This is a genomic window from Agathobaculum desmolans ATCC 43058, assembly GCF_000701665.1.
Lineage (GTDB): Bacteria > Bacillota > Clostridia > Oscillospirales > Butyricicoccaceae > Agathobaculum > Agathobaculum desmolans.
Genome location: NZ_JNJN01000018.1, coordinates 1 through 47,410, shown reverse-complemented (window position 1 = coordinate 47,410; position 47,410 = coordinate 1). Strand labels below are relative to the sequence as shown.

General features: G+C 50.2%; 37 protein-coding genes, 3 pseudogenes and 1 riboswitch. Of the genes and pseudogenes, 4 read left to right on the top strand and 36 right to left on the bottom strand.

The window, feature by feature from the left end:
* Nucleotides 1-963 (top strand): annotated as a pseudogene (locus T363_RS14495) (IS256 family transposase); the annotation flags it as partial.
* Between the two features lie 611 nt (nucleotides 964-1,574).
* Here the strand turns inward: T363_RS14495 and T363_RS16240 are convergent.
* The 9 genes from T363_RS16240 to T363_RS0106195 form a co-directional block, all read right to left on the bottom strand.
* Nucleotides 1,575-1,802, bottom strand: coding sequence for a hypothetical protein (locus tag T363_RS16240; protein WP_161645947.1), 228 nt, complete (start codon nucleotides 1,800-1,802; stop codon nucleotides 1,575-1,577).
* Nucleotides 1,803-2,058: 256 nt separating this feature from the next.
* Nucleotides 2,059-2,922 carry a metallophosphoesterase gene (locus tag T363_RS0106230; protein ID WP_031474283.1) on the bottom strand — a complete coding sequence of 288 codons (864 nt, stop codon included), beginning with the start codon at nucleotides 2,920-2,922 and terminating at the stop codon, nucleotides 2,059-2,061.
* A gap of 49 nt (nucleotides 2,923-2,971) precedes the next feature.
* Nucleotides 2,972-3,583 (bottom strand): ECF transporter S component, encoded by a 612-nt coding sequence (locus T363_RS0106225; protein WP_051643133.1) that lies wholly within the window; start codon nucleotides 3,581-3,583, stop codon nucleotides 2,972-2,974.
* Between the two features lie 92 nt (nucleotides 3,584-3,675).
* Nucleotides 3,676-3,807: riboswitch (FMN riboswitch) on the bottom strand.
* A gap of 45 nt (nucleotides 3,808-3,852) precedes the next feature.
* Complete coding sequence (locus T363_RS0106220; protein WP_031474279.1) at nucleotides 3,853-4,458, bottom strand: ribonuclease M5; 606 nt, start codon at nucleotides 4,456-4,458, stop codon at nucleotides 3,853-3,855.
* Between the two features lie 2 nt (nucleotides 4,459-4,460).
* Nucleotides 4,461-5,507 (bottom strand): DNA polymerase III subunit delta, encoded by a 1,047-nt coding sequence (gene holA, locus T363_RS0106215; RefSeq protein ID WP_051643132.1) that lies wholly within the window; start codon nucleotides 5,505-5,507, stop codon nucleotides 4,461-4,463.
* A gap of 3 nt (nucleotides 5,508-5,510) precedes the next feature.
* Nucleotides 5,511-7,754, bottom strand: a complete 2,244-nt coding sequence (locus tag T363_RS0106210) for a ComEC/Rec2 family competence protein (protein WP_031474275.1) — start codon at nucleotides 7,752-7,754, stop codon at nucleotides 5,511-5,513.
* A gap of 113 nt (nucleotides 7,755-7,867) precedes the next feature.
* The gene (locus tag T363_RS0106205; protein WP_031474274.1) at nucleotides 7,868-8,206 is read right to left on the bottom strand and encodes a histidine triad nucleotide-binding protein; all 339 of its coding nucleotides are present in this window, start codon (nucleotides 8,204-8,206) and stop codon (nucleotides 7,868-7,870) included.
* Between the two features lie 37 nt (nucleotides 8,207-8,243).
* Nucleotides 8,244-10,895 carry an alanine--tRNA ligase gene (gene alaS, locus T363_RS0106200; protein ID WP_031474273.1) on the bottom strand — a complete coding sequence of 884 codons (2,652 nt, stop codon included), beginning with the start codon at nucleotides 10,893-10,895 and terminating at the stop codon, nucleotides 8,244-8,246.
* Nucleotides 10,896-11,241: 346 nt separating this feature from the next.
* The gene (locus T363_RS0106195; protein WP_031474272.1) at nucleotides 11,242-12,612 is read right to left on the bottom strand and encodes an MATE family efflux transporter; all 1,371 of its coding nucleotides are present in this window, start codon (nucleotides 12,610-12,612) and stop codon (nucleotides 11,242-11,244) included.
* 155 nt (nucleotides 12,613-12,767) lie between these two features.
* Here T363_RS0106195 and T363_RS0106190 point away from each other — a divergent pair, with 155 nt between their 5' ends.
* Nucleotides 12,768-13,634: a helix-turn-helix domain-containing protein gene (locus T363_RS0106190; protein ID WP_031474270.1), complete on the top strand. Its 867-nt coding sequence runs from the start codon at nucleotides 12,768-12,770 to the stop codon at nucleotides 13,632-13,634.
* Between the two features lie 86 nt (nucleotides 13,635-13,720).
* Here T363_RS0106190 and T363_RS0106185 read toward each other — a convergent pair whose 3' ends face one another.
* The 9 genes and pseudogenes from T363_RS0106185 to T363_RS14485 form a co-directional block, all read right to left on the bottom strand.
* Nucleotides 13,721-16,018: an S-layer homology domain-containing protein gene (locus tag T363_RS0106185; RefSeq protein WP_161645946.1), complete on the bottom strand. Its 2,298-nt coding sequence runs from the start codon at nucleotides 16,016-16,018 to the stop codon at nucleotides 13,721-13,723.
* A gap of 15 nt (nucleotides 16,019-16,033) precedes the next feature.
* Complete coding sequence (locus T363_RS0106180) at nucleotides 16,034-17,284, bottom strand: ABC transporter permease (RefSeq protein WP_031474266.1); 1,251 nt, start codon at nucleotides 17,282-17,284, stop codon at nucleotides 16,034-16,036.
* Nucleotides 17,284-18,036: an ABC transporter ATP-binding protein gene (locus T363_RS0106175; protein ID WP_051643131.1), complete on the bottom strand. Its 753-nt coding sequence runs from the start codon at nucleotides 18,034-18,036 to the stop codon at nucleotides 17,284-17,286. The genes T363_RS0106180 and T363_RS0106175 overlap by 1 nt, the downstream gene beginning before the upstream one ends.
* Nucleotides 18,037-18,046: 10 nt before the next feature.
* The gene (locus tag T363_RS0106170; RefSeq protein WP_031474262.1) at nucleotides 18,047-20,008 is read right to left on the bottom strand and encodes an HlyD family efflux transporter periplasmic adaptor subunit; all 1,962 of its coding nucleotides are present in this window, start codon (nucleotides 20,006-20,008) and stop codon (nucleotides 18,047-18,049) included.
* A gap of 80 nt (nucleotides 20,009-20,088) precedes the next feature.
* Nucleotides 20,089-20,595 (bottom strand): hypothetical protein, encoded by a 507-nt coding sequence (locus tag T363_RS0106165; protein ID WP_034971841.1) that lies wholly within the window; start codon nucleotides 20,593-20,595, stop codon nucleotides 20,089-20,091.
* A gap of 279 nt (nucleotides 20,596-20,874) precedes the next feature.
* Complete coding sequence (locus tag T363_RS15075) at nucleotides 20,875-21,804, bottom strand: S-layer homology domain-containing protein (protein ID WP_051643130.1); 930 nt, start codon at nucleotides 21,802-21,804, stop codon at nucleotides 20,875-20,877.
* A gap of 127 nt (nucleotides 21,805-21,931) precedes the next feature.
* The gene (locus T363_RS0106155) at nucleotides 21,932-23,017 is read right to left on the bottom strand and encodes a hypothetical protein (protein ID WP_242840240.1); all 1,086 of its coding nucleotides are present in this window, start codon (nucleotides 23,015-23,017) and stop codon (nucleotides 21,932-21,934) included.
* A 93-nt stretch (nucleotides 23,018-23,110) separates the two neighbouring features.
* Nucleotides 23,111-23,182 (bottom strand): annotated as a pseudogene (locus T363_RS16790) (zinc-ribbon domain-containing protein); the annotation flags it as partial.
* A gap of 44 nt (nucleotides 23,183-23,226) precedes the next feature.
* The gene (locus T363_RS14485) at nucleotides 23,227-23,715 is read right to left on the bottom strand and encodes a serine/threonine protein kinase (protein ID WP_242840239.1); all 489 of its coding nucleotides are present in this window, start codon (nucleotides 23,713-23,715) and stop codon (nucleotides 23,227-23,229) included.
* Between the two features lie 441 nt (nucleotides 23,716-24,156).
* Here T363_RS14485 and T363_RS15070 point away from each other — a divergent pair, with 441 nt between their 5' ends.
* Together T363_RS15070 and T363_RS0106140 are read left to right on the top strand one after the other, a co-directional pair.
* Nucleotides 24,157-25,254, top strand: coding sequence for an S-layer homology domain-containing protein (locus tag T363_RS15070; protein ID WP_031474254.1), 1,098 nt, complete (start codon nucleotides 24,157-24,159; stop codon nucleotides 25,252-25,254).
* Nucleotides 25,255-25,270: 16 nt separating this feature from the next.
* Nucleotides 25,271-25,696 (top strand): helix-turn-helix domain-containing protein, encoded by a 426-nt coding sequence (locus T363_RS0106140; RefSeq protein ID WP_169737576.1) that lies wholly within the window; start codon nucleotides 25,271-25,273, stop codon nucleotides 25,694-25,696.
* Between the two features lie 177 nt (nucleotides 25,697-25,873).
* On the opposite strand, the gene spoIVA is transcribed toward T363_RS0106140, so the two are convergent.
* The 18 genes and pseudogenes from spoIVA to T363_RS0106040 form a co-directional block, all read right to left on the bottom strand.
* Entirely contained in the window at nucleotides 25,874-27,349 is a 1,476-nt protein-coding gene (gene spoIVA / locus T363_RS0106135) for a stage IV sporulation protein A (RefSeq protein WP_031474250.1), read from the bottom strand.
* A 14-nt stretch (nucleotides 27,350-27,363) separates the two neighbouring features.
* Complete coding sequence (locus tag T363_RS0106130; protein WP_031474248.1) at nucleotides 27,364-28,839, bottom strand: DUF3794 and LysM peptidoglycan-binding domain-containing protein; 1,476 nt, start codon at nucleotides 28,837-28,839, stop codon at nucleotides 27,364-27,366.
* A 471-nt stretch (nucleotides 28,840-29,310) separates the two neighbouring features.
* On the bottom strand, nucleotides 29,311-29,823 hold the full coding sequence (locus tag T363_RS0106115) for a dCTP deaminase/dUTPase family protein (protein WP_031474246.1): 513 nt from the start codon (nucleotides 29,821-29,823) through the stop codon (nucleotides 29,311-29,313).
* A 25-nt stretch (nucleotides 29,824-29,848) separates the two neighbouring features.
* A complete protein-coding gene (gene nrdG, locus T363_RS0106110) occupies nucleotides 29,849-30,340 on the bottom strand; it encodes an anaerobic ribonucleoside-triphosphate reductase activating protein (protein ID WP_031474244.1) in 492 nt (163 codons plus the stop codon).
* Entirely contained in the window at nucleotides 30,340-32,460 is a 2,121-nt protein-coding gene (gene nrdD / locus T363_RS0106105) for an anaerobic ribonucleoside-triphosphate reductase (RefSeq protein WP_031474242.1), read from the bottom strand. The genes nrdG and nrdD overlap by 1 nt, the downstream gene beginning before the upstream one ends.
* Before the next feature lie 120 nt (nucleotides 32,461-32,580).
* Nucleotides 32,581-33,960 carry a sensor histidine kinase gene (locus T363_RS0106100; RefSeq protein ID WP_051643129.1) on the bottom strand — a complete coding sequence of 460 codons (1,380 nt, stop codon included), beginning with the start codon at nucleotides 33,958-33,960 and terminating at the stop codon, nucleotides 32,581-32,583.
* Nucleotides 33,957-34,670 (bottom strand): response regulator transcription factor, encoded by a 714-nt coding sequence (locus T363_RS0106095; RefSeq protein WP_031474239.1) that lies wholly within the window; start codon nucleotides 34,668-34,670, stop codon nucleotides 33,957-33,959. Before T363_RS0106095 ends, T363_RS0106100 begins: the two co-directional genes overlap by 4 nt.
* A 263-nt stretch (nucleotides 34,671-34,933) precedes the next feature.
* Entirely contained in the window at nucleotides 34,934-35,251 is a 318-nt protein-coding gene (locus T363_RS0106090; RefSeq protein WP_051643128.1) for a magnetosome magnetite crystal formation protein family, read from the bottom strand.
* A 35-nt stretch (nucleotides 35,252-35,286) separates the two neighbouring features.
* A complete protein-coding gene (locus T363_RS0106085) occupies nucleotides 35,287-36,423 on the bottom strand; it encodes a hypothetical protein (RefSeq protein ID WP_154658755.1) in 1,137 nt (378 codons plus the stop codon).
* 580 nt (nucleotides 36,424-37,003) lie between these two features.
* Nucleotides 37,004-37,435 carry a hypothetical protein gene (locus tag T363_RS0106080; protein WP_031474233.1) on the bottom strand — a complete coding sequence of 144 codons (432 nt, stop codon included), beginning with the start codon at nucleotides 37,433-37,435 and terminating at the stop codon, nucleotides 37,004-37,006.
* A gap of 280 nt (nucleotides 37,436-37,715) precedes the next feature.
* On the bottom strand, nucleotides 37,716-38,741 hold the full coding sequence (locus T363_RS0106075; protein WP_078096935.1) for a putative ABC transporter permease: 1,026 nt from the start codon (nucleotides 38,739-38,741) through the stop codon (nucleotides 37,716-37,718).
* Between the two features lie 117 nt (nucleotides 38,742-38,858).
* Nucleotides 38,859-39,242 (bottom strand): RidA family protein, encoded by a 384-nt coding sequence (locus tag T363_RS0106070; protein WP_051643127.1) that lies wholly within the window; start codon nucleotides 39,240-39,242, stop codon nucleotides 38,859-38,861.
* A gap of 1,049 nt (nucleotides 39,243-40,291) precedes the next feature.
* Entirely contained in the window at nucleotides 40,292-41,059 is a 768-nt protein-coding gene (locus T363_RS0106065; protein ID WP_004010385.1) for a class I SAM-dependent methyltransferase, read from the bottom strand.
* 50 nt (nucleotides 41,060-41,109) lie between these two features.
* Entirely contained in the window at nucleotides 41,110-43,029 is a 1,920-nt protein-coding gene (gene tet(W) / locus T363_RS0106060; RefSeq protein WP_031474227.1) for a tetracycline resistance ribosomal protection protein Tet(W), read from the bottom strand.
* A 372-nt stretch (nucleotides 43,030-43,401) separates the two neighbouring features.
* A complete protein-coding gene (locus T363_RS0106055; RefSeq protein ID WP_228275371.1) occupies nucleotides 43,402-44,589 on the bottom strand; it encodes a plasmid recombination protein in 1,188 nt (395 codons plus the stop codon).
* 446 nt (nucleotides 44,590-45,035) lie between these two features.
* Complete coding sequence (locus T363_RS0106050; protein ID WP_031474225.1) at nucleotides 45,036-46,190, bottom strand: helicase RepA family protein; 1,155 nt, start codon at nucleotides 46,188-46,190, stop codon at nucleotides 45,036-45,038.
* A 3-nt stretch (nucleotides 46,191-46,193) separates the two neighbouring features.
* Nucleotides 46,194-46,514, bottom strand: coding sequence for a plasmid mobilization protein (locus T363_RS0106045; protein WP_004010381.1), 321 nt, complete (start codon nucleotides 46,512-46,514; stop codon nucleotides 46,194-46,196).
* A gap of 3 nt (nucleotides 46,515-46,517) precedes the next feature.
* Nucleotides 46,518-47,099: pseudogene (locus T363_RS0106040) on the bottom strand (site-specific integrase); the annotation flags it as partial.
* Between the last annotated feature and the right edge of the window lie 311 nt (nucleotides 47,100-47,410).

The following is a 47,410-nucleotide window of genomic DNA, read 5'->3' as shown; positions in this document are numbered from 1 at the left end:
AACAAGGACACAGACAACAGCCGTAACGGCCACAGCAGCAAAAGGCTGCGCACCAGCTTTGGCGAAGTGGATGTATCGGTTCCCCGAGACCGGAAGGGGGAATTTGAGCCTCAGGTGCTGACAAAGAACCAGACTAGCATCATTCAGGACATATACGGCATTTCTGTCTCGGATAGCGCAGTCAGCCGAATCACGGATAAGATTCTGCCCGTTGCCAAGGAGTGGCAGCAACGGCCTCTGGAGCCCATCTACGCCATGGTATTTCTGAATGACATCCACTATTATGTCCGCAGCGAAGGGCAGATTGTGAAGAAAGCAGTGTACATTGCCATTGGAGTCAACCCGGATGGTCGGAAAGACGTTCTGGGGATGTGGGTTGGCGAAAACGAGGGCGCCAACTTCTGGGCCCCTGTCCTCAATGGCCTGAAAAACCGGGGGGTAGAGGACATTTTCATTGCCTGTACCGACAATTTAGCGGGGTTTGACGCGGCGATTCCCAGACCGAGATCCAGAACTGTATCATCCGCCAGCTGCGCAATTCCAGCAAGTATGTGTCCTACAAAGACCTGAAGGCTCTTATGGCCGATCTGAAGGCGGTCTATGCCGCCGTGGACGAGCAGGCCATCCTGGATGTTCTGGATACCTTTGGGAAGTGCTGAGACAAGAAATACCCGAAAATTTCCCAATCCTGGCAGGCTAACTGGGCCAATCTCAGCACCTATTTCAAGTACCCCTCAGGAGGTGCGCAGGCTGATCTATACCACCAACGCCATTGAGGGTTTTAACCGCCAGTTACGCAAGGTGACCAAGTCCAAGTCCGTCTTTCCCACTGATGACAGCCTGCTGAAAATGCTGTATCTGGCCATGATGGATATTACGAAAAAGCGGACCGGGCGGCGGCAGGACTGGAGCCTGATCCACGCCCAGATGGCCATCTACTTTGCCGAGCGTATGCCCGAGTAACACCGCCGGGGCCGGATGTCGAGGGCAAGATGAACAGCTCCGCCGCCCCTGACATCCGCCCTCCCACCGGCGTTATGTTGTTAAAAAGGCGGCAGCCGAATTTCCTCGACTGCCGCCCCGAACAAATTTTGCTCTATTTGCACCTCAAATGGTGTTTACATGGAATTTTGAATTGACTCTATTCGCTGGATTGAAACCTATTACAATCGCCGCCGACGCAACACAACAAACGAAGGCGCTGGTCAAGCGCACCCGCTTTGCGCGGTGTGTGCCCGCCACGTAATCCGGCATGCTGGGGTACGGTTTTCTTGACTATTCCAAATTACCGAAGTCGCGAACAGGAATATCTCCAGTCCCCCCGGAAATCTTTCAACCATTTTTCAGGGTGTTGCAGCCTACACCGAGATTTTGGACACAGCCACACACCCAGTTCCTTTTGATCGAGATAGTACTTTTAAACTGTTTGTCATGCTACTTTGCCATAATAAGATCCTCCTTCTTCACGATACCCACACTATTTGCTCCATTCATTTCCTTCCAATAGGAGACGGTTTTTACGTTTTTTGTATTCGGCGAATAGGCGTCCGCTTCACCAACATCAAATTCACCGGTCATGCACCAAACAGGAAGCAGATATTCATTGTCTGCACATCCACTGTGCCGCCAGATGTTGTATAGCCCGGATAGCTCCCCCAGTTAAAGCCGATGGGAGCAACCGCGGTGAAATATTCCGGTGCGTCCTGCGCCAACCTCCATGTCATAGCTGAACCGTTGGAATGTCCTGTTGCGTAAACACGGCTTGCATCAATTGAATAGTCAGCCTTTGTAACATCGACCAAATGTTTAATAAAACCTATATCATCTGGCGAATCAGTTGTGGTATGAATATAGACCGGAGAATAGTTATTCCAAATTGGAACCGGAATGCAACTGCCTCCGCCGTACGCACCATCATTTACATATCTATTTAGTATATCAAACCCAAATATCCAATTAGCATCATCGTTTCGAAGACTTTGCTTTTTTCTGCTTTGTGGCTGTTATCATAGGTCGGCTATTCATTCCTTTCTAAAGGCAGGACAATCTCTTTTATCCCTATTGGGAAGTTATATCCACTACAACGATCTCCGGCGGATTAAAAAAACGCGGTTTCCAATCACGGATCAATCCTCGTCCAACAATGCCGGTCATATTGCCGATCTGATAAGCTCCGCCTGCGTATTGCGGAAAGAATCCTTGATTAGGTGCAATCAGTCCATTGAGTAAAACCGGAATACGCCATTGACCACCATGCGCATGTCCACAAAGCGCTAGGTCGAACGGATGGACAGCATAGCTTTCCATATATTCCGGTCGATGTGCGAGCAGAATATTAACCGTATCCTGCGGCAGATCATCAAACTGTGCCAATGCATCGTGGTAGGTTTCAGCATTTCCATAGGATCGTGGCAATCGATCACCGTAGGATGCTGGATCTTCAACCCCACAAATGGTGCATGGGATTTGATTGATGGTCAATGCACGGTGTTCATTTTCCAATACAGTTACACCGAAAGAACGGATTCGATTGAAAATCGCTTCAGGATCATGATACCAGTATTCATGGTTGCCAGAAACATAATAGCATGGCGCCAGTGCGGTGATCTGCTCCAGTAAACGTTCCGCCCCTGTCCATGGCTGTTTGTCATCCACAATATCACCGCACAGCAGGATCAAATCGGGCTGCGCTTGTTGCAGACGGTTAATGATCGGCTGTTGGTCGGTACCATATTGATAGCTGTGCAGATCGGAAAGCATCGCCAGCCGCAACTGCTTTCCAACAGGAATTTTTGTGCTGGTAATATGATAATAGCGCGTTTCTAAACCGCATTGCAGTCCGGCAATGCCTATGCCTACTGCACACAGCAAAAGTGCAGCCGTTAACCTCTTCCTTGCTGTAATAAGATCCTCCCCTTTCAAACAAAACAGGACACAGACGATTCCGCCTGTGTCCCCCATCTGCTATATTTTAGTTGGCCTGCTGTGTAGAGCGATGCGCTTCAAGCTGTTTAGACTTGATAAAAACGCTTAACTTTTTATAGGCCAACATGGTAATTGCCGTTAAAATAGTGCCCTTAATCAAATTGAATGGCAGAACACCAATCAATAGATAGCCCTGCATGCCGGTTACAAGCGGATTGACCGCCGAGCAAGCCTCAAAGATAGCCTCAAGCGGCATGATCTGCGAATAAAACGGGATGATTAGAAAATAATTCGTCAGCATTGCAACGACCGACATTGCCAGCGAACCCGAAATACAACCTGCAATCGCCATTTTACGAGATTTATGAGAACGATAAATCAGCACCGCCACGATGACCAGTGCAGACAGCATAAGGAAATCTGCCAACTCGCCCGATCCGCCGGTTTGCGTCTGCGTCAGGTGGATCAAGTCCTTAATGCCGATCATTGTGATCGCAGGTCCAATGCCGAACATAAACGCGCCAATCAGCACAACTGCGCCGGACAGGTCTACCTTCAGGAACGGCGGCATAAACGGAAGCGGGAATTCAAAGTACATCAGTACGGTTGCGATGGCCGCAAAAATTGCGGTGTAGGTGATTTTGCTTGCTTTTGTCATGATGATTCGTCTCCTTTGTGAGGAGTTCTGTTTGGTGGGTCATAAAAAGCCCTTGGACACAATGATCCAAGGGCATGCAGACGTACCATGTACACCTGTTTCTTTCATCCGGACTATAACCGTCGGTTGGGATTCTCACCCATCATGCCTTGCGGCTCGCAGACTATCGGGAACAAAGCCCGTATACTGCCGGTGGAGACTTTCACTCCGCCCTGAAACAGAACTAATTTAATTTTATACTTTCATTATAGGTGGGTCATGGAGCTTTGTCAATCTTTTTTTGCAAATTGCTGCAAAATATTTTCGATCTCTTCTCTTGTTCCAACAGCATTCACAAATTCCAGCAATGCGTTAGCCGTCATATGTGCAGGCAGCGCAAGGGCACGCAATACAGCCGCACGCCGCCGGGCACTATCCGGCCCGCCGGACAGTCCCCACGCAAATAAATCCGCCTTTGTGATCGGCTTAACAGGATTGGCAGCCAACGAATCTTCTGATTCAACCGTTGCCCCGGCGCGCCGCAGTGCCTCCAAAATAATTTCCGGACGCATTCCCTCCACACCGAGTTTTCCTTCCTTGGAAGAACAGCGCTTACGACGTTCTTTCCCCATAATATCCGGAATATATGCCTGTTTGATCCTATCAGCCGGCAGTGCTCCTTTTACATAATTGCGGATTACAAAACCAGCGCCGTCGCTGTCTGTCAGGATGATTAAGCCGCGCGTCTGCGCGATGCGGCGAAGCAGCCGAAGCTGGTCTTTGTCATTGAAGATGCGGAAACCGCCGCTTTCCAGCACTACGGTATCCACTACTTGGCGAACGGTATTGCTGTCATATCGCCCTTCAACCAAAATCGCTTCTTTGATCCGGATCACGCTTATCCCTCCCTCAGTGCCGATGCCATCGCAAGCAGCGCTAATTCAATCTGTTTTTGCCGGTCGACCGCGCTGCCCTTGAGTGCGGAATCGGTTTCTGCACAGTAAGCGGCTGCCTGACGCAGCCAACGCAGCGGAACGCGGCGCGCTGCATTTTGTATCTGCCGCGCATAATACGGAGATTTGGAGCCAATCATTTCCATAAGCTGCTTCTCCCCTCCTCTTGCTTCCGCACAAAGCTTGGCCGCATATAAACGCTGAATATGGCGGGTGATCGTTGTAAAAATCATTACTTCACTGTTTTTTTGTGCAATCAATTCACCAACCAAGGTCACCGCACGCTGAAACTTTCCTGCGGTGATGGCATCGGTCAGGTCGAATACAACTGCATCCAACACCGGCGAACAGACGGCATCAATGTTGTATTTTTTGATTGTACCCGTTGTGCTGTGTGCTGCCGCCTTATCCAACTCCCCTGCCAGATTCGTCATGGAATTGCCGCACAAAAAAATCAAATAGGCGGCTTCTTCCGGCGCGATCGAACACTGCAGTGCCCGTGCACGACGTTCGAGCCATGCAACCAGTTCCCGCTCTTCCTGATGCGCAAATTCCGCAAAGCAAGCGGATTTTTCCAACACTTTATATAATTTGGTTCGCTTATCCGGTTTTCCATCTAAGACATCGTAATAGAAAACCAAGCAAACATAATCCGGCAGATCACCCAGCAGTCCGGGCAAAAAATCAGAAAATCCGGCAGGTGGCTTGAATAAATCAAAATCTGTTACAATAATCAGCTTTTTTTCCGACATGGCAGGATAACTGTCTACTGCTTCCGTCAGTTGTTCCGGTGTCAGGCTTTTCCCTTCAAATTCGATCATATTAAAATCCGCAAAGGTCGGATCGATTACTTTTTGCCGCAATTCGCGCAAATAATATTCCTTTAGGTAGCTCTCTTCGCCCGAAATGATATAAAGTGGTGCAAAGGTTCCGCTTTTCAAATCACTGATCAGCTGCATCTTGCCGTTCGTTTTGTTTTTTGCAGTAGCCATGGGTCACTCCTTTTTGAAACGCCGTTCGATCTCACCGGTCAAAAAAGGACTTTCTGCCGGAATCCCGTTGTATTCGATTGCAATATCATCCGATCCAGCCTGCAAAAGAATCCTTTTCGCATTAGTCTGGGCTAAAGTCTGCTGCAGCAGTGCAGCATCTTCCAGATTGCGCTGCGAAAGGACGACTTCAGATGCTTGCGGCGGAACGGGGACAGATGCCCAAAACGCTGCCAGCTGCTTTTGGGTGGGGCTGTGCAGAATCAGCACTTCCCTGCCAATCTGCACACCGAGCTTACCGTCCGTAACGGGAAATACGATGATCGAAACTCCATTGTTTTCAAATGCCTGCGCCGCAGCTATCTCCTTTGCACCGTTCTGCCGCGCCGCTGCCAGCAGCGCGGTATTGTGCTTGGTTTCCCGGCATCCTGCAGGAATGACTACTTCATTTACAGGGATGTTTTGCAAAAGTACAGGCAAGGAGCGTGCGTGCCCCTTGTCCACAGCGGTTAATATTAAGCGGTCAATCTGCGTGAAGTTATTCCACTGCATCCATTCCTGTATCAGAGATGCAGCATCCCGATATCCGCCATCCCCGGCACAGTCGATCAATGTCATATGTTGTTTGCTATCCGCAACAATAACAGCCTGTCCGGCACCGCAAGGCAGATAGGTTACCGTATAATGCTGGCTGCGGTCATATACGCCGGCGGCACTGAGCCCAACAGTCAGCAAACCGACGCATGGCAGGATCCAACGCCAACGAATCTGCCGTCCTGCGACCAGCCAAAGCAAAACCACAGCAAAAAGGATCACCAATACTGCTACTCCATAACTGTCACCCCAACTGATCAACCCGAACGGAATATCGGAAATTCTTTCAGCAATCCAAAGAATGTAGTTCAGGAAGGGCTGCAGGAGAGTCGATAATACCGCTGCGGCGGCGGGCAGCAGTCCGGAAATGATACAGAGCAAGAAGCCACCGATGAAGCAGACCGCAGTGACACCGACTACCAGCAGGTTGCTGAGCAGCGAAAGCATTGAAACATAGCCGAAGGAACTAAGCAGAATCGGAGTCGTGCAAATGGTCGCACTCACTGTGCAAGATAATGCACCAGCCACCACAGATCCCATGCGACGTACTAACTTGGGCGCATTGGCAAATGGTTTGGTCAATTTCCGCTGCATCCGGCCGGAAAGCAGGATCAACCCCAATGTTGCAGCAAAAGAAAGCTGCAGGCTTAAACTCGCAATAGAATACGGGTTTAGAATAAGCAGTAACCCCAAGGCAAAAAACAGTGAGTTCAGACTGCCTGATTCTTTTTTCAGCACAAAGGCACCGGCAGCGATCAAATACATGATTGCTGCCCGCAGCACGGATGGGGTCGCGCCGGCAATCGGAATAAATAGTACGATGAGTAGGATTGACAGATACGTGCCCATTTTTCGGCCAAACAGCAGAAAGCAAAAGCCCACCAAAAAACCAATATGCAAACCGGACACGGCTACCAGATGGCTCAGTCCGGCAATACGCAGCGCCAACGCATCCGCATCGGAAAGACCCGACTTGTCACCCAGCAATAAGCCGTTCAGCAACCCTGCTTGTCGTGAGGGAAGATGCGTATTAACGGCTTCCCGGCAAAAACGTGCGATCCGCTGGGGCATCCATCGCAGGGCGCGGTTGTTCTGCTGCAGAACAGAAAAAGAAACCGGTTGATCGTTGTCATCTTCGGTATAGGAAGCTGCAATAAAGCAGCGGTCTGCAGCCTGATAAGCCGCACGGTCAAAACCATCGATCTGTTTTGGCAAATAAAATCCCACATTGGCTTTGATCCGATCCCCTGCATGCAGCGGCTGTTCGGTCAGTGGCAAATAGCAAAACATACGGAAAGAACCAGGTAGTACATCATTATCGTCTACGACAAGTTTGGCACGCTGACTATCATCATACACAGCGGCATCCTCTAATACAGTTGCCGTAATTTCTGCATGACGGCTTGCCAATGTGCGGATCGGTTCCACGACCACAGCGTGATATACATTCAAACCCACAAGTGCAAAGCTGGCCGCAGCAAGCATGCAGAACACCGTACATAACCGCTTATGGTACACAGCCGCACCAGCCGCAAAAAGGAACAATGCCAATAAAAGAAGTGCAGCCGTCAGGCTGATCGTATATTCCAGACAAACCGCGCAATACAACGCAGCTGCTGCCGCAGGGACGAGATAAATCAGCGGACGCTCAAACATATGCTTCCCTCCTTTTTGTCAGATGGAAAAAAGAAGTGGCAGGAATATGCCACTTCTTTTTTGATTTGGTTCTTTGCGTTTTAACACACAGAATCGACCTTGGAAAATCTGAATCAACCCGGCGGCCATGTCATATCACGGCCGGACAGCACATGAAAGTGCAAATGGAACACACTTTGCCCGGCTTGCTCGCCGATATTGGATACTACACGAAAGCTATCCAGCCCCATATCCGCGGCAACCTTGGCAATGACTTCAAAACAGTGTGCCACAACCGCGCTGTTGGAAGCATCCACTGCGGCAGCCGAGCGAATGTGTTGTTTGGGGATTACCAGAAAATGTGTCGGCGCCTGCGGGTCAATATCGTGGAACGCATAGCACAAATCGTCTTCATAAACCTTGTTTGACGGGATCTCTCCCGCAGCGATTTTGCAAAACAGACAGTTTTCCATTGGGATTCGCCCCTTTCCTGATTACAGTATAATGCTTTTACAGCAGCGCGTCAACAATGTTGTTGACGGCCTCCAGCGCAGCTTCCAGCTTAGACGGATCCTTGCCGCCTGCTGTTGCGCTGTCCGGGCGTCCGCCGCCGCCGCCGCCAACCAGCTTGGCAACTTCCTTCACAATCTTACCGGCATGTGCGCCCTTCTGAACGGCTTCCGCACCGCAAACGCAAAGCAGGCTGACTTTATCACCGGATACCGAAGACAAAACCGCCACCATATTCGGCGCTTTTTCCTTGATGCTGTCACCCATTGTGCGAAGCATATCCGGTGTCGCATCTTCCAGCTTGGTTGCAACAACATTTACACCCTTTACATCACGGGACACATTAAACAAATCGACGATCTGCATAGATGCAATTTTGCCGTTCAGCTTCTCCAGCTTTTTGCCCATTGCACGCAGGTCATTCATCGTCTGCTCAACCTTGGATGCCAATTCATTCGGCGAGGTCTTAAGCGCAGCAGCTGTTTCATTCAGGATGTGCTGACGCTCATTCAGGAAGCGGAGCACCGCCTTGCCTGTTACCGCTTCGATACGCCGCACACCGGCAGCGACCGAGGCTTCGCCAATAATTTTGAACATACCTGCTTTAGCGGTATTATCCAAATGGGTACCGCCGCAGAACTCAACGGAGAACCCTTCGCCCATATCGACAACACGAACGGTATCGCCGTACTTTTCGCCAAACAGCGCAATGGCGCCGCGCTTTTTCGCTTCCTCAATCGGCAGTGTTTCGGTAGAGATACGGTAACCGGACAGAATCGCATCATTTACAATGCTTTCCACCTGCATCAGCTCCTCCGCAGTGACCGCAGAGAAATGGGTAAAGTCAAACCGCAGACGATCCGGCTCCACCAGCGAGCCGGCCTGATGCACATGATCGCCCAGCACACTGCGCAGCGCGGTGTCCAGCAAATGGGTAGCGGAATGTGCACGCATAACGGCAGCACGACGCTGTGTATCAATCTGTGCGCGAACCATATCACCCAGCTTGAATACGCCCTGAACGACCTTGCCGTAGTGCATATACTTGCCGCCCTTGTTTTTCTGAACATCTGTAACTTCAAAGCAGCACGGCTTATCTCCATCAATCACAATCTGGCCGTGGTCCGCTACCTGGCCGCCCATTTCAGCATAGAACGGGGTTTTATCCAACACTACGATGCCCTCTACGCCGGTCATCATTTCTTCCGCCTGCTCGTTTTCCACAACCAGCGCAACAACCTTTGCATCGGTCAGCGTACCATGTTCATAGCCATCAAAGACAGTTTCGGGCACATCCTTGCCGAATTCAACACCAGCCCAGCCCAGATCGCCAAGCGCCTCACGCGCTTTGCGCGCACGCTGACGCTGCTCTTCCATCTGCTTGTGGAATTCTTTTTCATCCAGCGTCATGTCCTGCTCTTCTACCATTTCAAGGGTCAGGTCAATCGGGAAGCCATAGGTGTCATACAGCTTGAATGCATCTGCGCCGGAGAACACTTTTTCGCCCTTTTCCTTGTGCCCAGTCAGCATATCGTTAAAAATGCGCAGGCCACCGTCAATCGTGCGGGCAAAATTTTCTTCTTCCACGCGGATGACCTTCACAATATAATCCTGACGCTCACGCAGTTCCGGATAATGTCCTTCGTTTTCGTGGATGACCGTATCGCACACCTTGTACAGGAAGGGATCATTCACGCCCAACAGCTTACCGTGACGTGCAGCGCGGCGCAGCAGACGGCGGAGCACATAGCCGCGTCCTTCGTTGGAGGGCAGCACACCATCACAAATCATAAACGTGGCCGAGCGAATATGATCCGTAATAACACGCAGAGAAACATCAGTCTTATCGCTCTCGCCGTAGTGTTTACCAGCAATCTCGGAAACCTTGTTGGTGATATTGCGAACCGTATCGACATCGAACAGCGAACCAACGCCCTGCACCACACAGGCCAGACGTTCCAGACCCATGCCGGTGTCAATGTTCTTTTGCTTCAATTCGGTATAATTGCCGTTGCCATCGTTGTCAAACTGGGAGAATACGTTATTCCATACCTCCATATACCGGTCGCACTCGCAGCCGACGGTACAGCCCGGCTTATGGCAGCCGTATTCTTCACCACGATCATAATAGATCTCCGAGCACGGGCCGCACGGACCGGAACCATGCTCCCAGAAGTTATCTGCCTTGCCAAAACGGAAGATGCGTTCCGCCGGAATGCCGATCTCTTTATTCCAGATTTCGAATGCCTCGTCATCATCCTCATAAATTGAAGGATACAGACGATCGGGATCAATGCCGACCCATTCCGGGCTGGTCAAAAATTCCCAGCTCCACGCAATGGCCTCGCGCTTGAAGTAATCGCCGAAAGAAAAGTTTCCAAGCATTTCAAAGAAAGTGCCATGGCGTGCAGTCTTGCCAACGTTTTCAATATCGCCTGTGCGGATGCACTTCTGGCAGGTGGTTACTCTGTGACGCGGCGGCTCCTGCTCACCCGTGAAAAACGGCTTCATGGGCGCCATACCCGAGTTGATCAGCAGAAGCGATGCATCGTTCTGCGGGATGAGCGAAAAGCTCGGCAGGCGAAGATGCCCCTTGGTTTCAAAAAACTTCAGATACATTTCACGCAGTTCATTTAAACCTCTATACTGCATATCTTTTATCCTCCCAAATTAGAATACATAATAAAAAGCCTTCGCCCAAACGTCAGGGGCGAAAGCAATCTTCCACGGTACCACCCTGATCTGCGCATATGGCGCATCTCAGCGATCCGATATCGGAGATCAAACGTCCTGTTTTAGCAGGCAGCTCAGAAATGGCTGTTTCCGCAGCTGCACAAGGGCTTTCACCAGATCCCTCTCTCTTTCGAACAGCTGATGCGTAAACTCGTTTCGTCATCGCTTTTATCAATATAACATAAATAGTATGCCACTGTTCAAGCGATTTGTCAATAAAAAACCGGCCTAAAGGCCGGTTTTCCAAAAGAGAAAAGAGAGAGATTCAAACAGAAACCGCATCATCCGGACGCGTTACCTTTTTGACCCATTTCCAGCTGTGTAAACGAATAAATACCGGTATCGCTTTATAAAGCTGATCCCATTTCAATAGGAAAAACACCACCGCCGGCGGGCATTTCCAACAGAATGCAGCCAGCGCAGAAAAGGGCACGATAATCAGCCACATACTGATCAAATTCATCTTGGCACTGAAAGCTGTATCCCCGCCGCCACGAATAATGCCGTTATCACATGCCATTTGATAAGATGTCCCTACCGTTGTAATGGCTAAAATCAGCATAAACTGCATGGAAAGCCGGTAAGCCTGTTCGGTCAATGATCCGCCGAATACCGCCAGAATCGGTGTGCGAAGCGCAAAAATCAACCAACCGGAACAAAGGCCGATAATTAAAAACATAATTTGCAGTGTAAACACAAGAGGACGCAGACGATGTTCATTACCTTCGCCGATCGTTCGTCCTACGACAATACCGGCAGCTGATGCCGCGCCATATGCCACAACCGACAGAACCTGATATACCTGAACAGCGATCGCATTAGCAGCGGTTACGTCGCCGCCGAGATGTCCCAAAATGCCTGTTTGAACCATCTGGGCAATCCCCCACAACGCCTGATTGATGAGGACGGGTGATGATACGCGGATATAATCCTGTATGTAGCTGGTATCAATATGCAGCAGCTTATGCAGGGTCAAGTTCAAATCGTGTTCTTTATATTTGAGATAATAGACAACGATCAGCAATTCCACGCAGCGGGAAACCAAAGTGGCGATTGCCGCACCGCGCACTCCCAGCTCCGGAAAACCGAAATTGCCGTAAATTAGGCAGTAGTTCAGACAAACGTTGATTATCAAGGTGGAACCGGAAATAATATACCCAATTTTTACTACGCCAACCGACCGCAGAGAGGCGACCAGAATATTGGTAATCGTAAAAATCACGTAGGTAAAGCAGATGATCTGAAAATATTGTTCGCCTTGTGCAATCACCGCATCGTTATTCGAAAGCAGAGATAGAAGCTGCGATGGGAACATCAGAACGATCCCGAACATAACGATGGCGAGTACACCGCCGAAGCGCAGCGCTACGCCGATAATATGCGGAATCGGCTCGAGCTTATTTTTGCCCCAGTACTGCGAACCAAGAACGACTGCACCTTCTCCTGCGCCGACAACCAGCATCTGCAATAAAAATTGCACCTGATTACACAGGCTTACGCCGCTCATAGCATCTTGGCTGTATCGGCCGAGCATCATCGTGTCCATCATGTTGACACCATAAGTCAGCAGGTTCTGCAAAGCAAGAGACAGTGCAAGAACCATAAAGGATTTATAAAACGTCTTTTCCTTAATCAATTTCAATATCCCCTTTTTTCGACAGAAGCCGATAGCAACAACCTATATTTTCTGTCTGCAAATAGAATACCGGAAACAATCCGCGAGTGCAATAATAAAAGACTGCAAATAATTTATATTTTGTGCTATTATAAAAGAGAAGGAGGAGCGATACTATGAAGGTATTAAACGAACCCGGCGTCCTTTCGCGGTCAGAGCGTTTTTTTGCCACACCATCCGCCATGGCGCGCAGCCTGTTTTATTATGTGACCCGTGTTGGTCACTATTATTACGATGAGCAATATGATTTTTCCGACCGGTGTGATGTGGCAATGCAGGATAGCCACAAAAACTTTTTTCTGATTTTTATGCGTTCCGGTACAATGTATTTTGAAACCAGTCAATCCTTTTCTGCCGAACGAGGACAGATCGCCTTGGTGGATTGTCATAAACCACACCGTTTCTACACCGACGGACCAGGGGAATCCATCTGGATTCATTTTGACGGCGCCAATGCATCTGCCTTTTTTGAACAGATTTTAGCGCTGCGCAACGGACGTCAGGTATTCGATCTGGCAGCGGCTGGTCGGGTGGAACAGGAAATGGCGTATATTATTTCCGGGCTGCGCAGCGCCTACATGAGTGAAGTAGACTGCTCACAGCGCATTTACCGTATACTATGTGCACTGCTGTTTCCGCATCAGGAACGAACCGGTTCGCTGGCCAACGATGTGATTCCACAAGCCGTACAGTTTATTGCTTCACATTTGTTTGAGCCGCTTTCCGTTAAACGGGTTGCACAGGAAGTCAACCTAAGCCCCTCACATTTTTCACGTCTTTTTCGCAGTACAACCGGTTTTTCTCCACATGAATATATCATGCTGCATCGTATTGACGAAGCAAAGACACTGCTGCAATCCACCGCATTATCGGTGAAAGAAATCGCATTTCGGGTAGGATACCGCAGTGAGGTGAATTTCATTACCGCGTTTACTGACAAAACAGGACTATCCCCAACCCAGTTTCGCAAAAATACATTTTAAGTAAAAGCATCCCGCCCATCGGTACTTGCCGGCGGGCGGGATGCTTTTGAAGCACTGCTTTGAATCAAATAATGTGAATGACAGGCTTATGATGCAACGATCATGCGGATCTTTCCGCCGTCTTGCGCACTCTTGTTAGCATAAACGCGGAAATTCGTATAATTATTCTTGGCATCCTGCAAAGAAATAAATTCTGACTGTTCAGTAATATATACGCCGATATCCTCAGCCAACGGATAGAAACCATCCTTTGTGCGGACACCGGAAGAGCCATCGAACGCAGCGCGATCAACGGTATCCACGAGCTGTAATTTCAGCGTGGACAGTGAACGGTTAATGACTTCCTCATCCGTAGAATACCCCTTCGGAATACCAACCGGTGCGCCGCCCAGCCCTGTGGGCAGCGACAGCACAGAATACGCCGCTGTCTGTGAACCAGTGCCGTTCCAGTATTTGAGGGTAACCTTGTAGGTATCGTATGTCTCACCCTCGCCAGTGGGCTGCGAATGCGTGGAACCATATCCGATACCGTAGATCCAGCTTTCGCCGGTCACATCACCCAGCACAATGTTGGTCACCGTGCCTGCGCTGTCCAGTACAGTATACCGGATATCCTTAGAAGGAACGGTAGCACTTTCAATACTCGAAATATTGATTGCGGACAACGGTGCACCCGAAATAACTTCTTCGTAAACGCGCACCTTGGGGGAAACCTGCCGATCGCCCAGACGACCCTCCGCAATATTCCAGTTACCTGCAGACTTGCCGGACAGGCTGCGCTGGGTCAGATAAAGCGCACCGTTGGAGGACTGACCAACTGTTACCAAGCGTCCCATCAGGCTGCTCAGCTCGGCCGCCTTAACATCCAGATTGCGCAGAGTCAGACCATTGGTCAAGACCACGGTCACACCGCCCTTATCGTCTGCTCCCGGGATACCGGTTACAATACCCTGCATATCAGCACTCACCGTGCTCTTGGGATACGCCGCTGCGATCTGTCCGTTCGAATCAAACAGCAGCGTGATATAATCCTTGAGTTTAATATTTTTGAAGGTTGCCGCCGCACGGTCGGAAACTGTATAGTTCTGACCGCACACAGTAATGGTCTGCGGATATGCAAAAGTCGGCGTGCCTTCGGTATATTGGCCGCTGATACGGGCATCCGACACAAAAGCCTGCTTGGCAGCGGCATCCAGTGTCACAACATCATATTTTTTCAGCTTAGTGCGGTCGACAACGGCACCATTTTTCACAATAGAATATCCCTCCGGGATATTCACTGCACTTTCAACGCCGTAAACAAACGAGCTGGATGCAGCCGATGCGGTTTGCGGCAAAACCGCCATCAATTCCAACGCCCCAAATGCATTATAATACAGGGTCAGGGTATCGCCCGGCTGGATACCGGACCACATTTCGCCGAACGTACTCAGCTTATCCCGCTCTCTGCAGATATACAGCTTAGTGCTGCGATCCGGCTGAAGCGTCTGGCTCTCTGTCCGGATACGATCCGCAGCCACTTCCGTTACTTTGAATTGCTCGGTTTTGTTGCCGTTCGGGATCATACCAAGAACACCCGCCTGCTCTCCCTTTCCGATGACAGCAGTACCGTATACACCAATCATGCTTCGATCCAGTGTACCGGCTGTTTTGCGCGGTGTTTCATCAACACTGCCATTTTCGTAGAATCTTGCCTCATTGGATGCAAGCATACTGTCGGTTTCGCTGGTAGCAAGCAGAATGCAGTTTTTAACCGTAGATTCGGCGGTTTTATCAATCAGCATCCCGCTTTCGCTGTCCTTAGGTGCAGCCCCCAACGTATTGAGCAGCATGATCGCAGCATCCGAGCGTTTTACAGCAGCTTTATTATTGGTGATATTCACGCCGTCTGTCAAGCCGAGCGACTGTGCACGTGCTACATAATCTGCCGGCCAGAAGGGACCTATATCCGCTTCCTGATAGCCAAGCATGCGCAGCAGCATGGTGCATACTTCGCCATAATTCACCGTTTTATCCGGACCAAAGGTACCATCCGCGTAGCCCCGGATAATTGCCTGCTTTTTCAAATCCGGGTGCTGGACTGCCGCATTGATATACGGCGCACCCCAGTGTTTTTGTTTCACATCAGGAAAAATCGTGTAATTGGCATAGGGACTGACATTGGTCACGCCCATAGCGGTTACGGCCAGTTTGCAGAATTGTGCACGTGTCAGTGAGCCGGAGGGGTCAAAACGCCCGCCGCCTACACCTTCCATTATGCCGAGTGCATCCAGCACGGAAGCGGTCTGTGACAATCGGACATCTGATATATCCGAAAAAGCGGCAGAAGCCGGCGCAACCAGAGCCAGCAGTGCCAGGCACAAGCTGATCAATCTTTTTTTCATATCCATCCATACTCCTTATTGTGTACGCAGCGCGTCAACCGGCTGCAGATTAGAAGCCTTATTAGCCGGATATAGTCCGAAAATGATACCGAGCAAAGCAGAAAACAAAAACGCACCCACAGCTAATCCGAACGACGGCAATACGGTGAACTGTTCGACCGTAGGCATGAATCCCCCTTGCATTTGCTGTGCAAGCAGCACATTACCCAAAATTGCTGACAGGAAGCACCCCAGCACAATACCGATCAAGCCGCCAAAGCAGGATACTACCGCTGCCTCCACCAGAAACTGACCGATAATATCCCGTTTGCGTGCACCGATCGCCATGCGAATACCAATTTCACGAGTGCGCTCGGTTACAGATACCAGCATGATATTCATAATGCCGATGCCGCCAACCAATAAGGAGATGCCCGCAACGCCGCCGCCAATCAGTGCCAGCATATTAGCGGAGGCTTCTGACTGCTCCTGCCACTGGCTGTTGGAATAAGCATTAAAATACCCACCGTTGGATTCGCACCGTCCCTGCATAAATTCAGGAAGCAGCGTATCAACCAGCTCAGAAATATCTTCTTTATTGGCTGCTTTGATAATATACTGCTTATCCATCATGCCGTATGAGCTCATCATACTATCTTGTAATGTATACGGCATGACTAGCATCTGATCTTCGGTATTGATCTTCCCTTCGAATTTTCCCTTATATACGCCGACCACTTCAAAGGATTTGCCGCCAATGCGGATTTTTTGCCCAAGAGGGCTCATTGCGCCGAAAAAGTATTTGCGAAGGGTCTCGCCGATCACGCAGACCCGTGCGCGGCTGCGGCAGTCTGCTGCGGAAAGATCGCGTCCCACCGTGATCACATGGTTGGTCACATCACCGTAGTGTTCATTGCCAAAATACATATAAGTATAGCTATCGCTCGAGGTCAGCTTTTTAGAGCGATACTGTATGCCATCATTCTGCCAATCGTAATACTGACTTTGCGGGGACCATGCGGATACTTTATCTGCAAGGTCATTGCTAAGATAATCCTCAAAGTCATCCCAATCACGGCTCTTGGCGCCGTACCCGGAAATATCGATCCGGTTAGTGCCCATGGCTTCAAACTGCAGCTGCTGCAATTTGGTGCCGCCCTGAATATACGCCACAATGGCAATAACCGACGCAACACCGATGATAATACCCAGCATCGTCAGAATAGAACGCACTTTGTTGTTCATAATGGATTTGAACGCCATGCGAACGGTTTGCAGCCAATTCATCAGTCAACCCCTCCTTTTCCCGGTCGGTCGGAGATGATTTGCCCATCCTGAATGGTAACGATGCGTTTTGCCATCTCGGCCAGATGATTATCATGGGTGATCAGGATAATCGATGTACCCTGCGTGTTCAGCGCACTGAGCTGCTCCATAATATCACGGCCGGAAGCCGAATCCAGGTTGCCGGTCGGCTCGTCCGCCATAATGATCGGCGGTTTGGCGGCCACTGCGCGTGCGATCGCTACGCGCTGCTGCTGACCGCCGGACATCTCGCCCGGACGATGATCCATCCGCTTTTCCAATCCGACCGATGTGAGCGCATCCACAGCCAGCCGGTGCCGTTCCTCCCGGCCGATCCCGCGATAGATCAGCGGCAGCTCGACATTTTCGAGCGCCGTCAGCGCGGGGATCAGGTTGAAGCCCTGAAAGATAAAGCCGATCTCCCGGTTGCGGATGCCGGACAGCACGGAGGGCTTCATATCGCTTACCGCCTGTCCGTTCAGCAGATATGTTCCATAGGTGGGAATATCCAAACATCCGAGAATATTCATCAGTGTGGATTTGCCCGAACCGGACTGCCCGAGGATGCACAAAAATTCCCCCCACGGAACCTGCAGAGAAATGTTATCCAACGCCCGGACTTCATTCTCCCGCCCCTCGTTATAGATTTTACTCATCTGGCGAACATCAATCAGCAGCTCGGAGCGTACTGTCTGCTCTTGAATCGGCTCCGCTTGCTTTTTCCTACCAAACATTACAGCCTCCTCAGCCTACTGCCATGCCGGCATCCATTTCGCCCATATCAGAATACAGTTCCTGCGGACCGGCCAGAAAAACAGTGGTTCCCTCTTCGATCCCCCAGTATATTTCGGTGTTGGTCGAATCTGCAATGCCGATCTCAACCGGTACCAGTACAAAATCCGCCGGAATGCCCTCGGTTCCCTCCGGAATCGGCAGGGTCTCCTCAAACGGGATTTCATCCCCGTTTTCATCAGTCAGCGGTTTGGCAAAAACAGCTGTGCCGTTTTCTGTATTGACAATTGCACGAGAGGGTACCATCAGGCAATCCATCGACGATGCGGTAGTAATCTGATACTCCACCATCATACCGCTGTAAATTGACTGTCCTTCGATCGGGTCGATTGCAATTACGGCAAGGAAAGTGGGCATGCTGCCCTGGCCGCCATCGCCGGAGTTCTGCGTCGGTTCCAAGGCCACCGAATCCACCATGCCGGTCAGCGTCAGCTGGGAACCGTCATTGTTATACATGGTCATTGTGGCCGGCTGGCCAACCTGCACTGCGCCGACATCGGTCGACATCACTTCTGCATTCACCACGATATCACTCAGATCCGCCACAACAACCAGTGCATCCGTGCCGGAGACTTCCTGATCTTCTACCGCATTCATGCTGACAACAACACCGTCAATCGGAGATTTGACCGTGGCATTTTCGATCAGTTTTTTCAGTTCGGTGATGCGATCCTGCTTATCCTTCACCTGTTTTTGTGCCGAAGTGACACCGTTACGAGCCGCATTCACGGCATTCTGGGCGTTTTTCACTTCATCCTGCGCAGAGTCGCTGGTCAGCCGCATAATCGTTGCACCGCTTTTATAGCTATAATAATCGATTCCGTTTAAAGCAGAGATCTTACCGCTGACCTGTGCCGTGACCGCCTCTTCCCTACCATATTCCAGCGTGCCGGATTCCGCCGGGAATACCGCACCCGCACTGCCGGCAGAAACAGTAGCTGTCGCGGTCATCCCCTTGGTCAAGGCGCCCTGATTGGGAACCGAGATATTGACGCGGAACATTTTGACACCTTCCGCAGAGACGCGTTCGGATTTTTCCACCGAGGAAACGGTACCGGAAACCTCGCTCATTGCCGCCGGTATGGATACAGTGGCAGATTGCCCGGATTTAATCTGGTTGATATAGGCAGAGCTGAAAAACAGCGACAGAGACATCTTACTGTCGTCCACCATGTAACCAATCACTTCGCCTTCGCTGACCTGCTGGCCGACACGGTATTCATTGCTGTTGCCTTCCCCATCGCTTGCCGGAATGATCTTGCCGGTAAATGGTGCTGTAACATTCAAACGGTTTAACTTTTTCTGCGCTGCATTCAGGGTATTCTGTGCCTGAGATACCTCGTTCTGCGCATCGCTGACCGCGCGCTGCGCATTAGCCAGCTCATCCTGTGCCGCATCCAGCTCTTTTCGTGTTTCGGTCGGGTTTACAGTCAGTAAGGTATCTCCTTTTTTAACTTCATCACCAACTTCAACCGAAATTTTCGTAATGGTGCCCTTCAAATCACGCCCTAGCTCTTCGCGTTTTTTTGCAGCCGTTGTGCCTGATCCTTCCACATAAGTTTCCAGCATGCCAAGCGATGCTACCGCGGTTTCCTCCCCACTGTCCGCCGCACCGCCGTTACGGGTCTTTAATATCAAAAAAATACCCAGTGCAATCAAAAGCAGTAAAACACCGGCACCTATGCCAATACGAACATTACGGCTTAGTTTGGGCTTGCTGCGGTTCATCTTATCCGCATATTTATTGCGTTTTGGTGCTTCTGCATTGCCGCTTGATTCGGCAGGCAGTTTTGCAGCTTCTTCCGCCTTGACCGGCTGCGGCTCCGGCTGAACCGGATGCTTGCTGCCCGCTTTGGCAATATGTGCGCCGCCTTTTTTCTCAGGGACGACCTGCGGTTTTTTTTCTTCGCTCATACGTGATTTCCTTTCTTTGCTCTATCCTTCTTGCTGTATATGATTTCGCGATACAGTTTCCTGATCGGTAATCGCCGGCCTTACCACAAGGTAAGCAAAAAGTGATGTACTTTGTCCGGAAGGTTTTCCAGCGGCCCATCGTTCACCAAAATGCCGTCGTAAGGATAACCGGCCACCTCGTCGTCCGAACGATTGCCCAAAGGCCCCCGACTCTCTTCCAGCGCGGGACGGCGCACCAAAATGGTTTTGCAGCAGTCTCCTATGACCCGGCGCAGCCGTTTGATCTCGTCCGGCTCGCGGATATGGATAAACAACACCTCAGCATCACTGTGCTGAAATGCATCCCACTGTTCCACACAATATCGGAACGGCAAATCGTTGAAAGCCGTGCATGCTGCTTTCAAGTCAGACAAAAAACGGCGGGCGGCAGGAGTTTTGCTGCCATCCCAACCGGCAGCCCGTGCCACGGACAGGATCGGTGTGATGGATGACACATTCTGAACATGCCAAAACTGCGCCGCTGCCTCACAAACGGTATCCTTACCAACACCGCCGCTGCCGTTAATGATGAATACCCGTTTGTCCATCCTGCACTCTCCTGACATCTTTCACTCTAACTTATGTAGTTTATCATAATATATCGTTTTTTGCAAGTCAGCAGGCATTATATCTTCACATCCGAAACCGTTTTGTAACAAAATCGAATCATATCGCCTAAACGGTGTTTCTCCCGCACATAAGGAATCTGCACAGACTGCAATCGCCAAAAGAGAAAAGACGCCGCTTATGCGACGTCTTTTCTCTTAAAAACCAACTGCTTCTGTTCATGGAATTAGGCTGTTTGTATCATCTGATACAGAAGCTGTTTACTTAGCAAAGCTGCGATGCAGGAATGTCACGATCTGACCGCGCGTGCAGGTCAGTGCCGGCGAAAACTCCGTATCACTGGTGCCCTGTGTGACCCCCGCTTCTACCGCCCAGTTTACAGCAGCAGAAGAGATATCCGCAAAATTGGCAGCTGCCGCACCCGGTTTCCCAGCATGCTTCCACATAAAATCAACCGCCATTTCACGTGTACAAGGATTATCTGCATGGAACGCACTGCCTTCTGCCATGCCGTTCTCTGCCGCCCAGGCCACCGCCTTTGCATAGTACATATCGGGGTTGACATCGCCTAACAATACTGCATTTTTCGGCTCCGGTGAACCGGCAGCACGCCACAGGAAGGTAATGATCTGGCCCCGCGTACAGGTCTTATCCGGCGAGAATGTTGTGTCACTGGTTCCGTCGGTAATACCCTGCTTGACCGCCCAAGCAACCGGTTCCGCATAATACATATCTGCCTTCACATCGGTAAACGCCGTTTTTCCCGGCTCTGCCGGTTTTTCCGGCTTAGCGGCCGTGCCGCTGCCATCCGCACTGACCCATATATCACCCTCTGGGCCGTACCGCTCGCTGTAAATGAACATATTGTAAATACCGGTCGCAGGCAGACTCGATTCATCCGAATCCCACCATATATTAGAAACCAGTTCGCCGCTGCTCGTATAGCAGTACACGTCGCTGATGCTCAGCGGCCTGAATGCTTTAAACTTCGAACCGGCCGGATACAGCAGAACCGTAACCGTTTTTCCGTTCACCGTCATTTCCTTCTCCCCGGAGCAGGGATTGCTGCACCCAAGGTACTGCACATAGAACGGCTTTACCTCATACCATTCCGCAGCGCCCGCGACCATGGAGGTCAGGCTCAAGCATACCAGAACAGCTGCCAGCATAGATGTCATACGTTTTTTCATAACAACAGCCCCCTTGTACACTTGTTGCAAAGTGTTCTGCTGATAGCATTACATATCTGTATGATATTTGTAATATGCTACCTGCATAGTATTATGCAGTATTTTTGCAGCCCCTACAATATCCGCTTTACTCAAATACCGCCTGCGAAATATCCAGTTCCTGCCGGCATCGGTTGTCGATATCCACTTCGTTACCGGCAAAACGGCAGTCCGCAAATTTCAGCGAAATATCGGTTGGCACGTTTTCCAGCAAAACCGCCGTGCCGTTCCCGATAAATTGGTTGCCTGTGTACTGCGTATGTGAAACTCTGCTGCCGTCCGCATTGTCCGCATTAAAATGGAAACCAATCTGATTATTTTCCCATCTGCAATGCATCGCGTTTACCCACGTATCGCCGTAAGCCAGCACACCGGTTTTCCAGCCGGAAATCGTGCAATCCGTTAAATGCACACGGTCTGCTGCTGAAATGCCGATCCGATCCCTGCTGCCAAGAAAATCAATGTGATCGAAGTAGTTAATCCGTTTTTCTGCCATAGTCGTCACATAGATATGTCCGGTAAAAACAGTTCGTCCCTCTTCGCTGCCGCAAAGGTTGATCGGATGCTGGTCGATTGTCAGATCGCCGGTATATGTCACGGCGGGCAAATGCAGGTACACAATGGTTTCGGGTGGTATGGTTCGGTCGACTTCATCCACCAAAGCCTGCAATTCTTCTGCGGTCTGCATCGGCGTATCCTCCGGATAATAATGCATAACCGGGATCTCCTCTATTTCCATATCGAGATACAGGCGGATCGTATCGCCGTTCGTCATGCCCAGCGTCCAAATAATGCGGGAGGATCCGCTTTCCAAAACAAAATCCATAAACGAAGTCAGCGCCGCATACGGCCGCGCACCGCTGTATACCGGTTCAGTGGCCCGCCACGGATATGCGCTGTTCTCAGGCTGCTCAAAGGATATCTGCGAATATTTTATTTTCTTTGCCATCGAATGGCTGACATTTTCCCCGGTTCTACTGTCATAAAAAGTAACGCAAAGTGGGAAGCGGTATTCTTCCCCCGGTTCACATTTCACATTTACCACCTTGGGCGGTTCGAAGCGCTCACTGCTTTTTGCTAGGTGGATCTGATAGCTGCCATCGGCATCGGTATACTGCACGCTGCCGGCGCCTTCCAGCTCCTGTGGACGGGTATACAGCCAAGCTGCACACATGATTCCTGCTGCAATCGCCATCATAATGCCGATATGCAGTATTCTCCCCCAGATTGCCTTTGGCGGCTTACATTCCACCCTTACATTCAAACTATGTGCACAATAAGGGCAAAAGGAAGCTTTCTCCGGCAAATCCGCTCCGCAATGCGGGCATATTCGGTTCATTGTTGGTTCCCCCTTACAGCGCTGCCATAAGACGCTGCACTTTTTTATAACGTTTTTGCGGATTTACGCGAGTGCAGCGCTCCACCTGCCATCTGTTTGGACGGGTGTCTTCCGGTCAGCATCACATTGATCAATACGCCTACCGAATAAATATCCGCACGCGCATCCGACTGCGACAGCCCGAACTGCTCCGGTGCGGCAAAGCCCACGGTGCCCAGCACCTCGGTATCCGCCGGCAGTTTGGGTTTATACATCCGTGCGACGTCAAAATCGATCAAAACCGCTTCCTGTCTGCGCAGAATGATGTTCTCCGGTTTGACATCGCGGTGCACCGCTCCCATCGTATGCAGCACCCAAAGCGCCTGACACACCTGCGTTACGATCACGCGGGTCTGTTCTGCTGTCAGCACGCCGCCCTGCAGCAGGTAATCCAGCGTATCGCCTTCGATATATTCTTCCAGCACCAGCACTTCATCCTGCCCTGCCGCAACCTCCATAATTTGCGGCAAAAAGCAGCAGTTATAATGCAGCAATTTGCAATATACTTCTGCGCTTCCGACAGTGCGCCGTAATATAAACCGTTTCCCCGTGGCTTTGTGCCGGATCAGCGATACGCTGCCGCGGGGACTTTGTTTTAATAAACGCCGCACATCAAATTCTTCCTGCAATGCATGCAGCAACCAGTTGTAAATGCCAATCACCCTGCTCTCTCCATATCGGCTTTACTATGCAAACAGCATATTGTTTTTATCGATAAAGTGCTTATAATGAGTAGGTTTTCTCCCGGGAATCAAAGGTTTTTTTGGATTTACCTGTCTTTACAGCGAGAAAAAGGATATTTTAAGCGATATAATTTCTTTTTCCGCAATATCGGCTGCGCCTATCCATGCAAAAATTGTTTGATTTTCCGGAAGACAGTTGACTGCAGCAACTGAAAATTATCAGCACACGCACAGGTAAAAGGAGGAATTATCATGAAAAAAAGATTGATTTCCGCAGCATTGGCTTCTGTGATGGCCTTATCTACGCTGCCGTCCGCTTTTGCTGCCAATGCAGGGCTTTCCAACTTTGAACGCACCAAGACCTATACAGACGGACAATTCACCGATGTTTCCGCCGCTGCTTGGTATGCAGAATATGTAAAAGACGCCTTTGAACTCGATCTTGTCAGTGGCAACAGCGATACGACCTTTAACCCGAACGGCAATCTCACTATTGCCGAAGCAGTCGTTTTGGCATGTAATCTGCACAATATCTACTATGCGGAAGGAAAAGAGTTTACGCAAGGCAATCCGTGGTATCAGGTATATGTAGATTATGCCGTCGAAAAAGGCATCATCAGCGCCGGTGCATACAGCAGCTATACTGCATCTGCAACCCGTGCTCAGTTTGCGCAGATCCTCAACGCGGCACTGCCGGACGACGCGCTCCGCGCCATTAACACGATCACAAGTATTCCGGATGTATCTGCCTCTTCTTCGGAAGCATGGACCAAGGCCGTATATCGCCTGTATAACGCAGGCGTTATTTCGGGCAATGATAAATATGGCACATTTGCACCTAAAAATACAATTAAGCGCAGCGAAGTTGCTAAAATTGTTACCCTTATGGCAGATGCATCCCTCCGTACTGAATTTACGCTTGCGGAAAAGCCGCCTGAGGGAGGCACGCTCAGCAATGCCAAGGTGCAGGAAATCTGCCTGCTGGCCGGCAGCGAAGCCGGGGTTGCTTCGGTTGCACAGGCGAGCGCATCGCTCTCCTGCATGAGTGCGCAAATGAGTGCTGGATGGAATTTTAACCGCTATTTCTCTGCCAAAATGGATATGTCACGCACCATTGGCGAAGCAATCGACCATGCCCGCGAAGCGCTTCGGTTATATGGTAATCATGTTGAATTTTCCAAACCGCGGGCAACCATAGATCAAATTATTTCCTTGTACTGGAAAATCCAAAGCAATGCCATGTCAGACGTTGCTGCGCTGGAGGCTTGTGAACCTCTGTTTGACGAAGCCACGGCTCTGTGGGAAACGCATGACGAACAGTTAAAAAAGATTCAACAGATGTATCGTTGATATGGGAGGAGACGATTTGCACGTAAAATCGACAGATGATTTGGGTCAGGAGCTGATGGAAGCGCCCAACATTGACAGCTATATTCGTGCACACGAACCGTTTTTCCTTGACCTGAGCGTAACCGAGCTGCTGGAGCATATTTATGCAAAGAAATCTATTTCCAAAGCTGCATTGGCACGCAAGTCCGGTATGAGCGAGGTGTATTTGCATCAGGTATTTTCCGGACGCCGCAAGCCATCCCGCAACCGTTTGCTCTGTTTATGTGTTGGGCTGGAAACAACATTAGAGGAAACGCAGCGCCTTCTCAAGCAAGCCGGTTATGCGCAAATCTATCTTCGCAACAAGCGGGATGCTATCATCAGCTATGGCATTATGCACCATACCCCGCTTAACGAGATCAACGACAAACTGTTTGATGAAAATGAACCAACTTTGTTTTAACCGCATACGAATACAATAGTACGGCTGCTATGAAGCGCAGCGCTTGCCATTAACTGGTGAGCGCTGCGCTTTCCGTCTTCTATATCGCACTAAAACAGGAAAAAGTCAGGCGCATGTCCTGACTTTTTCTTTCTTCTCGTATAGACCATTGTATAGCGGGCGATTCGCTGCCGCCTGTCAAAGAATAATACAGATCAGTCCGCCGGCACTTTCGTTGATGATCTTTTCCAGCGTTTCCCGAATCTTCGATCTTGCGTCGTCCGGCATACGGCTCAGCTTATGAGAAAGCTCTTCCCGCACCAGTTCATTGAGTGATTTTCCGAATATATTGGTATCCCAAATTTTTTCAGGCTGTTCCTCGAATTCGCTGAGCAGATAGTGCACCAACTCTTCCGACTGTTTTTCTGTCCCCACAATCGGACTGACTTCCGCTTTGATGTTCGCGCGCATAAGATGGATCGAAGGCGCCGAGGCCCGCAGCCGCACACCATATCGGCCACCCTGCCGCACGATTTCCGGCTCTTCGAGCGTCAGCTCATCGACCGACGGCATTACAATGCCATACCCGGTTTGATATACCTGATCCAATGCCCCGCGCAGGCGTTCATACTGCTGCTTGATTTTTGAAAAGTCATCCAGAACAGCAATTAGGTCTGCGGCATCCTGTATACGAATTCCGGTCTGCTCTCCGACGATTCCATAAAATACACTTTCCGGTATTTCCACCCGCACACGGGCTTTGCCGCTTCCCAGCGACATCCACTCGATATCCGATCGCCCAATATACTGATTTTCCGTCAGCTTACTGCACAAAGTGCGCACATCCCGCATCCGTTCTCCGCCTGTTATAGCGCTGCGGATACATTGATAAACGCTGTTCTGCACCGGATGTCCGACCGGCAAAGAACTGATGTAGCGCGGCAGAACAAAGCCGATTTCGCAGACCGGAAATTCGTACAGCACCCGCTTGAGTAATTCTGTGATCCCCTTTTCATCCAATTCGGCGCAGTTCACAGCAAGCGGTTCAATCTGGTAGTCATTCCTCAGCTGTGCGCAAACATCCTGTGCAGCCTCACTTTGCGGATCGGCAGAATTAACCAATACAATGAACGGTTTTCCCAGCGCAGTCAGCTCTTCGATTACCCGCTTTTCCGCCGGTGCATAGTTGGCACGCGGAATTTCAGTAAAGCTGCCGTCCGTTGTCACTACAAGGCCGATAGTAGAGTGTTCATCGATCACTTTGTGCGTACCCAACTCCGCGGCTTCGGCAAGGGTCATCGGCTCTTCGCGCCACGGGGTGGATACCATACGGGGGCTGTCTTCTTCCATGCTGCCCAGCGCACCTTCTACCAAATACCCTACGCAGTCCACCAACCGAACGCGGCAGCTTCCTCCCTCAGGCAATGCGATATCGGCTGCTTCCTCCGGAACAAATTTTGGCTCAGCCGTCATGATTGTGCGGCCGGTCCCGGATTGCGGCAACTCATCACGAGCCCGTTCTCTTTGATAGAGATTCTCCATTCCGGGCAAAACCATGGTTTCCATAAACCGCTTGATAAAGGTGGATTTTCCTGTGCGCACCGGTCCAACTACGCCGATGTAGATATCTCCGCCGGTCCGCGCACTGATCTGGTCATAAATTTGATTTTCCATATGTTCCCTGCCTTTCATACCTGAATCGGAATCAGCAGCATGGTTTGTGAAACCTGTTCGGTTTCTTCCGACAATCCGTTCACGCTGCGGATCGCCTTTACTGTTGTGCCGCAGTTTTTTGCAATATCCCACAACCGCTCCTCTTGGTCAATGCAGCGAAGCACCAAAGTGACACCATCGGCAGGGCGGGATGACTCCGTCGGTTCCAAAGTCATAATATGACGGAACATGAGACGTTCCTCTGAGGCCACCAAGCCAGAGGCGGTAATGGTCAGCAGCAATCCCTTTTCCCCCGCCGGCGAAGCATGTGCGCGCAGATCAATGTCAGACAGCTCTCCCGCCGCCGCACAGGACATCGCAACCGGCAGCAGGCGATGCAGCGCACAAATCTTTTGATCATCACTCAGATATAGGATCTGTATAGCAGCGGTGATCTGCAATTCTTCCGCCGTGGAACGTTTAACACCGCAGCAATATGCCTGTGCTGTGATTACATGGGATACGTGCTGTGCGGTTTGCAGATTTTCCGTTGCTTCACAGCTGAACGGAAGCTGCGGGGGCATCGTGCGGAAAGTTGTTTGCTCCTCCTGCAACTGCAAAGCCTTGCCTGGCAAATATAGATCATGTATCATTTGCAGGCTGCGTGTCCGGCGCAGGGTGATGAGTGCCGATGCTGCGACCGTGTAGGAAAGCAGCCCATCGGCATCAATTCTGCAGTCTGTGTCCTGTGCGGTCAGACAGGCTTGAACGGTATCCCCTTCTTCCGCTTCCGGTAGCTCGAGAATTTGTGTAAACGGGGTGCTGTTACTCAGCACACGCACAGCGCCATCTTCCTGCAAAGCCAAGCATTGGATCGCCGCTTCTCCCTTCAGCACGATTTTTCCATGCATTGCCCGGCATTCCACCGCGCGAAATGCGCATGCTGTATGCAGCAGCGTCAAATCAGAAGCATCTGACAAATTCACATCATCCAGCACCGTAATCGCGTAGCTGCGTACCTGTTCGATCAATGTAACGGGATACGCTGTGCGCAGCAGCTCAATATCAGGCAAATCGATCTGCTCGGTCACCTCGCATGCGGTCTTGCTGTATCCTTCGGTTGAAAAACAGAGCTGAACACTGACATTGACCTTGCGGCTGTTGACCGCAGTAGCTTCTATCACTGCCGGACGACATGCCACCGAACATACAGTATCGGTTTCCAGTCCATCACACTCTTCAATATGGGCAAAACTGACCGGAATGGTCAGCAGACGCGGGCTGCCGCCGTTTTCCGGCTCATACAGTACGGTTGTCTGTACAATACCCGAGAGCAACAGACGTCCGCTCTGTGGTGTCTGGTCCTTGACAGATATCGTACCATAGGCACAAATGATGCGGCTGACATCCGGGAAGGTATCCGGCACAATGGTATCTGCGCTTTCTGTGCAGGTAGAGATCCGTGATAGCCGCTTATCATAATAGCAGATGCTTGTTTGATTCAGTTCCATTTGATGCTGCCTCCTTTATTTCACTGCTGCTCCTGCATTACCATATGCTGCGTCATGCCGGGATATGAAGAATGCTGCGGTTTTATCTCCGGGGGTGGCAAGCAAAAACGGCGTACCGCATCCATGTGCGGCCGCCGCTTTTCCTGATTATGTGATATGAAATAATCGACACAAGATACCTCTCAGATATTTCGGACTTTTCCAAACAACCACTTTCATCATAACAGGATACCTCCTATCCGTTTCGAAAAAGTACAATACCTGCCGCGATCAGCGCCAGTGACAGCAGCCAAACCGGCAGGCACGTCGGCAGCAGGCTGCCCAGCAAAAGTCCCAGTCCCATGCAAAACACAGCAAGACCAATTACTTGCCCACGGCAGAACATTGCGCATCACGCTCCTACTACCAGTATAGTACGGCATGGCAAAATGCGTGCAAGAAAAAAACCGTCTGTACAGACGGTTTTTTCCATCATTTTTCTGTTGTACTGCCAAATCCACCTTGTCGGATCCCATCCGCATCATCATCCTCTGTGATGCCAAATGGCAGAAAAATCCCCTGTGCAAAGCCTTCACCCGCCGCAATGGACAGTGTCTTACCCTGTCGGTTTGCATTGGTCATTTTAATAAAAATATGCCCCTCATTGTCGGCAGTAAAATAATCACTGTCAATGATGCCCACAGTATTATCCATTTGCAGCCGGTATTTGAAGCCCAGTCCCGAACGGGGGTACAGCTGCAAAACCCACCCTTCTGCAATCTCTGCACGAATCCCGGTCGGAATCTTGATGGTTTCATGCGGTACCAGAGAAAAAGATTCGGGGGCAAAAAAATCATATCCCGCCGATCCAACCGTAGCGCGACGCGGCAGACGGATTCTTTCATATACAATCTTAGCCTCTGCCAAGGAGTTTCCGGTTTCTGCACGCCAGTCCTCAATAAATTGTTTCTCAGATACCTTATGGAATTTTGCAATTTTCTGCATTTGTGTTCAGGCTTCCTCTCTGTGTTTATTCATCTATTAAAACGATTTTGTGCTGCTGCAGCGTAGCCGGTACATCAATCAGCCGTTGGTTTGCACTGCCGCGCCAGTGAAGCTGCGGATCGGCCTGCGCCTGCATGAAACGGCCATCTACCAGAACATCCACACAGGAAAGCAATGATAATTCGGCGATCTCTTCCCACCGATATCCGGTATACAGCCAAATGGTCTTACCGGGAAAGCGCTCCCGGATTTCCCGGCACAAAGTGCCGATAGCTTCACGATTGCCCGGAAAGAGCGGATCGCCGCCGGACAGCGTCACTCCTGCCACATAATCCTTGTCCAGTTCGGCAAACAGTTCATCCCGTGCCGCCGCATCAAATAGAATCCCACCCGCAGCATCCCACGTAATTGGATTATGACACCCCGGGCAGGCGTGACTGCATCCGGCCACCCAGAGCACAACACGCAGCCCCACTCCATTCAGCATATCATCTTTGGTGATATTATGATACCGCATTACATGCTTTTCCTTTCTGCGATCTCTGCCATTTTTGCATCATTCAGGCGAGTATCCCCCTTCACACGTGAATAGGACAAATAGCCGTTCATACGGTCGATCTTGGTCAGGTTGCGGCTGCCGCACTTCGGGCAAACATCCATATTTAACTCCTCATGCCCGCAGTCATCACAATAGGAGAGCGACAGGTTCACACCTTCATAGTAGCCCAGCCGCATCGCACGACGCACCAGCGAACGAATGGCTTCCAAATTATAATCGATCGGATATTTGACATACTGGATCTTACCGCCGTTGCACAGGTTCCAGAAGCGCCCTTCCAGATCCTGCTTTTCAACCGGCGTCAGGTCTTCGGTCACATGGCAGTGGAAGCTGTTGGACACATACGGCCGGTCGGATACTCCTTCGATGATACCATACTTTTTGCGAAACTGCTCCACCTGCAAACCGCACAGGCTTTCGGCCGGGGTACCGTAGATGGCATACAGGTTTCCGTCTTCCTTTTTGAACTGCATTACCTTTTGATTGATATATTCCAATGTTTCCAAGGCAAAATTGCCGTCCTCGACGAGTGATTTGCCGTTATACAACTCCTGCAGTTCATTCAGCGCCGTGATGCCGAAGGAAGCCGTTGCTGTTTTCATGATCGGCTTAATCTTATCCGAGGGTTTCAGATGGCCGCCGTAGAATCCGCCCTCGCAGTACGCCAGCGGATTGGTGGACGCGCGCATTTCGCCCAGATAAGCATAGGTGCGGATATGCAGTTTACGGATCAGCTCCAGATAATAATCCAGCACCTCGTGGAAGGGGCGGTTTTCCTGCTGTGCCTTTGCATAAATCATGGGAAGATGCAGCGAAACCGCACCGATATTCCAGCGACCGACAAAAACGGGCTTGTCCTGCTCATCCGCCGGTTCCATGCCGCCGCGCTCATACCACGGGGACAGGAACGCGCGGCAGCCCATTGGGCTGATGATCGCGCCGTATTTCTTATACATACTCGGCACATAGCCTTCTCCGGTCAAGCTGAGCCAATCGGGATACATGGCCTTAGACGAACACAAAATACCGGCTTCAAATACATCTTCAAGCGGTTTGCCGGGGCCATGCAGGTTTTCATCATACAAAAATACAATTTTAGGGAACAGGACAGGCTTTTTCTGACCCTTTTTCCCCTGCCCCTTGCGGCGCACGTTAAGCATTGTAATAGATGCCAGCTTCGCAAAACGTCCGGTACCGGTACCCATAGTCATGGTAATAAAGGGATAGTCACCGCGGCTGGACGCGACCGTATTGAACTTATATTCCCAGCCCTGAAATCCCTGCTCGAAATCATTCAAAATGTCAGCCATCACTTCTTTTTCCACGGTTTCAGCATCCAAACCAAGGCGAGCATATTTTTCAGTCAGCATTTTGTAGCTGCGCTCCGCATATGGCTCAAGCAGCAGATCGACCGACGGTACGGTAAAGCCGCCGTACTGCTGGCTGGCCGCAGAAAGTACAATGTCGCCGATCACGTCAAACGCTACATTCAAAGTTTTCGGCTCGTTATACCAAAGATTTCCCATTTCAAAGCCGCCCTCGAGCACGTGCTTTACATCGAACAGGCAGCAGTTCATCGTGTCGCGGCGGGCAGACATATCGTGCACATAAATATAGCCATCCCGGCAGGCCTGCAGTTCTTCGGTATTCATGAAAAATTTCTGATACAGTTCTTTATTAAGCTGATTAAAAATTAAGCTGCGTTTGGTAGAAACCAAGGCAGAATCCGTGTTGGAATTTTCCTTATCTCCAATATACATGATGGACTGGCTCTTTTGATAAACGCTGTCCAACATGCCGACAAAATCCTGCTTGTAATTGCGGTAATCACGGTAACTCTTGGCAACTTCCGGGCGGACCGCTTCCAGCGCAGCTTCTACAATATTGTGCATCTGCCAAATCTGTACTTCGGTCAGCCCATGCTCACGGATATAACTCTCCACATGATCGCAGATGGCTTTGAGCTCATCCTCCGTAAAGGTATACAGCACTCGGTTTGCAGATTTATTAACAGCGATCACAACTTTTTGTATGTTAAATGCTTCTTTGGTATTGTCTTTTTTGATAACGCGTACCATAAACTATCCTCTCTTCTCTCCTATTTGGTGGCGAGACTTATTATAGCACACCATATATGGTATTGAAATAGAGAGATGAGAAAAAAATATACAAAAAGAAACTTTTAAAATTGACTGTTTTTATCCACGTTCCGTCTCCCGATAAACCGGAAAGGAAAGCTCTGCCAGAAGTCCCGGATTCCGGTTGATAAACCGAACCGCCCCTCCATGTGCATCAACGATCTGCCGCACCAGAACCAATCCCAGCCCATGCTGCGGCAGCGATTCTCCCGCAGGAGCATATAACAGCCGCAAAGTCGATTCGGATAAGCCGCTCCCATCATCCGCAATGATGATACGCCATGTTTGCTCATCTGCTTCCAGACGCACTTGGATCTGCACCTCTCCGGTATTGTGCAGGGCGCTGTTGCGCAGCAGATTTTCAACCGCACGCAGCAGCAGGGTTTCATCTGCACACACGGTCAAATGGTTAAGCGCAGGCGGAATATCAACCGCAATCCGGATTCGTTCATCCGCCAACCCATTCAGCAATTCGGCTGCGGCTGCACGCAAAAGCGTTGCTGGATGAAATGCAGTCACATGCAGCGGCTGCAATTCATATTCCAGCTTGGACGCCAAATTCAAATCGGATACCAGCCGTCCAATCCGCTGGCTCTGCTCCCGAACGATCCTTGCTTTTTCCCGTGTTTCATGCGGCAAAGCGGCATCCGCTTCCATCTGCGCTGCATTTCCCTGCACCAGTGCCAGCGGTGTACGAATATCATGTGAAACGCCGGCAATCCATTCGGTACGGGTGCGATCCCGCTTTTGCAGCAGGGTGCGTTGATTCAACAGCTGATCGGAAGCGCGGTTCAAATCGGCTGACAGCGCGCGAAACACACCACGTTCCGATAAACGGGTCATTTTCCCCTGTGCAAGATCGCTGATGCCCTGTGCCAGCGGCAAAGCTGCACGATACATGCGCCATCCCAGCAGCAATGCCAACAGCAGTGCGGCACATAAGTTGAGCAGCAGTGCCGCAGGAATCCACACCTCAGCATATTGCAGCATGGTCATTGAGGATTCCATCATGTACTTCCATTGACTGCCCGGCTCACCGGCCAGCACCAGAAGACCGTCTTCGTCGCTCCAAACCGTGACCGGATAATCATTTAGGTACCATCTGGAAAACCCAGCAATGTCCGAAGCGGTATACACTTGCGGCAGCTCGGGCGGCATGCGGTCGCTCCAAATTACCTCTCCACTGTCGTTGAGCTGCATAGCCCAGGCATAATGCTCCTGCAGAACAGGCCAAACCGCTTCCGCCACAGTGATCTGCCCATTTTCCTGACGTTCAATCCCGGCAGCAATTTTTTCCACCGGAACATACCGGATTGGTTCCGCATGCGCACTGTTCAGAACAAATCCAACCACAACCCCAAAATTAAGCACAACAAGAATCAGTCCCACGCCAACCGCAGCGCCAATATAACGCCCAAGGATACTTGCAAGCCCTTTCATACTGATTTCTCCCGTACCAGTTTATAGCCCAGTCCACGCACTGTCAGCAGCCATCGCGGCTTGGAAGGCGTTTGCTCTATTTTCGCGCGCAGACGGCGGATATGCACCATCAGCGTATTCTCATAACCAAAGGTGTCATCATCCCATGCGGCACGGCACAACGCATCGATTGTAACAATATTCCCGCGATTATCCGCTAATTTGCGCAAAATAGCATACTCTTTTGCGGTAAGCGACAGCACAGCATCTCCCCTGTGCACAGTGCCGCTGCCCCAGTCGATCACAGTGTCATCTAAAACCAGCTTTTCTTCCTCTGTATGCAGTACAGAACTATAAGAGCGGCGCAAAACCGCTGTCAGCCGCAAGATCAATTCCTGCGGCAAAAATGGTTTCACAATATAATCGTCCGCGCCCAGTCCCAATCCATGTAAACGATCCGTATCCGCATCCCGTGCAGAAAGAAACAGGATTGGCATATCCCGCGCACGGCGCAGCTCCTGCATCAGGGAAAAGCCGTCTCCATCCGGCAGCATCACATCCAGAAGAATCGCATCCGGTTGCCGCTGCGCTGCAACACAGCGTGCCTGTTCACAGCTATGCGCGGTGTAAACCGTGCGAAATCCTGCCTGCGACAGCATCTGTGCGATCATTCCGCAAAGGGCCGTTTCATCATCAACCACCAAAACTGAACATTCATAAATGCTATCCATACCTGCGCCTCCGGTGCGTTTACTGCAATGCATGGCTGCGGGTAATACCGCAGTTTTTCTTATTATAACATATCGTTAAACAGATGACGAAAAACGTAAGGAAATTGTAAGGTAAGCTGATGCTATTTTCTTCGTTTTGCGATCTCGGCAAAACATGCCGAACATTGATAATTTCGGGGCACAAATTAAACACATTGTGCGTTACCCAAAAAAGCGGCATCCTAAAAAGCGTACAATGCTCCTTGGGATGCCACATCGATATATTACTTTAAAAAGCCGAACGACCGAATAATAGGTGGTTCAGCTGCTTTGCCCGAGCAAATCGAGAAAAAGCAAATAATCTTGACAACAACCAAAATCAGCGCAAAGATACCACACAGGATCGGCACAAGCAATGTAAACGCAAAAATAATTGCAATAATTACAAGCAACGCTTCCACAACAACAAATTTAAGCGCTTGTCGTACATGAAATCCTGCGTACCGCGATTCATGACTGCCAAGAAGCGCCAGAATGATACCGATCACGCCCATCAGATAACAGAGCATGGCCAATACTTTGTTTTCGGAAATAATATTCATTTGGCAGCAGATGCCGATGCATTGGATACATCATACTAATTCTGACTTTCGGCCGGATCTGTATAAGAGGATGCCTGCATCAAATCACGACAGTGTTGTTCCAAATCCAATCGATGATATTCCCGGCAGATACGCAGAAGATTATACTGCAGCCCCTTTGCAAAATCATTTTGAAATATCTGTTTGGCAAAGCATTCCTCTTCCAGCGAAGAGATAAACGCTTCTGCCGTGCTCGGTGCATCTGCGCTCAGTACATCCCAGTTTAGCAGTAGTTTTTCTGCCGCCTCACGATTCGCTGCTAAAGGAAGCTTTGCAGCATCCGGCAGCGTGCGCCACATCCGGATGCCTTTTGGTGTATCACGCTCCAGCACTTCCTCTAAAATTTCATCCCAACCAAGATACTCCAGTATTTCCGGAGTGTAGTCCTCAACCTCCTCCGGAAATCCCGCCACCAATATATCCCGACAAATATCTTCATTTGCAGGAAATTCCCCCTGTGCCAAAAGCATTTTTGCACGCATTACATCAGGATGAAGCAGGATCTTTTCCTGCCAGTGCCGGTCAAATGCCTCGCGCAGTATCTCGCCACGCTTCCGCGCCGCTCCGGCTTGTTCTCTGGCATTTGTACTAAAATAGGCATAAACAGAAGCAAGTTCTGACAAGAACTCGGAAAGCCCATCCGCCTCCCTGTTATAGAATTGTTCCTGTGTCAAATGAGAAATAAGTAATGTCCAAAATGTTCCGCATGTTTCTGCCGAAAGTTCCGCTTCCTGTGCAAACACAATGCCATTTTGTACATTGGACAGTAATATATCAGCGGAATTTTCTGCACACAGCTTAGGAGTGTCCTTTAAGAACTGTTCGAGCACCCGCACACTCTGCATCTCAAAGGATACAGCCCTCTGCCGAAATCCAACCGAGATCTCATAGAGCATCACCTTGCCTAACAGCAGCTGCAATGCGGCATCTTGATTGGGTACCAAGATGCTTAAGGCATTTTTCAGGTTGTCCCAACTCTCAAACAGATCGATCTGACCAACCGGTGATATAGCACATGTAACGTGCTGTTCCGGAAAAGAACGCGGCAGTGCGCCGCTATCACCGCAGTATCCACACTCCCACCAGTCTCCGCGCAGCATTACAGGGCTGCCGCACCATGGACATCTCATCATGCATTCCTCCCGACCGTGAAGTAAGCACTTGATGGAAAAACATCGAAAAATATGTGATGCAGTCAATGTCTGCAATCGATCAAGCAGATTGGAGCAGCGAACAGATCGAAACAAGAGAAGCATCAAGTTTGCTTCTGTGCAGGCGTGCACACGCCATAGCTGACAGCTCTCCGACAAAAATTTGCGAAGTTTGTTCTCTTTGCGTTAACGTAGCAGCGTGGCATGATAACTACTGGAAGATTACCTCGATAAAAAAACTATGGATTTTACACAAACGGTACGGATGGATATGTCCATTACCAGCAAGCCATAGAACAAGACAGCCAGCCACATTTGAACAGCATCCATATGCCGCATGCCGTTCCCAAAACAAGAGATAGGCAGCAAATGCGGCATGATAGATGTTGACGAAATACGACCACGCATATTTGAATGATATCGTATATCAGGACGGCAGTTGTCTGCCATCATCTTTACGGTCATCATGTCATGCAGCAGCCATGCTTACAATTTCTGCAGCTTTTATTTCCACTATCATACCACGATAAGTGCCTGTTTGATATATATTTTGAAATCGATATCAAACTTTTCTAGTGATTTCATCCACCGAAAAAAGCTCCTCGCCCGGTCCCTGCTGCCAATCCGAACCAGAAAAGCGCAGCCATTTCCGGTTGCCGCTTCTGTAATCCTCTAATTTAAAAATACTTGTTTCATCCCACACATCTTCACCCGCAAAGGTTATTTTGCACTGTGCCCGGTAAATAACATCTTTTGTGCAGTGATCATAATAAACGCAGCCGAATAAGCCATCATCTTCTTTATGCGTATTGGGTTTTTCTACAAATGCTTTCAGACTGGCTTTATCCACAACAAAATCTGTTGGTTCCAAGCCCGCCTGCCGAATCACTTCGGTAATTTCCGGGATGATGACGATATCGAGTACTGCATACCGATCCAATACCTGCTTCTTTGCACGAAGCAATGAGTCAGAAATTTTCATACCTGTTGCCATGCGTCATACCTCATTTCTTCTTCATTCAGCACATGAGAATTGCAAAAGAGACAGGAATATATGCCTGTCTCTTTTGCGTAAGGAAGGATATCAACCAAATCTTTTCTCACTCTGTTTGTCCGATATCAGTCTATCATCGAAGTACATGCTGCGTCAAACATCTTTTTCTAAGAAAAGTAAACTTACCCAAGAAAAGCAACATAAAGTCCATCTTCAGACTAATCGGGTGGTTCATTTTGATATCAACCCTGCAGTATGGATAAACGCACATGTTTTTATGCTACTTGGCAAACTCCATATTGGCATATATAAGCTCCATGCGTTCATTCGGAAAGCGCTCATCAATCATTTCCCAGAAGCCATTAGAGGGGGGAATATCATGCACACGTTCCGACCAGCGCTGTACCGTCAGCAAAGACACCGCGGCATTAAGAACTAAGAAAATGGTTACACACCATGTGGCTATTTTTCCGAATTTATTGGGAAGCTTCAAAATCAATTTCGCCATACGCGGATAAATATCCTTGATCCACAGAACGCCTAATACTCCCCAAAAGCAGGCATACAACAGGCAAATGCGGCCATTGAGATTGAATGGCATTGCGCTGTAATCCCACGATCGGGATCCGAACAGCATTTCCTGCCCCCACGAACAGACGTACTCTACAACACTGCCAACAAGCATACTGCCCAAAAAGGATAGCCATGGACCGCGATTGCGGAATCGATACAAAGCCAAGGTCAATGCCACTGCGCCGACACCGTATAAAAGATTAAACGGGCCATAGACCAAGCCGGCGCGGCTCTCCAGATAGCCATGCCGCAGCAAGCACCAGATCGATTCCACTACTACCCCAGCGAAGCTGCCAATAAAGCAAACTAAGAGTATTTTATATGCGTTCACTCCTTTTGCGAAATAATCCTGCTGCTGTTCCTCAAGGTCAATCGTCCCGTTAGCCGGAGGATTTGGCAAATACCACTTACGGTTGCAGCTTTTTTGCACATCACTGTAACGCGCGCTCAATTCATCTTCCATCGACACCGTTCGTTGGTGTGCTTGTTTCAGACGTTCATTCACCTGCTTTAAGGTTTCAATCTGCATTTGGATTTCACAATCCAAACGCGGATCTGCGTTTGAGGCCAGTGGCTTGGTTGCAAGACTGCTGTAACTGGATTGCAGTTCCGCTTCTGCATTTTCAATGGCAGAGCACAATGCATCCGTAGCATTGAGGAGCACCTCTTGTGCAGCATCCTGCACAGGCTCTTGTACAGGAGCCGACGATTCGTCCGATAAAATATCGCGCATATAAAGTCCCTTTCTCGCTTTCTCAGTTCGTGGTATTTACAATCATTAGCATTAGACCGCAGGTCAGCCTATTCGCCGCATATTTTTCTCAGCTATGCATATCTGAGACAAGCAGGATTATTTTTTGGTTGCAATCACCGCGATCTCGATTTTGCAATTATCTGCCAATCCTACATTACCGTAACATAAACGCGCCGGTAACCTGTCTTCCGTAAAGTGCCGCACATAAGCCGTATTCATTTCATCTCGTTCAGAGAAATCCCGCAGCAACACATCAACGCGTACCACATGCTTCATATCCGACCCATACTGTTCCAAAATGGTTTTCAGATTGCTCAGCACCTGATTGGTTTCCTCTGTAACCGACCCACAAACCAGTTCTCCAGTCTGTAAATCCTCGGATACCAATCCGGACAGGAACAGAAAACGGTCTTCTACTACGACCAAATCGGAATACGGGAGGCTCTCCCCCTCCGCGAAACGGATATATTCGTTTGCCATCCATAACATCCTCTCTTTTAGCAGTCACCACACTGTTAGGCGGAACAGTGCGCTGTAATATAAGCAGTATAACATATACGCAAAAAAATGTATATCCTTGGCGACAAATCGGATATTCACCTAAACAGATGACAACAGCAAAGGCAGGCGTACTGCCTGCCTTTGCTGCCCAGTGTGGAATTGACATTAGAAAGAAGAATAATGTGATTAGGAAGTCCGATATCAGTCTATCAACTTTTAATGATTTCGTCAATCAATTTTTCGAAAAAAATTAAAATTATTCAGAAAAGACAAGCAACCATCCAATAAAAGCCTGCATCATATGGCATATGTTGATACACTCCTTCAGCAAGTATTTTTCCACAAAAATACTTACTTTCATGTTGAATAGCACAGTCAGCAATAGCCAGAAACAAAAAAACGCAGCGCATCAGTTTTATAAATGATAAGGCGAAAACACAATGAAAAGAGCTAACTGACTAATCAAAATCAGTTAGCTCTCTTTTCATAAATCATGAAAAAATGTTCCCATTTCGTTGCCACAGAGGGCATAAAACCTTAGAAAACCCAGTCATTCCGGGCTTTTCCATGCCTCTGAAATCATTCCCACTCGGCAAATTCAGATATAGTAGGGTGTATTTGAGGTGATTTCGCAGGAAAAACTTTCGCAAATATGTTAATATTCCACCTGCTATTTTCGGCTGTAAAGTTTATTAGTATCAAAATAGTATCACAAAAGGCTGGGAAATACAACAGAATTATGTGGAGCTCTACATAATTCCGGCACGGACGGACGCTGTCAGGCACAGCGGATAACAGCCTTGCAAGAGGCGTTGTACCTGCGCTGGATATATTCTTGATAGGCTTTCTGGTCTGTCATGGAAATTCCCCCTCTCTGAATAATAGTGCGGGGCGGCAGCACTCCTTGCTGTCGCTCCTTGACTGCCTAACTGCGAAACCGGGCGGGGCTGTCAACGGTGGGCGAAGCCCGTTCATCTTGACCGCCCGCTGGCTCGGCTGGCTTTGCTATTTACCCGACAAACTTGAATTTATTGTAAGGTATCACGTTTTACCTTCTTAAGCCTTACTATCATTACCATAGGAATTTCTTTGTTGGTTTTGAAACATTCTTCATAAAATCCATCAATGACAAATCCAGCTCTAAAACAAAGGTTAAAAATATCTTGTATGGAACGATGATAATAAATCTGCTCTTTCGGTTGCCCTTCAATCGCTATATCATAGTAACTGTGCGGTGTCATATATTTTTCAGTCAACGTGACAAAACAAGGGTGTTGCGTTGCAAAGACAAAAATTCCGCTTTCCTGCAACAGTTCATAAACAGCCATAAGAAGTGGTTCAATATCCGTAATATCCATAATTGCCATATTAGAAACTGCTTTCGTAAAGGCTCGATTTCTTTTTAATTCTAATATACTTTTTCTATTGGTCGCATCCGCCACACAAAATTCAATTTGTTTTGCATATTGTGATTGCCGTCTTTTAGCCAATTCTATCATTTTTTTGCTGTAATCAAAAGCGACAACCGAAGCGCCTCTTTGTGCAAGATACGAAGAATAATTTCCATTGCCACACGCAATATCCAAAATATAATCCGCAGGATTAGGAGATAGAAGTTCCGTTACTTTGGGACGCACTACCTCTCTGTGAAATTCATTAGATTCGTCACCCATTGCATTATCCCAAAATTGTGCGTTCTCCTCCCAGATTTTTTTACTTTCCTCTGTTCCCATGTTCTCTCCCACTCCCAAAATTTGCTTTTTTGCTTCCATTAAATCTTCCTTACGATATTCCATTGTTACCCTCCATAACTTCTGATTGTTGCCGTCTTGACGATTATGTATCTTTACATTACCTTCTGAAACATATGGCGCACCTTGTCCAGGCGGTTGTTTGGACGGCGGGGCTGGATGACCGGCTGGCCGACAGCGGCCTGATACCCTTTTAGCTCTGTAAGGCATACGCTCTGCCCGTTGGTGTAAAAGGCCAGATCAGTACGGTATGCCTGTATACAGCGGGCGGGAATCTCGCCAGTAAAGACAACTTCATCCTTTTTTACCTGGGCCGTTTCGATGGTGGCACAGTATTTCGGTGCATCATGATAAGCCCTGGAAAGGTATTCCTGGGGCGCATAGAGGGTGAAGGAGAGATAAGGTTCCAGCAGCTGCGTCCCCGATTCCTTCAATGCCTGTTCCAATACAATCGGGGCCAATGAGCGGAAGTCCGCCGGCGTGCTGACTGGACTGTAATAAAGCCCGTATTCAAAGCAAATCTTACAGTCCGTTACGTTCCAGCCGAACAAGCCCTGCTCCAGCCCGTAACGGATACCATCCCTGACAGCGTTTTGAAAACTCTGGTTCAAGTATCCCAGCGAAACCCGGCTCTCGTATTGTACGCCGGAGCCAAGCGGGAGTGGTGTAACAGACAGTCCGATAGATGCCCAAAACGGGTTGGGCGGCACCTCGATATGGATGGTGTGGCTGGCTGCTTTGAGCGGCCGCTCCATATAAATGACGGTGGGTTCCTTTACCACTGTTTCAATCTTGTATTTTTCCGACAGCAAAGCGGAAACGACCTCCAACTGCACCCGGCCCAAAAAAGAAAGAATGATCTCATGGGTGATGGAATCCACTTCGCAGCGCAAAAGCGGGTCAGTATCCGCAAGTTGCGTAAGAGCGTCCAGCAGCCGTTCTCTTTGCGCTGCCGTTTTCGGCGCAATCGTCGTCCGCAGCATGGGGAGAGGGGCCTCGCGCCACCTTTTACGAGGGAGCCGGGTTTGATCCCCTAATACATCGTTTAACCTCACGCTGTCGCTGGGAAGGATAACAATTTCGCCCGGATAAGCGGTGTCTGTCCGAACAATTTCCCCTTTGGATGGAATACGCATCTCTGTGATTTTCAGCTTTTCTCTCCCGGCCAGGGCCACCGTATCCCGCAGGCGCAGCGTTCCGCTGTATAGCCGCAGATAGACACGCCGCTGGCCGCAATCGGTGTACTCAACCTTGAAAACGCTGCCGCATAGGGTGGCGCTCCCCTGTTCCCCAATCGGTTGGAACAGTCCTGTCACCGCATCCATCAACGGTTGAATGCCAAGGCCCTTTTTGGCGCTGCCATGATAGACCGGAAACAGGGAGGCTTCTTGAACCCGCCGCTGTTCCTCCCGCGCAAGTTTTTCCTGGCTGATTGGTTCTCCTGCGATATACTTTTCCAATAATGCATCGTTATTTTCGATGACCGCATCCCATGCTTCTATGTCGGTATTTTCCTCCAGGACTATTTCCGGGGACAGCGACACCGTCTGCTTGATGATAATATCGGCGGAGAGCTTATCCCGAACAGACTGAACCACGCTCTGCAAATCAACGCCAGCCTGGTCGATCTTGTTGATAAAGATAACGGTGGGAATGTTCATTTTCCGCAGGGCATGGAACAGAATACGGGTCTGGGCCTGCACGCCATCTTTCGCGGAGATCACCAAGATGGCCCCATCTAAAACAGCCAAAGAGCGGTACACCTCCGCCAAAAAATCCATGTGGCCGGGCGTATCCACAATGTTAACTTTACATCTGTGCCACTGGAAGGAAGTGACTGCCGCTTGAATGGTAATCCCACGCTGCCGCTCCAAAAACAAGGTGTCCGTCCTCGTTGTCCCTTTTTCGACGCTCCCTGGTTCTGAAATGGCTCCACTGGCATATAGCAGACTCTCCGTCAAGGTCGTCTTTCCAGCGTCTACATGGGCAAGAATCCCGATATTGATAATGTTCATGTCTATCCTCCATACAAGGCCCGAATGGGCGCAAAAATCCCCAGCGGCTAATACTTTTACCGCTGGGGATCATGACTTCGGACACACAGAAACATACACGACTTACATAAGCCGCGGTCCGTCACGATATTTACTAAAAAGGCAAAAGTATTCTTAAAATTGGGTACAAAAACCAAGCCCCTGCAAGGGGCAATCATTTTTGCGCCCATTATCAAATTTTATTTAAGAATACCTTGCCGCATATTTGATAGACTCCTCAAATCAGGATAATAGCAGTATATCATAGTACGCTCTAAAAAACAAGAAATCATTTTACCGATTCCACAAATAAAATCGGAGGGTATTCACTGGAATACCCTCCGGTTTTGGTGATTATCGTGCGTCTATCCGAATTTTTGACTTTGCGGCCCGTTTCCGTTCCTTTTCGGCATGTTCCTGCTGGTAAGCTGCCTCTAATATTCTGTCCACTTGTTCTGGGCCAAAGGCCCTTTTGACCCGCTCATAGTCAGCGGAGACTTGCCGCATGGCCTTGTTTTCCAACTTGACCTCCTGCAATCGATCAGACAGGCGGATGTTGCTCTCCCTCACCCGGCCATAGTCCCCTTGCAGACGCTCAAATTTCCCCCGCAGCTCCACATAGGCCAGATACAGGGAGCGCAGCACCTTGACGATTTGGGCCAGCAGGGGCTTTGCCTTTTTCTCTCGGTAGGCCCGGCCTGTTTCCAGCGTTCCCGGCTCCGGCAAAATCTCCTCCGGATTGGCGGAGAAATCCGCTGCCAACCGCTCCATATTTTTCACCGCCGGGGCAAGTTCTTTGAGCCGCCGTTCCTGGCTCTCCACCTGGTTTTCTTTCTCCGCCTTGACCGTCTCCAGAACGGCGATCTCCTTTGCCCGCTGCTCTTTCTTGTAGTCCAGCACAGACAAGTGCTTGTCGTGGGTGCCTTTGTCCTCCCACTCAATCCCGTGGCGCTCCATGACCAGGGAAAGCTGCTCCTTTTCCGAGCGCACCCACTGGCTCCACTCTGTGTCCCCTCTGGTGCCGCCCTGGAAACCCTGGGCCGCTAACGCCTGTTTCAAAGATACCCTCGTGTCCAGCCCTCGCTTGCTCCCGGTGGTGAATGGTACAAAGTCAATGTGCAGATGGGGCGTAGCCTCGTCCATGTGGAGGTGGGCAGAGAACACCCGGAGTTGGGGGTTGCGCTCTTGAAAGCCCTTCATGTACTCGTCCAAAACCGCTGCCGCAAGCTGTCCCTCCTCGCTGTCGGCGCTCATATCATCTCGATTGCCCACTTGCAGGATGATTTCATGGAACGGCTTTTCCTGCTTGCCGGAGCGGATCTTCTCATAGTAATCCTCTATCCTTCTGTCGGCCCTGGTTTGTTTAGCGTTGTACCGTTCCAGAGCCTCGTCAAAGAGTTCATGGTACACCGCCTTGATATTCTCCTGGCAGTAGGTTATATTCAAGTGGGAGCGTTCCGGGTCAGTGTTCTTGGCGTGGAATTTTCTACTGTTATGGTTCACCGATCCTTGGCCCACCATGGCGCTGATTGTCCTTTTCAAATCAATCCCTCCTCCCTTTTCCGCCGCGCAAGCGGCGAGCCTTTGTTACTTTCTGCGAAAGTAACGCAAAAGCACTTTTGACAGCCTGACGGCCATCAAAAGCGCATTTGCGCCCTACGGGGTGGTGTGGGGGCTTTGCCCCCGGCAACTGCGGTTGCCTCCCCCAGCAGGGCCGCCCTTTGAAAAGGGCACCCTGCACCCCGCCTAAACTTTGTCACTCGCCGTTGGGCAGGGTGGAAAGGCCAGGGGCCTTTCCACCGCCCGGCAAGTGTTTTCCGTGGGCCGAAAGTCAAGGGGTACGGGTTGTATTGACTTGCGGCAATCTCCACCCGCAGGTATGCCCCCCTTGACTTTCGCCCCCGCTCCCCGTGACAGCCGTGACGACCGTGACGATGTTTTACACACCGCCTCCGCACTCCGAAAAGCTGTCACAGCTGTCACGGTCGTCACGCCTGGGGTTCCTCCAACGTGAGCTTGATACTCCGCCCGGCATGGGTTCGGGCGCTTTCATAGTGGATGTGGTACTCATAGGACAGCCGCCACGCCCGGACATTCAGCCGCATAGCCAGGGCATTGGGTTTCATATCCAGCCCCAGGGCGGCGACAAGTTCCGTGGCCGTCCCTCTCCACTCTGGCCGTTCCGCCGTTACCAGGGCGGCAACAGCCTCCAACACCGGGTCAGGCGGCTCCTGCCGCAGCTCCGTTTCCCGCCGCTCCAGCTCCCACACAAGCCGTTCCTCGTCCCGCTTGAGGTAGAGGCGCTGGTCTTGCTGATCCCGCCCAGAAATGTCCAGGGTGGCGGCGTTGTCTGCCCGCCGCTCCTTTTGGAGCAGAAAGGCCCCGTCTGCCGCACCCAATAAGCCGTTGGTGCCGGAGATCATATCAAACTTATCATCGGCCTGCTGCTTGCGGGTGTGATGTACAACCAGGAGGCAAACCCCGCTTATATCGGCAAACCGTTTCAGTTTGGTGATTACCTCATAGTCGTTGGCATAGCTGTACTTCTCTGCCCCGGCCTCCCGGATTTTTTGCAGGGTGTCGATGATAATAAGCCGGGTGTCCGTGTGTTCCCGGACAAAGCCCTTTAGCTGCTCCTCCAGGCCACCGCCGAGCTGCTTAGCTCCGATGGCAAAGAACAGGTTTCCGGTACTCTCTACTCCAAACATCCGGTACAACCGCTCCTGTAAGCGACGGTGGTTGTCCTCCAGGGCCAGATAGAGGACTGTCCCCTGGCGCACCTCATACCCCCACAGGGAAAGGCCCATACTCACATGATAGGCAAGCTGGGCCATGAGAAAGGACTTGCCCACCTTGGGAGCGCCCACAAAGAGATATGTCCCCGCATAGAGCAGACCGTCTACCACAGGAGGTCTGCCGGGGTACACCTGTTCGTAGAGGTCATTCATAGACACGGTAGGCAGATAGGCCGGGTCATTGACCCGGCTTATCTGCCGCAGGATTTCCTCCAAATCTCTTTCCGGGGGCTTGTGTTCTGTCACGCCCTCTGCTATACTTTGGTTAGGTTTTTGTGAGAGCGACTGTCCCCCGTCTGCGCCAACAGGCGGATATGGGGCAGTCGTTTTCTCTTGCAATCTATCCATCTATCAATCCTCCCTCATGCCGTCCATGATGGCGGCGATCAGCCGGATGGTGTCCAGCAACTCCCCATCCACGCCATTCCCGGCCTCGATACGCTCCAGTTCTTCCAGAACGGCGGCCAGCTCGTTCCGCAGGGCCTTATACACCCTGGGGTTGCCCTGTACCACCACATCCCGGCACAGCAGCCGTCGGGTGATGTAGTCCTGTTTGGTAAGGCCGGAGAGCCGCACAGCGGTTTCAATTTCCCTGTCCTCATCCGGGGACACCCGGAAAGCCACAGTTTTGTTTCTCCAGCGGTTGTGTCGGTCAAGATTTTTCACTGACATGATTTAGGCCCCCTTTCGCTCCATGTCCAGTTTGTCCGCCATCTCCGCCTGCCGGGTGGGGAACAGGTGGGCGTAGCGGTAGGTAATATCAATGCTTTCATGTCCCACCCGGTCAGCGATTGCCAGGGCCGTAAAGCCCATGTCAATGAGCAGCGAAATGTGGGAGTGCCTCAGGTCGTGTATTCTGATCCGCTTTACCCCGGCCTCTTTCGCACCCCTGTCCATCTCCCGGTGGAGGTAGGATTTTGTCACCGTGAAAATGCGGTCGGTGGGCTTCACCCCATACAGGCTCTTGATATAGTCTCGCATTTCTTCACAGAGGAAAGCGGGCATTTGAATGACCCGGTTGCTCTTAGGGGTCTTGGGGTCGGTAATCACATCCTTGCCCTTAATCCGCTGGTAGGACTTGGAGATGGTGACGGTCTGTTTCTCAAAGTCGAAGTCGCCAGGAGTGAGGGCCAGCAGCTCCCCCTCCCGGACGCCGCACCAGTAGAGCATTTCAAAGGCGTAATAGGAAAGGGGCTTGTCCATCATGGCCTCGGCGAATTTCAGATACTCCGCCTTTGTCCAGAACAGCATTTCCCGTCCCTGTTACTATATAGTTGCCTCGGAAATGTGGTAGCCAGCTACGAGCCGAGACATCTCGTTGCCTAAGCTGTTAGAATAGGAAGGTAATGGTCTGACCTTCTCGTCCAAGGGCTTGTCCGTCCGTGTTGAAGTCAGTCAGCCATCCTCCTATTCGCAGTGTTCGATTTGTGCAGGTAGAGCCGCGTGTTCGTGTCACCAAACAGATAGAATCGGCAATGGGTAGAATGGCTTTGTCCATTGCAATTTCTTTTTAGGAGTGAAGAACATGAACGCAGCAGGTATCGATGTTTCCAGCAGAAAGAGTACGG

Bases quoted from the DNA above. Each gene is read 5' to 3' on its own strand.
- holA (WP_051643132.1), bottom strand. From the start codon at position 5,507: ATGGCTACTGCAAAAAACAAAACGAACGGCAAGATGCAGCTGATCAGT.
- T363_RS0106115 (WP_031474246.1), bottom strand. From the start codon at position 29,823: ATGCAGAAAATTGCAAAATTCCATAAGGTATCTGAGAAACAATTTATT.
- alaS (WP_031474273.1), bottom strand. From the start codon at position 10,895: ATGCAGTATAGAGGTTTAAATGAACTGCGTGAAATGTATCTGAAGTTT.
- T363_RS0106225 (WP_051643133.1), bottom strand. From the start codon at position 3,583: ATGACAAAAGCAAGCAAAATCACCTACACCGCAATTTTTGCGGCCATC.
- T363_RS0106065 (WP_004010385.1), bottom strand. From the start codon at position 41,059: ATGGAATATCGTAAGGAAGATTTAATGGAAGCAAAAAAGCAAATTTTG.
- T363_RS0106075 (WP_078096935.1), bottom strand. From the start codon at position 38,741: ATGCGCGATATTTTATCGGACGAATCGTCGGCTCCTGTACAAGAGCCT.
- T363_RS0106080 (WP_031474233.1), bottom strand. From the start codon at position 37,435: ATGGCAACAGGTATGAAAATTTCTGACTCATTGCTTCGTGCAAAGAAG.
- T363_RS0106070 (WP_051643127.1), bottom strand. From the start codon at position 39,242: ATGGCAAACGAATATATCCGTTTCGCGGAGGGGGAGAGCCTCCCGTAT.
- T363_RS0106100 (WP_051643129.1), bottom strand. From the start codon at position 33,960: ATGAAAGGGCTTGCAAGTATCCTTGGGCGTTATATTGGCGCTGCGGTT.
- T363_RS0106095 (WP_031474239.1), bottom strand. From the start codon at position 34,670: ATGGATAGCATTTATGAATGTTCAGTTTTGGTGGTTGATGATGAAACG.
- T363_RS0106130 (WP_031474248.1), bottom strand. From the start codon at position 28,839: ATGGAACTGAATCAAACAAGCATCTGCTATTATGATAAGCGGCTATCA.
- T363_RS15075 (WP_051643130.1), bottom strand. From the start codon at position 21,804: ATGAAAAAACGTATGACATCTATGCTGGCAGCTGTTCTGGTATGCTTG.
- T363_RS0106045 (WP_004010381.1), bottom strand. From the start codon at position 46,514: ATGTCAGTGAAAAATCTTGACCGACACAACCGCTGGAGAAACAAAACT.
- T363_RS0106190 (WP_031474270.1), top strand. From the start codon at position 12,768: ATGAAGGTATTAAACGAACCCGGCGTCCTTTCGCGGTCAGAGCGTTTT.
- T363_RS0106050 (WP_031474225.1), bottom strand. From the start codon at position 46,190: ATGGATAGATTGCAAGAGAAAACGACTGCCCCATATCCGCCTGTTGGC.
- spoIVA (WP_031474250.1), bottom strand. From the start codon at position 27,349: ATGGAAAATCAAATTTATGACCAGATCAGTGCGCGGACCGGCGGAGAT.
- T363_RS15070 (WP_031474254.1), top strand. From the start codon at position 24,157: ATGAAAAAAAGATTGATTTCCGCAGCATTGGCTTCTGTGATGGCCTTA.
- T363_RS0106090 (WP_051643128.1), bottom strand. From the start codon at position 35,251: ATGAATATTATTTCCGAAAACAAAGTATTGGCCATGCTCTGTTATCTG.
- T363_RS0106155 (WP_242840240.1), bottom strand. From the start codon at position 23,017: ATGTGTGCAGCTTGGCTGTATACCCGTCCACAGGAGCTGGAAGGCGCC.
- nrdG (WP_031474244.1), bottom strand. From the start codon at position 30,340: ATGCGGTATCATAATATCACCAAAGATGATATGCTGAATGGAGTGGGG.
- T363_RS0106170 (WP_031474262.1), bottom strand. From the start codon at position 20,008: ATGAGCGAAGAAAAAAAACCGCAGGTCGTCCCTGAGAAAAAAGGCGGC.
- T363_RS0106165 (WP_034971841.1), bottom strand. From the start codon at position 20,595: ATGGACAAACGGGTATTCATCATTAACGGCAGCGGCGGTGTTGGTAAG.
- T363_RS0106180 (WP_031474266.1), bottom strand. From the start codon at position 17,284: ATGAATTGGCTGCAAACCGTTCGCATGGCGTTCAAATCCATTATGAAC.
- T363_RS0106185 (WP_161645946.1), bottom strand. From the start codon at position 16,018: ATGAAAAAAAGATTGATCAGCTTGTGCCTGGCACTGCTGGCTCTGGTT.
- T363_RS0106175 (WP_051643131.1), bottom strand. From the start codon at position 18,036: ATGTTTGGTAGGAAAAAGCAAGCGGAGCCGATTCAAGAGCAGACAGTA.
- T363_RS0106210 (WP_031474275.1), bottom strand. From the start codon at position 7,754: ATGTTTGAGCGTCCGCTGATTTATCTCGTCCCTGCGGCAGCAGCTGCG.
- nrdD (WP_031474242.1), bottom strand. From the start codon at position 32,460: ATGGTACGCGTTATCAAAAAAGACAATACCAAAGAAGCATTTAACATA.
- T363_RS0106085 (WP_154658755.1), bottom strand. From the start codon at position 36,423: ATGATGAGATGTCCATGGTGCGGCAGCCCTGTAATGCTGCGCGGAGAC.
- T363_RS0106205 (WP_031474274.1), bottom strand. From the start codon at position 8,206: ATGGAAAACTGTCTGTTTTGCAAAATCGCTGCGGGAGAGATCCCGTCA.